We start from the raw sequence: 57,671 nt of genomic DNA on the forward strand, positions 1-57,671 counted from the left end.
ACGCCGGGCTCGCCGTGCGATTCAACTACCGCGCCGACAAGTTCCGCCCGGAGTCGGTCGAGCGGATCGGCGCGGTCTTCGCTCAGGTCCTGGCGTCGATGGCTCACCACCGGGGGCTGAGCGTCGGCGAGTTGGGACGGGTGGACCTGCTCCGTGATCCGCGGATGCGTGAGATCTGCGTCGGCGAGGAGCGCGAGGTGGGCTTGGACCTGCTCTCCGACATCTTCCGAGGCTCGGTGGAGTATCCCGACCAGCTCGCGGTCGTTCAGGGTGATGCCCGCCTGAGCTATCGCGAGCTGCTGGACAAGTCCAGGGGCGTGGCCGACGCCCTGCTCGGGCACGGGCTTGGCGCCGAGGACGTGGTGGCGATCTACATGGCCCGCAGGCCCGAGATGCTTGCGGCCATGCTCGGTACGATGCTGGCGGGCTGTGCCTATCTTCCGCTCGACCCGGACCTGCCCAGCGAACGCCTGACCACCATCGTCGAGGACGCCGTGCCGCGGGTGATCATCACCGATCGTTCGGACGGGGCGGTCTCGGCCTGGGCACAGCACACGGTGCTCGTCAGCGAGGTGCCGGGCACCGACCGCACCCTGGACGACTACCCGGGGATGAGCGTCGACGGCGCACGCCTCGCGTACGTCATTTACACCTCAGGTTCGACCGGCAGACCCAAGGGCGTCATGATCGAGCGCGCCAGCCTGACGAACTTCGTGCGCTGGTGTGCCCGTGGGTACGACAGCGGGCAGGGGAACGGCGCACCTGTCTTCACCTCGATCGCGTTCGATGTCGTGATCCCGAACCTGTTCGGCCCGCTCCTGCTCGGGGAGACGGTCCATATGATGCCGGCGGGCACCGACCCCGGTGACCTTGGTGCCGCGCTGGTGCGCAGCGGACCGTACAACTTCATCAAGCTGACACCGCACCACCTGGATGTGCTGGCGCCCCAGCTGTCCGCGGCGGAGGCCTCGGCCCTGTGCGGCCGCCTCGTAGTCGGGGCGGACCGCTTCCCGCGGTCGACGCTCGAGCGCTGGCGGGCGCTCGACCCGGACACCCCGGTCGTCAACGAGTACGGGCCGACCGAGATCACCGTGGCGAACTCGACGTATGAGGTGGACGGGACCCTCGACGCCCAGGTACTGCCCATCGGGCGGCCCATCCCGGGGACGAGCATGTGGATCCTCGACGAGGAGCTCAGGCCCGTGCCTCCGGGAGGGGTCGGCGAGATCTGCATCGGGGGCGTGGGCGTCGCCCGCGGCTATCTGCGTCGTCCGAGCGTCACGGCGACGGTCTTCGTCCCCGATCCGCTGTCACCGGACAGCGGCGCTCGGATCTATCGGACCGGTGACTACGGGCGGGTCGGCCCGGACGGACAGGTCGAGTTCCGTGGTCGACGCGATCACCAGGTCAAGGTCCGTGGATTTCGCGTCGAGCCAGCTGAGGTCGAGCACGCCCTGACCTCTCAAGACGAGGTGGCCGCCGCACACGTCACAGGCCACACGTCCCGTGAGGGCACCACCGAGCTCATCGCCTACATCGTCACGAATCGCCCGATCGAGGACCGGACCCTCAGGCGTCGCCTGCGTGACAACCTGCCGCACTATCAGGTGCCGAGCCGCTTCCTGCGCGTGCCGAGCATCCCGTTGACGCCGAACGGCAAGGTCGAGACCAGCAGGCTGCCGGATCCCGCTCTGCCGAGTGATGCCGTTGTCCGGACCGAGGAGCGCCGCGACGCCGCGACCACACCGCTCCAACGGATCTGGGCCGACATCCTCGGTGTCGACGACGTCCAGCCGTACGACAACTTCTTCCAGCTGGGTGGCCACTCGCTGCTCGCGCTGAGGCTGATCGCTCGGGTCGATGAAGCGATGGGCAAGATCCTCACCCTGCGCGAGGTGTTCGCGTCGCCGACCGTTGCCGAGATGGCCGACCTGCTGGACCGGGAACAGTCCCCGGCGGGTGAGGAGCCCGAGGTCGGCGTGGCGGGTCCGGACGGCGTCCATCCGCTCACCCCGGATCAGATGCGCATCCTGTACGCTCAGGAGGCCTTGGGGTCCACCACGCAGTTCAACCTAGGCGGTTGCTGGACGGTCTCCGGACCGCTGGACGTTCACGCCCTCGATCGGGCAGTCCGGCTCCTCGTCGACCGGCATGCGGCGCTGCGGACCCGGGTCGAGCTGCGTGATGGCACGTTCGTGCAGGTGGTTGGCCCGGAGAGCGAAGCCGACATCCGCCATGTCGACCTCACCTCGAGGAACGTCGAGGCGGCGCGGGGCCGGCTCCGGCAGCTGGTCGAGGAGCTGGACCGGGTCGGGTTCACCCTGGGACGTCCCCTGGTTCGGATCCGGCTGGTCCGGCTGGCCTCGACCGAGCACGTAGTCGTCGTGGCGGGCCATCACCTGATGCTCGACGGCTGGTCGATGGGGCTGCTTGTTCGAGACCTGGGCGAGCTGTACACCGCCCTGGGCGAAGGGCGCGACGCCGCCCTCCCAGCCCTTCGGGTGAGCTTTCCCGAACTCGCCTCGCGTGGCGCCCCGGATCGTGCTCCTGCGCCGTCGCCGGGATCGACGGTGCCGGAGGCCGACCCCGTGGTCCTGCCGACCGACCATCCGCGCGGCGATGACGAGTCGTCGGCCGGCGAGGTCGTTCAGGGGTTGATTCCGCCCCGTTCATGGGTGGGGATACAGGATGTCGCGAGGGCCCACGGAACGACGCCGTTCGTCGTCCTGCTCGCGTGCGCGCAGGTGATGATCGCCGAGTACGCCTCGGCATCGTTCTTCACCTTCGGCTTCTCGGACGCCGGCCGCGACGACCCGCAGGTTCACGATGTCGTGGGGCCGTTCTTCAAACAGGCGGTCGGTGTGGCCGACCTGCGTGGCGATCCGTCGCTCAGGAAGCTGATCGGCCGGGTCGCCGCCGGGATGTTGGACGCCCGCGCTCGACTCGCGGGCACGGCGGAGCGAAGCGGCCCGGCACCCGCTCAGAGCGTGTGGATCGAGATGGATCCGGAGGAGAGGGCGAGCACCTTTCCCGAGACCCTCACGGTGGCAGAGTTCGCGCTGCCCACCATCGAGGTGAAGAACGACCTGGTTCTCTCGCTGCGTGAGAACCGGTCGGGCGTGGAGGTGAGCCTGGCGTACCGCGCAAGCCTGTTCGAGCAGCGTACGGCTGAAGCGCTCCGGGACGGGTTCATCCGGCTGGCCGACGTCGTCGCGTCGTCCACCGGCCGCCGGATCTCCGAGCTGACGAGCGAGGCTTTGCAGGGCACGTCAGAGCCAGGTCAGAGCGTCAAGGATCACGGCATCCAGGAGTCGAGTGGCAGCCCGGTCGACGTCCTGGTCGAGATCGCGGCCGACCTGCTGAACGTGCAAGCTGTCTCGGCGGCGGACAACTTCTTCGAACTGGGTGGCGACTCGATCAAGGCCGTCGCCCTCGTCGCCAAGACTGGGCAGCAGGGGCTCCACCTGACGATTCGCGACGTGATAGGGCTCTCGACGTTCGCCGAGCTGGCTGCCGCGGCGTCGGCGCGTACCGCTTCGCCAACGCCCCCGGAGCCGGCGCAGCAGAGCCTCGTGGAGCTGCGAGCGCCCGCCGGTGGGCGCCGCCTGATCTGCATTCAACCGAGCGGCGGCACCGTGCCCTGGTACTTCACGCTCGCTGAGGTGCTGCCTGAGGGGTGCGGTCTGTCGGCCTTCTTGGCGCTGGAGGACCGATGGCTCGGTGAGGCTCAAGTGTCGGTCGAACGGATGGCCGAGGCCTTCGCGGACGATTTGTGCCGGGAGCCGGAGGCTGCTCCGTTCACGATCCTGGGCTGGTCGGCGAGTGGGGTCTGGGCCGTGGAGCTGGCGCGCCAGCTCCGGGCGCGGAGCGTCCCCGTCGGGCCGCTCATCCTCATCGAGCCCGCCTTGCCAGATGTGGCCGGACGAGCGGGGATCCGACGAGCGTGGAACGACTTCAGTCAGGCGGCCGACCTGATCGACGAGCTCCACCAGGACGGCATCTCGCCGGACGATCGGGCGCTGCTGCGGGGGCAGCTCAATGACCTCGTCGCGAGCTCAGATGTGTTGGCCGCGTCGGTTCCGGAACTGACCTCATCTGGTCCGTTGCGCATGTCTGCCGCCATGGAGCTGGCGCAGCTGTCGTACGCGCCCCGGCTCTATGAAGGAACGGCGGAGCTGGTGGTCGGTGACGAGGTGACCTGTGCGGGGCCGGCGCACCCGTCCAAGATCGCTGGAATCTCAGAGTCTGCCTATCTGGAGCGATGGCGTGCCGTGTTCCCTGCGGGCGCGCTGAACGTGCACCGGGTCAGTGGTGGACACATGTCGATGATTCAGGAGAAGGGACATGCGGCAGAGATCGCACGCATCGTGGCTCGGCTTTGGGAGAGCGAGCGTGAATAGTGTGATTTTGCACGGCGATTCAGATGGAAGTGCACAATGAGTAATGCCCGGACAGCCCTGGATCGTTGTGCCGAGCTGGCACGCATCACGGCAGATGTGCCACGCATCGAACGTCTCTACCTCTCCGCTGAGCACGCCGCCGCCAACATGCTCGTGGCCGAGTGGATGGAACAGGCCGGGCTGCGGAGCTGGCAGGACGCGGCGGGAAACCTGTGCGGACGTCGGGAGGGACGCACCGACCGGCTGCCCGCACTCATGATCGGTTCCCACCTCGACACGGTCCCCGACGCCGGTGCGTACGACGGGCCGCTGGGCGTGCTGATGGCCATCGCGGTCGCGGAACGGCTTCGCGACCACGACCTGCCGTTCGCACTTGAGGTGATCGCCTTCAACGATGAGGAAGGCACCCGATTCGACACCGCGCTCCTGGGCAGTCAGGCAGTCGCAGGAGGGTGGCAGGACCACTGGTGGGAGCACAGCGGGCGCGACGGACTCACGCTGCTCCGCGCGTTCGCCGACTTCGGCCTGGATCCGGGGCGGGTGAGCGAGGCGGCACGTACGCCGGCCGAACTCGTCGGCTATCTCGAGGCGCACATCGAGCAGGGACCGTACCTCGAGGCCGAGGATCGCTCCCTTGGCTTGGTCACCGCCATCGCCGGAGCGCGGCGATTCCAGTTGAGCATCGTTGGTAAGGCCGGGCACGCTGGAGGGACGCCGTACCCGCGCCGCAGGGACGCTCTGGTGAGCGCCTGTGAAGCGATCACGATGATCGAACGGGTGGCCCGTGAGAGCGGTGAGGACGGGTGCATCGCGACGGTCGGGCGGATCCAGGTCCAACCGGGCGCGGTCAACGTGATCCCGGGGCAGGCCGACTTCACGCTCGACCTACGCGCCGCGACAGACGCGCAACGAGACGCGATGTGGGACTGCATCCGTGCGGAGATCAAGGGGATGTGCGCGAGCCGCGGGACGCGCCTGGAGGTGTTCGAGACCCACTCTGCCTCGGCGTGTGAATGCGCCTCGTGGCTGCGCGACGCCATCGGGACCGGCATCCGCAGGACCGGCGATGACGACCCGCGCGGTCTGTGGAGCAAGGCCGGCCACGACGCGATGGCGATGAGCGCGATCTGTGACGTCGCGATGCTGTTCATCCGGTGCCGGGAGGGTGTGAGCCACCACCCCGCCGAGGACGTCCGCGAGATCGACGTCGCGCGCGGCATCGACGCGTACGAGCAGGCGGTGCTGGAGGTCGCGCGTAACTACGACGCCAGAGGCGAGGCGGACGCACCTGCCGTCCGGGCAGCTGCGCGATCGGGGTGCGGTGCCTGCTTCGATACGTCCTGCTGACCTGCGCCCGGACCGAGTTCGGACGCCAGCGGGCCGGCCAATGACCGGTTGGGAGGTGAGTTGTAGTGGATGAGCTCGGCGGGCGCAGCATTCTGCGGCGGTTTCTCGTGCTGACCGGGCTGCGCTGGTTGCCCTTGGGCTTGCTCATGCCCGTGCTGGTGTTGCTGCCACTGGATCGCGGACTGCGTTTGTCCGATGTGGGGTTCGCCCTCGCCTTCCAAGGCTTTGTGGTGCTCGCTCTTGAGGTGCCGACCGGGGGGCTCGCCGACAGTATCGGCCGTCGCCGCGTACTGCTCGCGTCATCGGTGGCTGCGCTGGTCTCGCTCACCGTCTTCGCATTGGCGCGAAACGTCGTGGTCCTCGCATGCGCTGCCGCACTACTCGGCATATACCGCGCGCTGGACAGTGGTCCGCTCGAAGCCTGGTACGTCGATGAGTCCCAGGCGCGGGACCCGCAGTCGCGGATCGACGTCGGGATCGGCTGGCAGAACACTGTCATGGGACTGTCGATGGGTCTCGGGGGACTAGCCAGCGCGGCGCTGGTCACCTGGCGCCCAGTGCCCGCGATCGACCCGATGCTCCTTCCGGTCGTGCTTGCGCTGGGCATCCAGGTCGTCGGCGCGGCCGCGGTCTGGGTGCTCATGAAGGAGCACCGGTCGCTGAGTTCGGCAGCGACGGGCGCGGGCGGCCTGCGGGCCGGCTTACGCAAGGTGCCACGCACCATTTCGGCCAGCGCCTGGCTGCTTCGGGCCTCACCTGTCCTGCTGGGCCTGTCGAGCGTGGAACTGCTCTGGGGGTTCGGCGCAGCGACGTTTGAGAACCTGTTCTCCGTCCGGCTGGCTGAGGTGACCGTCACTTCCGAGGCGGCGGCGGCGATGACCGGCACGGCGATCGCGGTCGGGTGGCTAGCGTCCTCGGTGGGTGCGGCGGCGACACCGCGCATAGCACGCCGGTGGGGCACCGTCGAGGTCGCGCTCCTGCTGCGGGTTCTGCAGGGCACCACCGTCATCGCCATGGGTCTGCTCGCCGGTGTCGCCGGCGTGGCCGCGGCGTACGTCGCCTGCTATGTGGTGCACGGTGCGTCCAACGCTGCGCATCTGACGCTGCTTCACCGGCACACGGCCAGCGAGGTGCGGGCGACCGTAGTGTCGATTAACTCGATGATGGCTCAAGGCGCCGGAGCGGTCGGATCGATCGTGCTGTTCGCAATGGCCGAGCACTTGTCGGTCTCCGTCACCATGATCGCGGGCGGGCTCGTGCTGGCCGTGGCGGCACCGCTCTACCTGTTCGCGCGGGGAGCCGAGCGGGAGCGGCTCGAGTCGGGATCGGTGGGCTGATCGCGTGGGAGGCAACCGACGGACACAACCGACCTCTGCCACCGACTCGCCTGAGTCGGTCGTAGGGAAGCCCCTCCACCCCCGCCACGACTTCCAGTGCATCTGCGACGTTCGCGAACTCAAACTCATCAAGGCGATGTTCCACCGCCTCCACAGCGCTGCGAAGGAATGAAGAAATTGATCTTCCGTGACTTCGGCGGCAACCGTGCCAGGCGCATCCCACGTCCCACAACCCGTAGCTTAAGACGCGAAGGGGGCACCCATGCCCGTCGACAGAATCGCCGTGTTCTGCGGTGCACGCACAGGCGTCCGACCACAGTATGTCGAATTCGCAAAGGGCTTCGGCGCCGAACTCGCCCGCCGTGGAGCAGGGCTTGTCTATGGTGCCGGCGGATTAGGCGTGATGGGAGCCGTCGCTGATGCCGCTTTCTCGGGTGGTGCTTCCGTCACTGGTGTGATCCCGCACCAGCTCTACGAACGGGAGCTCCCCCAGAAAAGCCGCGGGGAACTCTTCGTCGTACGGTCTATGCATGAGCGCAAGGCCCTCATGTACAAGCTCTCGAAAGGGTTCGCCGTCCTGCCCGGAGGACTGGGCACGCTCGACGAATTCATCGAAGTCGCAACGTGGAATCAACTCGGTTTTCACCAGAAACCCATCGTCCTGGTCAACCACCAGGGCTTCTTCGACCCGCTGGCCGCGCTGCTCGATCACGTGGTCAAGGAGGGATTTCTTTCCCCACAGGAACGATCCCGTATTGACATGGCGATCGGCGTTGACGAAGCGCTTGACCAACTCGGCTGCACATCCGCGTCTGACGGTCTTTAGCGGACTTGGGTGCCACCGGCTGGAAACACCGGCCGGGACTTCCACCTGATCGCCTGCTTTGGCGCAGAAACCGGGAACATCATGCCGAACGGGCAGCGCAAGGACTTCGGCGACAGCGTCGGCCAGTACGGCGAGTCGTCCCAGCTCGCAAAAGTTTCTGCGGTCTCGTCATTCGACAATGCGTCCTGGCTCCCGTCGAGTGCCAGACCGCCACCTTGACCGAGCTGGGCGACAAGGAGCCCCTGCAGACCGCCGAACCCAAACGCATCGGGACCTGGGTCCCCCGTCGCAGGACCCTTGATCAGAAGCTCGGAGGAACGATGACGGAGTCAAGCGAGTCGGAATCTGTGAATGTATCGGCCGGGAACGGCACGGCGATCGCCACCCGAGCGGCGGAGGGTGATGCTCGCGGGGCCACAGAGTCGCCTGACGTCCCCGCAGGGTGGGCTCCACAGCGAGCGATCCGGGCGATGACGATCCACCAGGGGTTCGAGGCTCAGGTCTCCCGTACTCCGCAGAGCGTCGCCTTACGCGCCCGCGGTCTGACGTTGACCTACGAGGAGCTCAACGCTCGGGCGAACGTCCTGGCGCGCCAGCTGCGCGCCCAAGGGGTCAGGGGCGAGTCGCTCGTGGTCGTGTGCCTGCCGCGGTCGGTGGAGGTGCTGGTCAGCTTCCTCGCGGTGATGAAGGCCGGTGGCGCCTACGTGCCGCTGTCTCCGAGTGACCCGACTCAGCGGCGGCGGCACATCCTGGAGGATGCCCAGCCCACCGTCGTCATCACTGACGCCGGTCACCGCGGTGACGAGGAGTTCGCCGGCTCGCTGGCTTTGTGCGTTGATGAGCTGCTGAAGAACGTCGCGACCGCCGGGCCGGCCGAGCGGAAGGACCTGGGCGAGGAGGTCTGGCCGCAGCAACTGGCCTACGTCATCTACACCTCCGGGTCGAGCGGACGGCCCAAGGGGGTGATGTGCCATCACCACGGGGTGGCGAACTATCTCGACTGGGCTGTTGAGACCTACACCGCACTCGGCAACGGCGGTGCACCGCTCTTCTCCTCGGTCGGCTTCGACATGGTCGTGCCCAACATCTACGCACCGCTGTGGTGTGGTCAGGCCGTGCAGCTCATCCCCGATGACCAGGACCTACCGGCGCAGATCTCAGAGGTGCTGTCCTTTTGCCCATACGGCTTCATCAAGCTGACGCCCGGACAGCTGGACCTGATCACGTCGATGATCGATGCTGACACGGCGCGGAGCCTCGCGGGACTGCTCGCTGTCGGGGCCGACCTCTTCCCGGTGCAGTCGCTGCAGCGGTGGCGCAAACTCGACTCTGCGACACCCGTACTCAACGAGTACGGGCCGACCGAGGCCTCGGTGGCCAACGCCTTCTTCATGACCTCGGATTTCTTCTCGGGGGAGTCCATCCCGATCGGCAGACCCATCGAGAACACCTCGATGTACATCCTGGACGACGATTTCCGGCCGGCCCCGGCCGGTGCGGAGGGAGAAATCTTCGTCGGCGGGGTGTGCTGTGCCCGTGGCTACCTGGGCCGACCTGCCCTGAGCAGCGAGAAGTTCGTTCCCGACCCATATGCCGCAGAGCCCGGGGCTCGGATGTACCGCACCGGCGACCGGGCGACCTGGGACGCCCATGGCAACGCGGTCTTCCTGGGCAGGTCGGACCGTCAGCTGAAAATTCGTGGGTATCGCGTGGAACCGGGGGAGGTCGAGTCGGCGCTCCGGCGGCACCCGGGCATCCGTGACGCAGCCGTCGTGGAGCACACCAGCGGACCCGGCGGGCCGCTCGTCCTGAAGGCCTACGTGATCAGCGACCAGGCCGTGCCGGACGGGCTGGTCGAGTGGCTGGCGGATCACATTCCGGAGTACGCCATACCGCGGCAGTACGCCGCGGTGGACTCGATCCCGCTCGACGCGAACGGGAAGGTCGACCGCTCCGCACTGGCACGGCAGGAGGCCGAGCAGAATCCTGAGCCCGAGCCGATCGCCGACGACACGGGTGCGGGAGAGGTGGAGGACGTGCTGCGTGAGGCGTGGAAGTCCGTCCTGGGCGTGAGCACGCTGGACCCCGATGCGAACTTCTTCGAGCTCGGCGGCGACTCGATCTCGACGGTTCGCCTCGCGGCGGCGCTACGAGAGCAGGGCTACGAGCTGAGCCTCACCGAGGTGTTCCGCTGTCCCATCTTCAACGCCCTGGCGCCCTTGGTGGTTCGGTCGGATGCGGCGGCCGAGGCCCCGGTCCACTTTCGCGGGCCGCTGAGGCTGACGCCGGTACAGCAGTGGTTCATCGACCGTGCGCTGGTGGACCAGAACCACTACAACCAGTCCATCGTCCTGGAATGGAAGGACGAGCCTGAGGTCTTCGCGCTGGAGACCGCTCTCGAGGCGCTTGTCAGCGCCCACGATGCTCTCCGGCTGCGCTTCAAACAGACCGCGAACGGATGGCAGCAGGAAGTCGGCGAGACGCCGCCCGGGTTCGAGCTGCTGTCGGAGGTCTACCTCGATCAGGACACCGATCCAGACCATGAGTTCCAGGAAGCGGCCACACGGCTGCAGCGCTCGCTCGACATCGAGAGCGGACGGATGGTTCGTACCGCGCTGATCTCCAGCGCTGAACGCCCGAGCCTTCTGCTGATCGCCGTCCACCATCTGGCGGTCGACACCTTCTCCTGGCCGAGGATCGTGCGCGATCTGGACGTCGCGTACTCCAACCTCGTCGCCGAACGTGAGCCCGGCCTGCCCGAGGACTCCTTCGTCTTCTCGCAGTGGGCGAGCGCGCTCGCCGCCGCGCGTCCTGGCGAGGCGGCCACGTCCGACGGCGGGAAGAACGCGGCGCGCGCGCCGGTCTCCCTTCCCCGGGACATCCCGGACGGTGTCAACACGGTGGCGGGTATCGAGTGCGCTGAGGTGCGTCTGGCGGCGTCCTCCACGCGGACGCTGTTGCGGGTGACACCGAGCGACTACAGCAGCCCGGTCGAGGTCGTGCTCCTGACCGCGCTCGCCGACGCCCTGGGCTCGGCCCATGACCTACCATCGGTGACGTTCGATGTGGAACGGCATGGTCGGGACAGTCGCCTTCCCGGTCCCGATCGCTCTGATGCGGTGGGCTGGTTCGCGGGGGTGCATCGGGTGACGCTCGACTCCTTCACCCTTGACACGGAGAGCGACCCGGCGCTGCGCGACGCGGTCCACCGGATCAAATCAGGGATGGCCGCCGGGCGTCCGGATCGGTTGGAGTGTGACGTCGAGGTCGCCCCGACCAACCCGGGCACGATCCTGTTCAACTACTCGGGCCACCTGCAGACCCAGCTCCAGGCTCAGAGCTTCGGCGCGGCTATGGGAGCCGCCGGCGAGGAGAGGTCGGCTCGCCAGGAGCGCAGCCATGACATCGAACTCGAGGTCGACGTCGCCGACGACCAGCTCACCTTCCGATGGCTCTACGCACCAGCGCTGCACAGGAGGCAGACGATCGAGTCAGTCGCGGAGCGCTGCATGAGCACCCTTGAGCTCCTGATCCGACGCGGGTCAGGGGTACGCGCCGCGCGGGTGCCGTCGGACTTCCCGCTGGCGTCGGTCACGCAGGAACAGTTAGACCGGATCCTCGAGGAGACCGGTGAAGTGGACGACCTGTACAACCTCACGCCCCTCCAGAGTGGAATGCTGCTACACAGCCTGATGGGCGGTGAGTACGGCGGGTGCCACATTATCGAGTGCGCTCCCGGCCTCGAGGAGCCCGTGGTGGTCGAGGTGTGGCGCGAGCTGGTCCGACGACACCCCGTGCTCCGCAGCAGCGTGAAGTGGCACGGCCTTGACCAACCGGTCCAGGTCGTGCATCCAGTGGAGTCGGTGGACATCGAGATCGCCGACTGGTCGGAGGCCCTGGTCGACACGGCGACCGACGAAAGCCGGGCTTGGCGACCCCAGGTGACCGTGGCTCGCGCGGGCGATGACCGGCTGAGGGTGGTGCTCAACTGCCATCACCTGTGGATCGACGGCTGGAGCGTCAGTGTGCTGACCGACGAGGCGTGCCAGCTGTACGAGGCGCGTACGGGTGGCGGAGGGGCGTTGGCGGTGCCGGTTCCCTACCGCCGCTACGCGGAGTGGCTGTCGGACCCGGAACGGCAGCTCGCGGCGCGCGGGTACTGGAGTGAGCTGCTTGCGGGCAGTCGTGCGTGCTACCTCGATGCGTCCGGCCATGCTGCCGGGGGAGGGGAGTGCCTGCTCACCATCGACCTGTTAGCGGCACCCAGGGCGCACCTTCAGCGTCTGGTGAGCCAGCACGGCGTGACGCCTGCCGTCGCCACTCTTGCGGCTTGGGCAGCGACGGTGTCGGCCGCCGTTGGCCGGGACGACGTCATGGTGGGATGCGTGGTCGACGGGCGGACCTGGGATCTTGCGGGAATCGACCGCATCGTGGGGCTGGTGATGAACACGGTGCCGATCATCTGGGATTCAGCCAGGTCAGCGACGGTGGGTACAGCACTGGCAGACCTCAGCGACCAGCTGAGCAACGCCATGGGCTACGGCTACCATTCCCTGGCCGACCTCCAGCGGACGGTGCCGGGTGCCCAGGGCGAGCCCTTCGACAACATCTTCGTCGTCGAGGACGTGTCGGATGCGAGGTCCACCCGAACGTTCCGACGAGGGTCGCAGGGGCACGAGAAGGTGCACTACCCGCTAACGCTCACCCTCTTTGTGGAGAGCGGTCAGCCTGTCTCACTTCAGTTCGCCTTCCGCGACGGGGGACTTGGCCGCGAGAAGGTCCAGACGCTGGCCGACCACGTGGTGAAGACGCTCGAGCTCATGGCGTCGAACTCACCTGGCCCCGATGCACGCGCTCCGGACGCTGCCGTGAGGAGGTCCGGCAGATTGCGCTAGACGGGCCATCGCAGCTATCCGGCCGGGATTAGCTCGGCAAAGTAGATGTCTTCGCCCGTGCACCCCCGGCTGAGTTTCGGTGCCTCATGTCCGATGCCGAGCTCCAGACGGCGCGCCCCGTGGTCAATGGCCACCCGTAACGGGCCCAGCATGCTAGAGAAGTGGTACACCGCTCGGTGATCGAGATCGGGTGCGTCCGAAATCCCGATGGTGTGCGCGTCCATGGCGTCATCAAACGTCCGACACATGATGTGGGCGACCACACTTCCCTGCCACCAGGTCCGGACGAAGAAGTGCTTTCCCGGACGTCGGTGGAAGTTGTTGATCCGCCACGTGACAATATCGGTGGACTCGTTTATGTCGTTCCGCTCGGAAATGTTGGCTATACCTGCGGCGGCTTCCGCGACGATCTCGTCCGAGAGTGGAACGACGTCGTGCTCCAGCCCGAGCGCCTCGGCTTGGCGGATATCCCGATTCCATTGCCGTCGGCGCCGTCCGGGAAGGCGCTGGAGGAAGTCCGCGATATCGGCCACCTCGCCGATCTCCAACGTGCACCAGACGCCCTGTTCGCGGACGGAGGCCGACGGCGCAGCATCGACGTACGCCGGCAGGTCGGCGGCGGTCAGAAAGGGGGACACAACCGCATCGGCCGTCTGCGCCGCACGGTCGACGGCATCTGTGACCAGCGCGGCCAGCAGGTCGTGACGCTGTTCGTCCGCAACCCCCGCGAGTGAGCTGCCCGACCGCATGCGGGCCAGCCCGCCGCCGACGAGAGCCGCCGATCCCGAGTGCGAGGCCAGCCCGATATAGCGGCGGTAGTCGTCGTTGAGGGAGTCGACCTGCTTGACCACCACGACGGGCAGCCGCCCGCGCCCACGTCCCGATCGCGCCTGGACCTCGAAGTAGTCGAACCTGACATCCAGTGCGCACAGTGCTTTGTCATCCATCATGGCGAGGGCGTCGCGGGCCATGTTCATCAATGGATTCCCTTCGATGTTCTGAATCGGGCGTTGAACGCGACGATCCGCAATTCGAAGCCGCCGTGACCTGGCTCGGATTATGCCAGCGCTCTCGAATCTACCAAGAACGGGCGGGTCGTCAGGTCAATGCCACTCATCCTGTCGTTCAGGTGCGCACCCACAAGTCCGTGCCGTGTGGCCGGAACGCGGTGTCGTCGCCGGCCTTCCGTGCCTTCTCCAGATCCACGCCGAGCCGGGCGTGAAGACCACCAAGGACATCATGATGGCGGCCGAGAAGGTCGCCTCGGCGTTCCAGACCTCGACGCAGCTGGCGGTGCTGAAACCGGTACCATCCCGCGACAACTCCCGCGCGCTGTTCACGCTGCTGCAGGGCGACACCCTGTCGAAGGTCCGCAGGTTCGAGGACCTGCAGCCCCGCATCATGGCGGACGGGCGGGCGCACATCGGCTACTTCTACGACCTGGCCCCCGCGCACTGGGCGTTCTTCACGAAGTCGGGCGGCATGCGGCACGGCATCATCGTCGGCGACTCGGAGGCGGGCAAGTCCCGGTCGGTGGAGACGCTGATCAGCCTGGCGCACCTGTCGGACAAGATCGCGACAGTGCTGCTCGACCCGCAGGGCGGGTCCATGCCGGACTGGAACGGCAACACGCACCGCTGCGCGCTCGGCGAGGACAGCTGCATGTCCGAGCTGGAGCTGTGGCAATGGGTGATGCGGCGCCGCGTCCACTACCTCGCGCGGATCCCGTGGGTGGACGAGGACGGGGACGAGCGGCGCGGCAAGACGCACCTGGTCCCTGGTGACCCGGACGCTGGCGGCATGACCGGGGTGTTCGTCGTGCTGGAGGAGGCGCCGGAGCTGCTGCAGCACGACGTGCACGGCAAGAAGGCCGTGGGGATGCTCGCCTCCGGTGCGAAGACGCGGCGCAAGGGGGGCGGCGGCATCGTTCTGGTCGCGCAGGACCGAACATGACCGAGCTGGGCGGGTCGGTGACGCTGAGGGCGCAGCTGCGGAAGAACGCGTGCGCGCTAAGGACGCAGACGCCCGGCGCCGCCTTCCGGATGGGCCTTCCGCGTGACCCGTCGCTGCTCTCGGCAACGTTCGAGGACGGTCCCCTGACGCAGGGCCTGTCGTACCTCAACGGCATCGACCGGCGTGCGGCGCTGATGCGGTGCGCTCTACACCGAGAAGCCGAAGCTGATCGCCCGCCAACCGGCGGCCGGCCGGTTCGCCGACATCACCAGCGGGTGGATCGAGGAGTTCATCGAAGAAGGCCCGGCGGGAGCCCCGCGCCGGCGGCGGACAGTCCGACGCGCCGCGTTCGACGCCGGGTGATGTGAAGGCCGCGATCGTCGATGTCCTGGCCGACAACAACGGTAAGGCGATGGAGCTGGGGGAGTTGCTGCGGGCCGTGCTGCAGCGGCGCGTGGTCGCGGCCCCGAGTGAGATCTACGCCATGTTGAAGCGGCTGCTCAAGGACGGCCGGGTGTGGTCGGCGCAGCAGCACGGCACCGACATGTACTTCCTGCCCGAAGACGTGAAGGGGCTGTGATGACGAAGCTCGTGCAGATCGTTGTGGGCCTGGCGTGGGTGCAGACCTTGGCGGCGGCGTGCGACGTCCACCACGTGGAGGCAAGAGTCACCGTTCCCCTGGCGGTGCTCGTCGTGGTCACGGTGCTTCTGGCGCTCGGCGGCGTGGCGCCAGCGCGGCCGGTGTCGCGGCTACCACCGCGGTGGTGTGGTTGCTAACCGTGTCGACGTGGGGTGAGTGCGGAGGGACTGTGCTGGTGGGATCGGCCGTGGTGTTGCTGTCGAACCTTGCCGTGCGGGGCAGCTGAGGGCTACGCGGCCGTGGTAACTGTGGCGGCCGCGGACGGTATCGCGTTGGTGCTGTATGAGCTGGGCGAGTTCTTCGATGGGGAGGCCGCCGGGGACGTAGGCGGCGCGGGCGGCTTCCATGACGGGAAGTGCGTCGCGTCGAGCTCGCGCACGGGCGAGCATCCGCCCGGCGGCCGTCAGGGCTTGAGCACGAGTTACCACATGGTCAATTATGCGTCAGATGCGTCTGGCGCTCCAAATGCGTCACTCCTGAATATGGGGGGAAGGGCTTGGGCCTGGTCAAGAAGGTCGCATCTTTATTGCATGAGTTTCGATGTTCGGCGTGCCGACGCTGTACACGATCGTCGAGCGCACCAAGGAGCGTTTCTCGCGTCGCGGCGGCCGAGGCGCCCACGGCGCGCCCGAGGTCAAGGTCTACGACGCCGAGGCGCTGGCCGGCCGCTGACGGACGGTCCCGGCCCGGGCGGCCGTCCACTGTGGCCGTCCACTGTGGGCGGTCGTGGTGGCCGGTCGTGGTGGGCGCGTCGAACGAGGTGGACCTCACACTCCTACCGGGGACGCCGCGGCGTGGGGTGATGGGCCTACCGCAGGAGTGAGTCCGTCCACTCGGTCACCTGCCGGGCGATCGCGGGCAGCAGGGTGATGTGGTCGGCGCCGGGCACCGGCAGGAAGGTGACGTCGGTCCCGGCGGCGGACAGCTGCCGCACGGTCAGCTCGGTGAGGGCGAGCGGCACCCCGGTGTCGGCGGTGCCGTGCGCGATGTACACCGGCTTCGGGTAGCGGGCCGCGATGACCTCGTCGTCGGCGAGGGCGCGGGTCATCACCTCCGCCAGCGCCGCGGGGTCCTTGACCACCTCGCCGTTGGTGCGCCCGGTGGCGGCCCCGAGCATCTACTGCACGCACGCCCGCCCGGCCAGGCGCACCAGCTCCAGCCCGGCGGGGGTGAACCAGTCGGAGGGCCGGAAACCGGGTTCGGTGAGCGCGAGGGTGTGCCCGGTGTAGGGCACGGTGAAGGGGAGTTGCGCGGCCGGGTCGCGGAAGGCCGGGCTCGCCAGTTGGACGCCCCACTGGGTGATCGGGGCCATGGCGATGGTGCCGGCGTGCCGCAGCGTGGGCGCGTACCGGTGGGCCAGCGCCGCGGCGAACAGCGCGGCGTGCCCGCCCAGCGAGTACCCGGCCGCGACCCACGACCGGGAGACCGGGGCGATGTTCCGGGCGGCCCGCACGATGTCGATCATGTTGTACGCCTCGGACGCGCCGTCGACTCCGGGGCTTTCCGCCGGGGTGCCCAGGCCCTCGCCGTCGGTGACCGCGACCGCGTACCCGGCGGCGATCAGCGCCTCCTGCACCGCCCGTTCCCACGGGCTCGGCCCGGTGCGGGACGGCGCGCACGCGTCGCCCAGGCCGTCGAACCCGTGCCCGAAGGACACCACCGGCCAGCCGCCGGACGGCGGGCGGCCCGACGGCAGGGACAGGGTGCCGCCGACGACCGCGGGCCCGCCGTTCCAGGAGGTGGACAGGTACCGCAGCGACCACGACGGCCCGGCGCCGGCGAGCCGCGATGGCTCGGGCAGCGGCTCCAGCCGCACCGGGGTGCCCCGCCACTCCCCGCCGCCCTCCCGCGCCGCGGCCGCGTGCGCGTGTGCGGGTGTGGCGCCGGCGAGCAGCACGAGGGCCGAGGCGAGCGCGGTCAGTGTGCGGAGGATCGGCACGGCGCCTCCAGAGGTCGTACGGACCGGCTGGAGGTAGTCTCCCAAGCGGCGCGGGGGCGTCAAGGCGCCCGCCGCGTCTGGGTGTCGCGGCGGGCGAACCCACCGGCCGCTGTCCGGCGGGACGGGCCGAGTGGTGAAACTTCCATGGCCAGGGCCCCTGTGCTCGCCCGGCGCCACCTACGGCGTCGGCCCGGGTCCCGGTGTGGCACAGGCGGATGGAGCATCGGCGCCGCATGCGGGGATCGGCCGGGGATGCCATGGCAGGTCGCGTTGTTGTCGCACGGTTTCGGGGTTCGGCGTGCCGACGCTGTACCCGATCGTCGCCTGCCTCAAGGGGCGTTTCGGGTGTCGCGACGGCCGGGTGGCGCCCCGGGAGGTGAGGGGTCCGCGGCGAGCGGGGCCTCGCCCGCCGATGGCCGTCCCCGGGCCCTCTACACTGGGGCGACGTGACCAAGCCGCGTATTCCCAATGTCCTGGCCGCCCGCTACGCCTCGCCCGACCTGGCCCGTCTGTGGTCGCCCGAGCACAAGGTGGTGGCCGAGCGCCGCCTGTGGCTGGCCGTGCTGCGCGCCCAGGCCGAGCTCGGCGTCCCGGTGCCGGCGGGGGTGGCCGAGGACTACGAGGCGGTGGCCGGGAAGGTCGATCTGGACTCCATCGCCGAACGCGAGCGGCTGACCCGCCACGACGTCAAGGCGCGCATCGAGGAGTTCAACGCCCTGGCCGGGCACGAGCACGTGCACAAGGGCATGACCTCCCGCGACCTGACCGAGAACGTCGAGCAGCTGCAGATCCGCGACAGCCTGCTGCTGGTGCGCGACCGCTGCGTGGCGCTGCTGGCCCGCCTGGCGGAGCTGGCCGCCCAGCACTCCGGCCTGGTGATGGCCGGACGCTCCCACAATGTGGCCGCGCAGGCCACCACGCTGGGCAAGCGGTTCGCCACGGCGGCCGACGAGCTGCTGGTGGCCCTGGCCCGGCTGGAGGAGCTCATCGCTCGCTACCCGCTGCGCGGCATCAAGGGCCCGGTCGGCACCGCGCAGGACATGCTGGACCTGCTGGGCGGGGACGCGGCCAAGCTGGCGGCCCTCGAGGAGCGGGTGGCCGGGCATCTGGGGTTCACCGCCGGGTTCACCAGCGTCGGCCAGGTCTATCCGCGCTCGCTGGACTACGAGGTGCTGACGGCGCTGGTGCAGCTGGCGGCGGCGCCCTCCAGCCTGGCCAAGACGATCCGGCTGATGGCCGGGCACGAGCTGGTCACCGAGGGGTTCAAGAAGGGCCAGGTGGGGTCCAGCGCCATGCCGCACAAGATGAACACGCGCTCGTGCGAGCGGGTCAACGGGCTGACCGTCGTGCTGCGCGGGTACGCCTCGATGGCGGGGGAGCTGGCCGGCGACCAGTGGAACGAGGGCGACGTCTCGTGCTCGGTGGTGCGCCGGGTGGCGCTGCCCGACGCGTTCTTCGCCTTCGACGGGCTGGTGGAGACCATGCTGACCGTGCTGGCGGAGTTCGGCGCGTTCCCGGCGGTGATCGGCGCCGAGCTGGAACGCTACCTGCCGTTCCTGGCGACGACCAAGATGCTGATGGCCGCGGTGCGGGCGGGGGTGGGCCGCGAGAGCGCCCACGAGGTCATCAAGGAGCACGCGGTGGCCGCGGCGCTGGCGATGCGCGAGACCGGCTCGGCCAACCCGCTGCTCGACCGGCTCGCCGCCGACGAGCGGTTTCCGCTGGACCGCGCCGCGCTGGAGGCCCTGCTGGCCGATCCGGCGCCGTTCACCGGCGCCGCGGCGGCCCAGGTCGCGCAGGTGGTGGAGCGGGTCGGAGAGGTCACCGCCCGCCACCCGGAGGCCGCCGCCTACCGCCCCGGCGCCATCCTGTAACAGGCGAACGCGGCTCCGCCCACCCCTAGCCGTACCAGATGACTTACTTTGTAAAGCCGCCTGGTATGGACAAAAACCACCCCACCAGCATCACATCCTTCTCACCGGTCAAAAGGCCCCGCCGCGTGTCGCTCGCCGTGGGCTCCGCGCGGCGGCCGGTAAGGGGGGATAACCGGTACCGGCGGTGGCGGAGCGTCTGCTAGGAACGCAGGCGTGATCACTGGAGAACGCGTGCGGATGCGCGCCCTGGAACCGTCGGACGCCGAGACGCTGTGGCGCTGGCACAACGACCCCGAGGCCATGCGATGGATGAGCGACGGCTACCCGCCCTCGCTGGCTCACCTGACCAAGGAGCTGAGCGAGCGCGTGGCCGACACCTTCGGGGACCTCACGTTGATCATCGAGACCCTGGAGGGGCGGACGATCGGCATCGTGGCGCTGCGGGAGGCCGAGCCGGAGGTCGGTGACGCCAGGCTGGACATTTATCTGGGGGAGAAGGACACCTGGGGTAAGGGGTATGCGACCGAGGCGATGCGGCTGATCTGCCGGTACGGGTTCGGGCAGATGCGGCTGCACCGGATCACGCTGACGGCGGTCGCAGAGAACACCGCCGCGCGCCGGGTCTACGAGAAGGTGGGGTTCGTGGAGGAGGGGCGGATGCGCGAGGCGTTCCGGCGGGACGGGGTGTGGCACGACAAGGTCGTGATGGGTCTGCTGGAGGGCGAGTTGCGCTGAGGGGCGTGCCGGGGGCGGCGGGTGCTGCGATGATCGTGGCCGACCGCGTGCCGCCGGCGCCCGCCGCCGGTGGCGTTCCGACTTCACGACGAGGGTGCTGCCATGACCGAGGAGCAGAGGTTAGGGCCGATCGACACCACGACGCCGCATTCGGCGAGGGTGTGGAACTACTGGCTGGGCGGCAAGGACAACTACCCCATCGACCGGCAGGTGGGTGACCAGGTTCGCCTGGTGTATCCGGGCATCGTGGAGGTGGCCCGGCATTCGCGGGCGTTTCTGGGCCGGGCGGTGCGTCATCTGGCGGGTGAGGCGGGCATCGCGCAGTTCCTGGACATCGGGACGGGGTTGCCGACGGTGGACAACACCCACGAGGTGGCCCAGCGGGTGAACCCGGCCAGCCGCGTCGTCTACGTCGACAACGACCCGCTGGTGCTGGTGCACGCGCGGGCTCTGCTCGCGGGCACGCTGGAGGGCGTGTGCGATTACGTGAACGCCGATGTCCGCGATCCGGATCGTATCTTGGCCGAGGCGGCTCGCACGCTGGACTTCACCCGGCCGATCGGGTTGATGATGCTGGGCATCTTGGGCAACGTGTGGGACGACGCGGAGGCGAGCGCCGTCCGCGATCGGCTGGTGGCGGCGCTGCCGCCGGGCAGTTATCTGGTTTTGGAGGATGGCACCGACGCGGTGGACCCGGAGGCGGCGGCCCAGGCGGAGAAGACCCGCGCCGAGGCGGGGGATCCGTACAAGTTGCGCACGCCGCGGCAGATCGCGGCGTTCTTCGAGGGGTTGCGGCTGCTGGAGCCGGGGGTGGTGTCGGTGTCGCGGTGGCGGCCGGAGCCCAGCGCGTGGGGGTTGCCGGAGGAGGTCACCGCGTTCTGCGGGGTCGCGGTCAAGCCGTAGGGGGCCGCTCGGCGTGCTCCAGCGGCTGTGGGAAGGCGCGGGAGGCAGGTCGCACGCGATCACACGGCTGAGGGGCTGGCCGAGGAATACGGGGACGGGCCGGTGGCCGGGTGGGGCCGCGTCATGGGCGAGCCGGCCGGTCAGCCGTGTCCGGCCGTCCGGCCGGTTTCACGTGCGCGTCACCGGCGGGCTGGGCCGCGGCCGGCCGATGGCCGCGACGCAGGGGGGTGATGCGGGCGAGTTCGGCGGGCGGGGGCCCGGTGTGGACGACGCCCAGGCGGGATGTGGCGCGGGTCAGCGCCACGTACAGGTCGTTGCGGCCCTGCGCCGATCCGGTCGCGATGGCGGCCGGGTCGGCGATGAGCACGGCGTCGAACTCCAGCCCTTTGGCCTGCCGGGCGCTGAGCACGACCGCCGGGCGGGTCAGGTCGGGATGGGGGCCGTAGCAGACGGCGGGTACCGTCTGGGCGATCGCGGCGCCGAGTTCGGCGATGCGCTCCGGGGGGACGATCACCGCCAGCCGTCCGCCCGCGGTCGTCTCGGCGGCGGCGAGTTCGGCCAGCACCTGGGGCAGTTCGGCCGGGGTGGTGCCCATCCGCCAGGGCGGCACGCCGGTGCTGCGCACCGACCGGGGCGGGGGTGTGGCGGGGCTGATGGCGGCCAGCAGGTCCTCGGCGGCTGCCATGATCTCGGCGGGGGTGCGGTAGTTGACCGACAGCCGTGCCAGGCGGAACCGGTGGCCGACGTGCGGGGCGAGGACCTGCTCCCAGCTTGAGGCGCCGGCCGGGTCGCCGGTCTGGGCCAGGTCGCCGACCACGGTCATCGATCGTCCGGGGCAGCGTCGCATCACCGTCCGCCAGGCCATCGGTGACAGTTCCTGCGCCTCGTCCACGATGAGGTGGCCGAAGGCCCAGGTGCGGTCGGCGCGTGCGCGTTCGGCGAGCGTGGAGGTCGTGGCGTGGCGGTGGCGCTCGGCCAGCGCGCCGGCGTCGATCAGGTCGGCGGCGCTCAGCCCGTGGTCCCCGCTGTCATCGCCACCGTCCCCGCCGTTGCCGCCGTTCCTGGCGGGGTGGTCGGCGCCGCCGGCGGTGATGTCGAGCACGCCTTGGGCGTAGGCGACCTGCCGGGCGTGTTCGCGGGCCGCCCGGGCCCGCGTGGCCTGGTCGTCTTCGCCGAGCAGGTCGGCCGCCTCGTCCAGGAGCGGCACATCGGCGGGGCTCCAGCCGCCGCCGGGTGCCCGGGCGAGCAGGGAGCGTTCGGCGGCGGTGAGGCCGGGGGCGGCGCGGCGCAGCCGGTCGGGGTCGGCGTACAGCCGGGCCAGCAGCCGCTGGGGGGTCAGCGCTGGCCACAGGGCCTGCACCGCGGCGTGGACGCCGGGGTCCTCGCGCAGTTCCTGTTCCAGGGCCGGCGCGTCGCGGGGGCCGAGCAGGTCTCCCGGGCCGGCGGGGCCGGTGGTGGGGTCGAAGACGCCGTCCATGGCCGCGAGGTCGGCGTCGATGGCGGCGCCGACGCCGGACTCGGCCAGCACGTCGGCGATGTCGGCTTCCAGGCGGTCGGCCAGGCGGCGGGTGGTCTCGGCCAGTTCGCGGGCCAGGTGGGCGGTGATCTCGCGGGCCAGGACCCGCCGGGCCTGGTTGTGCGGCAGGCCGGTGGCGCGGGCGCGTTCGGCGGCCCGCCCGCAGGTCGCGCCGTCCAGGTGCAGGGGTTCGCCTGCGGCCTCGACGGTGAGGCCTTCGGCGGGCGGGGTCTGGTGCTCGCGCACGGCGGCGGCCACCACGGCGGCCATCTCGGCTCTGCCTTTCAGCGCGGCCACGGCGGGGTCCTCCACGCGGTCGGCGCTCACGCCGGGGAACAGGTCCGCCACGGTGGCCGGCACTGCGCCGGTCTCGCCGAGGCCGGGCAGCACCTGCTCGATGTAGGTGAGGAAGGCGGCGCTGGGGCCGATGACGAGCACGCCGCCTGCGGCCAGGCGGGGCTGGGTGTAGAGCAGGTAGGCGGCGCGGTGCAGGGCGACGGCGGTCTTGCCGGTGCCCGGGCCGCCCTGGACGACCAGCACGCCGCGGTGGGGGGCGCGGATGACGGCGTCCTGTTCGGCTTGCAGGGTGGCCACGATGTCGTGCATGCGGCCGGTCCGTTCGGCGTCGAGGGCGGCCAGCAGCGCGGCTTGGCCCACCACGGGCAGGTCTTGGCCGTCGGCGGGCGGCCGGCCGAGGATCTCGTCGTCCAGGCCGGCCACCTGCCGGCCGCGGGTGGCGATGTGGCGGCGTCGCCGCACTCCGTGGGGGGCGGCGGCGGTGGCGGTGTAGAAGGGGCGTGCGGCCGGGGCGCGCCAGTCGATCAGCGGTGGCCCGGTCTGGCCGGTGTCGTCGCTGTCGTCGTGCTCCTGGCGCAGTCCGATGCGGCCGATGTAGCGGTGCTCGCCGTCGTCGAGGTCCAGCCGGCCGAAGCACAGGCCGTTCTCGGCGGCCTCCAGCCGGGCCAGCCGCCCGGCGTGGCGCTGGACGGCGGCGTCGCGTTCGGCGTGGGCCTGGGGGGTGCCGCCGCCCTCCCGTAACGCCGCGGCCAGGCGCGCCGCCGCCTGGCCGCGCAGCGTGTCGAGTCGTTCGTACAGTGTGCGCAGGTGGCGCTGTTCGCCGTCGATCTGCGCGCGCATGCTGTCGTCGTCGTGGGTCACCGGGTCCGTCCTGTTCGTCCGCTGTCCCTGGGGCGTGCCTGTGAGGGGCCGCCGGGGGTCAGCCCAGGGTGCGGGATGAGAGGCGCCGAAGACCAGTCTTGTTCTTGCGCGCCGCGTCAGCCGCCTCGCGTTTCCGCAGCTCATGGCCTGGTAGTCGAGAGCCCGCCCCAGCCGGACGGCGCTTTGGCCGGGCCGCCGGCATACGACGCGGAAGGCCTCGCCGCGTCGTTGGCGGCGGCTCGGGGGCGGGGGAGAGGCCAGTGGAGTTACGGACGCGCGGACCTGAAGATCCGTCGGGTCAGGTGGGGGAGGGGGCGTCCGTGCTCTGACCGGGCGGCACCGTGGTGGTGTGCGGGGATGTGACCGTGGCGGTCGCGGGAGACGATGCGCCGCGGTGACTCCACAGCAGCGCTCCTGTGGCCGACACGGCGCCTGCGAACAGCCAGGGAACCGGGCCGGGCGGCAGGACACCGATGAGCAGGCCGGTGAGGGCGCCGGCCAGTTGCAAGGCCAGAGACTGGACCGACAGGGCGGTCGCGCGGCCGGCGCGGGTGACACGGCGGTGCAGCAGGTCGTTCTCGCTCGGTCCGGCGCAGCCGCGCCCCAGGTACACCAGGGCGTAGCCGGTGACCGCGAGGATCGTCGCGGGCGCGGCGGTGGATGCCGCGGTGACGCCGAGCAGGAGCAGTCCGCAGGCGCTGGTCGCAAGACCTGCCAGGACGGCGCGTTCGCCGCCGCCGGTGAGGCGCGCGGTGAACGGTGCGAGGTGGCTGCCGAGGCCCGAGCACAGAAAACCGGCGCAGGCGAGCGAGGCGAAGACCACCGCGCCCGACTCCGATGCGCCGGTCAGGGCCGCGACGCGGCCCGGCGAGAGCAGCTCGACGGCGGCCAGGGTGCCGCCGGCGGCTCCCGCGCTGAGCAGGACGCGGCGCACCAGCCCGTCACGTGCGCCCAGGCGCAGTCCGCCCGCGATGGTGGCGGGGATGCCGCGCAGTACGCCGCGCACCGTGGCCGCCGGCCGAGGCTGCTCGCGCAGGGCCGTCAGGACGTACAGCACGAAGACGATCTCGATGGGGGCGGCCAGCAGTAGCGGGATGGACAGAGGAACGACCAGGCCCGAGGTCGCCTCTGTGAGCCATCTGCCCATCTGCGGGCCGGTCGTCAGCAGCCAGGGCACGGCGCCGCCGAGCAGGGTGCCGGTGGCGAGCGCGGCCGAGGTCGCGGTCTTCCCCCGGGCCAGACCGGTGTGCAGGTCGGCGCCGGGGCCGCTATGTGCCTGGGCGATGTCCACGTACCAGGCCTCGGCGGGCCCGCTGGACAGGGCGCGGCCGGCGCCCATGAGCACCATGCCGCAGGTGAGGACCCAAGATGCGGCGCCCAGGCCCACGAGTATGAGAGCGGCCAGATTCAGCAGCCCGGCGGCGGCCAGGACGGTGCGGCGGCCTAGGACGTCGGACAGCCCTCCTGTGGGAAGCTCCAGCCCGGCGGCGGTGAAGGAGTGCGCGGCGAACAAGCCGGCGATGGCCGCCAGGGACAGACCGCGTTGGGTGAACAGAAGGATCAAAGGCGCGATGGTCAGACCGGCCGCGAGCCAGAAGAGCGCACAGGCTGTGACGTAGCGGCGGCGGGCGGCGCGCGTGTCCAGCGGCTCGGTCATGGCGCGTCGTCCTCCGGGCGCGACGGGAGGGGGGTGCCGGGATCCGCGGCGGGATCGTAGGGTGCGAGAGGCAGTCCGGCGATGAGGAAGACGATCTGCGCGGCGCGTGGGTCGTCGGCGTCGCGGCCGGTCAGTTCCGCCACCTTCCGATCGACCACCTGCCGCAGCTCGGTGAGGGACTCGGGGGTCAGCCGGAGCAGCAGGTCTGTCATGTCCGATGGTTCGAGCCACTCTTGGCCGAGTCGCCCGGCGGCGATGTCGGCCTCATGCCGGGCGAGGGACGCTTGCAGGTGTTCGATCTGCCGCCTGCGTGCGAAGCCGACGAAGGCGCGGCTTTGCGGGGCGGTGTCCATCGCGGTGTTGCTCCACGACGTCACCGAGTGCACCGCCCGCCAGCGGCGCTCTCGCCTGTCGCGGTGCTCGGCTTCGGCGACGAACGCGTATCTCGCCAGAACCCGCAGGTGGTAGCTGGTGGAGGAGGAGGTCTGCCCGGTTCTGACGGCGAGTTCGCTCGCTGTGGCGGGCCCGTCTTGCCGCAGCAACCCCAGCAGCCGGATGCGCAAGGGGTGCGTGAGCGCCTTCAGTGCGGCGGCATCCTGCTCAGGGTCCAGAACGCGTTTGTGCTGTTCGCCTGCCATGGCTGAAGAGTAGATCCACGAACCGTCTTTCCCAAAGTATTTATGCAAAAATTGTTTGGGAAAGTGCTGCAGTGGGCGCGGAGACGGGGGCGGGGGAGTGGCGAAAATCGGCACCGGGCTGCGGATGCTCTGGAGCCGGTCACGCCATGGGGGCGACCGGCTCGGCGCGGGACTACCGAGCGGTGCCTGGCGTGATCCCGTTGACAGTGATGAGCGCCACTGGCCTGCTGTCCGTTTTGACTTACTTTGTAAAGAAGGGCGGGTGGAACGAACCCACACTATTCGCCCTCCAGAACCTCTCAACCAAGCGAAGAGGCCAGGGCAGAAGTGTGCGAGGAAAACCAGGTGAAGCGGAGCGGTCCGCGAGGCACAGTTGTTGAGTGATGTCCGATTACGCTGCTGGTTTCGTGCCGGGTCTGCCCCTGTCACGCGCGTTCTATACAGAAGTCGTCCACCCCCTGATCGGCCAGGTGCCGCACGGCGCCGCGCTGATCGGCCCGGGCTCGGAGGTACTGGCCTTCGACACCGAACGCTCGGCCGACCACGACTGGGGGCCGCGGGTGCTGGTGTTCGTCCGGCCCGGGTTCGAGGCCGGTCTGGCGGAGCGGCTCGGCGCCGCGCTGCCCGAGCGGTTCCGCGGCTACCCGACCGTTTTCGGGTCCGACCGCAACCCGCCCCGGCACGGGGTGGTGGTCACCGTGTTCGAGCAATGGGCGCGCTCGCGGCTCGGGTTCGACCCGCGCGGCCCGATCGGCACGGCCGACTGGCTCGGGGTGTCCTGGCAGCGGCTGGCCGAGATGACCAGCGGCGAGGTGTTCCACGACGGGCTGGGTGAGCTGGAGACCGCCCGGGCCAACCTGCGCTGGTACCCCCAGCAGGTGTGGCGGTACGTGCTGGCCTGTCAGTGGCGGCGGGTCGCAGAGCTGGAGAGCTTCCCCGGGCGGTGCGGCGAGGTCGGCGACGACCTGGGGTCACTGCTGGTCACCGCCCGCCTGGTCGAAGAGCTGATGCGGCTGTGCCTGCTGATGCGCCGCCGCTACCCGCCCTACGCCAAGTGGCTGGGCAGCGCGTTCGCCCGTCTGGGCGGGTCGGCGGAGCTGGGGGAGATGTTCGCCGCGGCGCTGGCGGCGCGCGGCTGGCGGGAGCGCGAGGAGCACCTGTGCCGCGCCTACGAACGGGTGGCCGCGCTGCACAACCGTCTCGGGCTGACCGAACCGTTGCAGGCGTCGGTGCGGGAGTTCCACGACCGGCCGTTCCGGGTGATCGGCGCCGGCCGCTTCGCCGACGCGCTGCTGGGCACGGTGGACCCCGCGCTGCGGGCCTCGCGCGCCGACGGGTCGGTGGACCAGTTCTGCGACAGCGTGCAGGTGCTGGGCGACAGCACCCGTTCTGTGGCCGTCGTCCGCGCGCTGCGCGACCCGGCCGGCACCTGAGCCCATGTCTCACACCGGCGGTGTGCGCGGTGCCGCTTTGCGCTCGTGCCGGCGGCGCATCATCGCGCGGGTCTCGTCTCTGAGGAACTGGATGAGCTCCAGCGTCTCCCGTCGCTATCTCTGCTCCGGAGTCAGGACGTGCCGGGTCCGGTCTCCGATCCAGGCCGCTTCGAGGATCGCGGTCAGGCTGGCGGTGTCGGTGGGGCCTGGATGGTTCTGGATCAAGCGGGTGACGCCACCGGCCATCTCCGCGAAGCGCGGGAGGTCGGAGCGTGCCACGCCGATGTCCGCCAAGGTGGCAGGGATGCCGATGTCGGCGAGGAGCCCGTCGAGCCAGGTGAGGAACGTATCTGCGGCCTCGGCATCCGAGGCGCCGGTCACGTCGAGCCCGCACACTCGGGCGAGGGTGGTCAACCGGTCTTCGATGGCATCCCTGGCCGCGTCCAGCGCGTAGGGCAGCAGAAGTCCGACGCCCAGGCCGTGCGGTGTGTGGGTGGCCGCGCCGATGGGGTACTGGAGGGCGTGCGGAGCCCCGTTGCCCGCGTGGGAAAATGCGAGTCCGGCCAGCATGGACCCGTAGGACATGTCCGCGCGCGCGTCCTTGTCGCCTCCGTCCCTGACGACACGGGGCAGGCTGCGGGCGATCCGCTCCGCGGCCAGGAGCGCGTAGTGATCGGTGATCGGGTTGCGGCCGAGGAAGACCTGCTCCACCGGGTCGCGCGGTCCGTGGGCCCGGGGTCGCGCGGTGTAGCTCTCCACCGCGTGGCAGAACGCGTCGATGCCGGAGTGGGCGGTGACGGTCGCAGGGCAGGTGTAGGTGAGCTCGGGGTCGACGATGGCGAAGTCGGGCACGATGTGGACGCTGGAGACCCCCACCTTCAGCTCGCGGTCCGGGTCGGTCAACACCGAGACGGGCGTGAGCTCGGAGCCGGTGCCCGACGTCGTCGGGACCGCGACGAGAGGGATCGTCGGCCCCGGCACCTTCGACTCGCCGTAGAAGTCGCGCGGCGTCCCACCGTGGCGCCGGATGACGCCGACGATTTTGGCCAGGTCGATCACCGTGCCACCCCCGATGGCGAGGATCACGTCGGCGTTCACCTCTGCGGCGACCGAGACGGCCAGGGCGACATCGGTGAGTGGCACGTCCGGAGTCGCGTCGGCGAACACCCCGGCGACGTCGACCTTCTCCCGCACGGCGGCCACGATCTCGGCCACGCCCGGCTGCCCCAGAAGAACCCGGTCGGTCACGATGAGGACGCGCGAGCCACACTCGGCCACCACTCGTGGGATGTTCTGCGCGACCCCTTCTCCCACTATCAGCTGGCGTGGTCCGCGGACGGTCTCAAGCATGTCAGTGCCTCTCTGGAACGTTGGCGGTGAGTTGCCGGCGGACGTCGAGGTCGCCTGCGAGACCGGGACGGCGCAGGCCGGTCACGGTAGGTCGATCGCCGCGTAGGTGACGTCGAGGTACTCGAGGATGCCCTCGTGCGACCCCTCCTTGCCGATCCCGGACTGCTTCACGCCTCCGAACGGAGCCGACGGGTCGGAGATCAGGCCACGGTTGATGCCGAGCATCCCCGTCTCCAGCCCCTCGGTGAACCGCAGCGCCCGCTGGAGGTCACGGGTGAAGACGTATGCGACCAGGCCGTGCTCGGTGTCGTTGGCCTTCGCGATCACCTCCTCGTCGGAGGTGAAGGAGATGATCGGCGCCACCGGGCCGAAGATCTCCGCCTGCAGCATCCGCGCGTCTTCGGGCACGTCGGCGAGGACCGTGGGCGGGTAGAAGTGGCCCGGCCCCTCCGGACGCTCGCCGCCCACCAGGACGCGGGCGCCGCGATCGACCGCGTCGGCGACGAGCTCGTCGATCTTGGTGACCGAGGCCTCGTCGATCAGCGCCCCGACGTCCACGCCGTCGTCGAGGCCGTGGCCCACCGAGAGCGCGCCCATCCGCTCGGCGAAGCGCGCCGTGAACTCCTCGCGCACCGGCTCCTCGACGTAGATGCGGTTGGCCGCGATGCAGGACTCCCCGATGTTGCGCATCTTGGCCACCATGGCACCGTCGAGCGCGACGTCCAGGTCCGCGTCGGCACACACGATCAAGGCCGCGTTGCCGCCCAGTTCCATGGAGGTGCGCAGCACGTTGTCCGCCGCCTGTCGTAGCAGCACGCGCCCGACCTCGGTGGACCCGGTGAAGGAGAGCTTGCGGGTCCGGCGGTCGGCCAGCAGTGCTGAGACCACCTCGCCGGCACGCTCGGTCGTCACGACGTTGACGACGCCCGGGGGAACGCCGACCTCCTCCATGATGCGGGCCAGGAGCAGCATGGTGAGCGGGGTCTGGGATGCCGGCTTGGTGATCGTCGTGCAGCCCGCCGCCAGCGCGGGAGCGATCTTGCGGGCACCCATGGCCAACGGAAAGTTCCAGGGCGTCACGAAGACGCACGGTCCGACCGGCTTCGGGACGGTGAGGATGCGATATCCACCTGCGGGAGCGGTGTTGTAGCGCCCCTCGACGCGCACCGCCTCCTCGGCGAACCAGCGGAAGAACTCGGCGCCGTAGGCCACCTCTGCCCGAGCCTCGGCGAGCGGCTTGCCCATCTCGAGCGTTATCAGCCGGGCGACCTGCTCGGATCGCTCGGTCAGTGCCCGGTAGGTGGCGGTCAACAGCTCTGACCGTTTCCGCGGCGGGGTCGCCGCCCACCCCGCCATCGCCGTGCTCGCCGCGTCCAGAGCGGCGAGCCCGTCAGCGGCGTCGGCGTCCGCCACCTCGGCGATGGTCTTGCCGGTGGCCGGGTCCTCGACGGCGAAGGTGGCTGCGCCGGCGGCGTCGCGCCAGGCGTCGCCGATCCGCAGCCGCCGGTGCTCGGGGGCCAGGACGTTCATCGGGTCACTCATCGCGTCGCCTCCTGTGATGTTCTCGGTGATGTCCAGCGTGACCTCGGCGATCGCGCCACGCGCGGTGACGAACGGGTCACACGACCTCGTCGGGGTCGAGGTCGCCGAGCGGGTCGGACGTGGCCTCGGCCCCGGCCGCGGGGCGACGCAGCGCGCCACCGATCGCCTTCTCGGGCCATGGCCGCTTCGGCGTCGTGAGGCCGTGCTCACCGGTGACCGTCCGCGAAGGCTCGATCGCCGCGTGCGGGCGCGTGCGGGCGCATGGTGACGTCGCCGCCCCGCGCGGTTACCTCCCGGCCTGCGACAGCGCCAGCCCGGTGCCCGCGTCGAACAGGTGCGCACGGTCCAGGTCGACCGTGACGTGCAGCCGCTCGCCCGGCGTACCGGTGAGGGTGGGTCGTGCCTTGACCTTGAGGATCTGTGTCCCCACTCGGACGTCGACCACCGTTCGGTCACCGAGCGGCTCAAGGCCGTAGAGCTCGCCCGGCAACGACGCGTTCCCGCGCCGCTCGACCGACAGGTCCTCCGCGCGCAGGCCCAGCAGCAGCGGACGGCCGTCCTCGGCGGTGGTCCAGCGGGGCCGCGGCAGCGTCCAGCCTTCCGTCCCGATCAGACGATCTCCCTCGGCGTGGCAGGCGAGCAGGCTGATCTGCGGGCTGCCGACGAAGCCCGCGACCCACTGGTTGGCCGGCCGCTCGTACACCTCGGTCGGTGTTCCGACCTGTTGCACCTTCCCCTCCTTCAGGACCGCGACCTGGTCGGCCATGGACAGGGCCTCGACCTGGTCGTTGGTCACGTAGACGAAGGTCGCTCCGAGGCTGCGGTGGATGCGGGTGAGCTCGGTGCGCATCTCGACGCGGAGCTTGAGGTCGAGGTTGGTCAGCGGCTCGTCCATGAGGAACGCGCGCGGGCTACGGACCAGCGCCCGGGCCAGGGCGACACGCTGCATCTCACCGCCCGACAGCTGCGCGGGACGGCGCTGCAGCAGGCGTTCGATGTGCAGCAGGCTCGACATCCGCTCGACGGCGGCGGCGATCTCGCTGGAGGAACAGCGGCGTGCCCGCAATGGCGAAGCGATGTTCTCGTACGCCGTGTGCCGCGGGTAGAGGGCGTAGTTCTGGAAGACCATGGCCAGGTCGCGTGCGGCCGGGGAGTCACCGGTGGCGTCCCTGCCGTCCAGATGCACCGACCCGGCGTCGAGCTTCTCAAGGCCGGCGATCGCTCGCAGGGTCGTCGTCTTGCCCGCCCCGGAGGGTCCGAGCACGACGAAGAACGATCCGTCCGGCACCTCCAGTGTCACCCCGTCCAGGGCCTGGACTTTGCCGAAGGACTTGCACAGCCCGTGCGCTGCCACGGTTCCCATCAGGCCACCAGCTCTTCCGTGCTCACGTCGTAGACCGCCGGGGTCGCGCCGGTGTGCCGCAGCCCGACCGATGCGTCCGCGGCGAAACGGAGGGTCGGTGGCATCCGGACCCGTACGTCGCGCTGGCCGCCGTGGTCGACCACGTAGATGATCTCGTCGCCCAGCCACTCCGCCGAGACCACGCGGGCCGGGACCGAACGTTCCGCTCCTGGTTCTGTGACTTCCAGCGCCTCCGGCCGGACGCCCGCGACCAGGCTACGGTCGCGCGGCAGGCCTGGCGGTGGCGTGAGATCCAGTCCGCCCTTGGCGCGCAGCTTTCCGTCGGCCACCTCCACCTCGATCAGGTTCATCGGCGGGGAGCCGATGAAAGCGGCGCAGAAGAGACTCGCCGGGCGGTCGTAGACCTCCAGCGGCGTGCCGATCTGCTCGACGCGGCCCTTGTTGAGGATGGCGATTCTGTGACCGAGCGACATCGCCTCGACCTGGTCGTGGGTGACGTAGACCATCGTCGTCCCCAGTTCGCCCTGCAGGTGCTTGATCTCCGTGCGCATGTCCGCCCTCAGCTCCGCGTCCAGATTGGTGAGAGGTTCGTCCATGAGGAATGCGCGCGGTCGTCGCACCAGGGCGCGGGCGAGCGCGACGCGCTGCTGCTCCCCGCCGGACAGCCGGCGCGGCCGCCGGTCCAGGAGCGGACCGAGCCGCATCAGCCGGGCGGCCTCGTCGACCCGTTCGCGCACCTCCGCCTTGGGCAGTCCCTCGGCCCGCAGGGGGAACGCCAGGTTGTCGCGGGTTCGCAGATGCGGGTAGAGAGCGTAGAACTGGAACACCATGGCGATGTCGCGCTCGGCGGGCGGCAGGTCGTTGACCAGCGTGTCGCCGATGCGGATGTCGCCCGTCGTCTGCCTCTCCAGGCCGGCTATGGCCCGCAGCGTGGTCGTCTTGCCGCACCCCGAAGGGCCGAGCATCACGAACAGCTCGCCGTCGCCGATGGACAGGTCCACGTGCTCGACCGCGACCGTCCCGTCCGGGTAGCGCTTGTGCAGGGCGGTCACCTCGATGCCCGCCATCAGCGTCGCACCGCCCCGAGGGTCACACCGGCGACCAGGTGCTTGCGCACCAGGTAGGCGAAGACGAGCACCGGCAGGGCGAACACCACGGAGGCGGCGGCCACCAGACCCCAGTCCACGGTGGTGCCACCGATGAGGCCGGCGATGGCGGGTGGGGCCGTGCGCACGTTGTCGCTGGAGGTGAGGAAGATGGCGAACACGAACTCGTTCCACGAGAAGATGAGGGCGAACACCGCCGTCGCGGCGATGCCGGGCAGGAGCAGGGGAAGGGTGAATCGCCGGAACGCCTGCAGGCGGGTGTAGCCGTCGAGCATGGCGGCATCCTCGTACTCTGCGGGCACCTCGTCGACGAACCCCTTCATCATCCAGATCGTGAAGGGGACGTTGAACGCGGCGTAGATGAGGATCAGGCCGAGCTGGGTGTTGATGAGCCCGGCTTGGCGGTACATGAGGAAGATCGGGATCACGACCACCACGGGTGGCATGAAGCGGGTGGACAGGATGAAGAACAGCTGGTCCTTCTTGGCCTTCACGGCGAAGCGTGAGTAGGCCCAGGCCGCCGGGACCCCCAGCACGGTGGCCAGCGCCGTGGAGACCCCGGCGACCACGACGGAGTTGAGGAAGGAGACCGACAAGGGCGAGCGACCGCCGCCGGAGGCGACGAACACGTCCTTGAAATGGTCCAGAGTGACCTTGAAGTCGAAGAACTTGGCCGGGATGGCGTAGACGTCCCGGTTCTCCTTGATGGAGGTCTCGATCATCCACAGCACCGGGAAGAGCATCACGACGGCCAGCACGGCCAGCAGCGCGACCTCCAGCACGGCGCGGCCCCGGCCGCCGAAGCGGCGCGCGGGGGGCGTGTGATCCCGGGCAGGACCTGTGGACACGGCCTCGTCGACGGAGACGGCCATCAGTCCTCCTTGAGCTTGTTCAAGTAGCGCAGGTAGAGCTGCGTGAGGACGATCACGACCAGGACCATGAGGATCCCGTACGCCGAGGCGGTTCCGGTGTTGAAGCCCAGGAACGCGACCTTGTAGACGTGGAACGACAACGTCTCGGTGGAGACCCCCGGGCCTCCGCTGGTGAGGATGTAGACGAGGTCGAACAGCCGGAAGGCCTCGATGGCCCTGAACAACACGGCGATGAGGAGCAGCGGCCACACCAGCGGAAGGGTGATGGTGCGGAACCGGAACCACTCCGACGCCCGGTCGATCGAGGCGGCCTCGTACAGGTACTTGGGAACCGCGGTGAGGCCGGCGAGTGCGATGAGCATGATGAACGGCGTCCATTGCCAGGTGTCGACCACGATCAGGGAGATCAGTGCCGTCCGCTGCCGGGTGAGCCACTCCACCTGCCCCAGGCCGAGCGAGCCGAGCATGCTGTTGACCACGCCGAACTGCGCGTCGAGCATGAACCGCCAGAACAGCCCGACCACGACCGGCGACAGCATCATCGGAACCAGGAACAGAGTGGTCAGCACTCCTCGCCCGTGCGTGCGCCGTGAGATCAGGTAGGCGATGGCGAAACCGAGCACCGTCTGCAGGGCGACCGCGCCGACCACGTAGATCAACGTCGTCAGGGCCCTCAGGTGCACCTGCGCCGAAGCCAGGACGGCGGTGTAGTTCTCGAACCAGATGAAATGGGCCGGCCCCCCGCGGGTGGCCGAGTAGTCGGTGAACGACAGGTACAACGCCCACAGCAACGGGAACACCGACATCGCCAGCAACAGCAGCAGCGCGGGGGAGATGAAGGCCACGGCGAGCCCGCGGTCGCTCAACCGGCGGGACCGGCCCGGTGCAGGCGGCGTCGCGGACGCCACCTGCCCGGGGCGGTCGGTCGTCAGAGGGGCGGGGTCACTCACAGTCCGCCGCCGCCCTTGCCCTTGCCGGAGTCGAGCACGCCCTGCTGCCCCTTGGCGATGTCGTCGAGCGCGTCCTTCGGCTTCTTCGCGCCGTTGAGAGCCGCGTTCACGTTGGTGTTCTCAATGTCGACCAGGCGCGCGTACTCCGGGACATTCCACATGTCCCGCATCCGCGGCACCGAGTCGGCGTACACCTTGTTGAACGGCCCGGCGTTGAGGAACTCGGGCGACGCCAGGGCGTCGGTACGCGACGGCACGCCACCGGCCGCGGCCCACTTCTTCTGGATGTCGGCCTGCTCGAACCACTTCATGAAGTTCAGGGCCTCGGCCTGGTTCGCCTCGGGGGAGTAGGCCGACACGTGCATCCCCATGCCGCCGAGAGGCACCAGGTTGGTCTTCTGGGTCGGCAGGGTGGCGAAACCCAGCTTGTCGAGGATCTGCTCCCGCGTGGTGCCGAGCGTCGACTGCTTGGGGTCGAGCAGGCCGCCGCTCGCGGCGATCCAGTTGAACGCGATGCACGCCTTCCCCTGGGCGACCGCCGCGTTCACCTCGTCGATGAACCAGTTGCCCGAGCCCTTGGCGGTCAGCGGCTTCATCTTGTTGACCAGGACGTCCATCGCCTCCTGACCCGCGGGGTCGTTGAGGACGCCGTCGATCTTGCGCGTCTTGGGGTCCCAGAGGTTGCCGCCGTAGACGCCGTTGACCGTGTTGTAGGTCACGGCCGCGGCGTCGGAGCCGTTGGCCTGGTGGAAGGCCAGCCCGCTGACGCCGGGGTTCTCCGTCTGGCACTTCTGGGCGGCTGAGATCATCTCGTCCCAGGTCTGCGGCGGCTTGTCGCCGATCAGGTCCTTGCGGTAGATCATCGTCCAGGTGTCGCCGAGCAGCGGCAGTCCGTACATGCTGGCGTTCTCGTCGCGCTTGCCGGTCTCCGCCTGGGGGAACTGGCCGTAGGCCGCCAGCAGGTACGGGTTGTAGGCGTTGACGTCGATGTTCTTCTTGACGAAGTCGGTGATGTCGAGGATGTTGCCGTTCGTCACGGCCTCGCCGATGTGCTGCGAGTCCAGGATCGGGATGTCGAAGTCGGTCTTGTGCGCCGCGAACTGGGTGAACATCGCGTCGTGCCAGTTCGCGTTCGGCACGGTGTTGACCTTGACGGTCACATTCGGCCGATCCTTCTTGTACTCGGCGTTCGCGAAGGCTTCCAGCGCGTGGGCGGGGGGCCAGTCGAACCAGATGAAGCTGAGGGTCAGCGGGTCCTTGGTGAGCTCGGGGATGGTCGCCGGCGCCTTGGGGGCGCTCGCCTTCGCGCCGTCGTCCTGGCCGCCGCAGGCCGCCATGGTCGTGGCCAGCAACATGGCCGCCGTCGCCAGCTGCACCTTTCGACCGGGAATGGACAGTCGTCCTATTCGCTGTGGATACCGCACCTTCTTGCCTGCTTTCTGGGGGGTGTCTGGAGGCTTGCTGCGTGCTTCGCCGAGCGGTTGCCGGGATGTTCAGGCGTGTCGCCGGCTGTCGCGGGCCGACCCGCGGACCGGCGTCACGAGTACGCCGCGAGGTGATGGGGCTTCGAGCAGCCGAGAGGTCCTTCGGTCCTCGTGCGGCCCGGTGGCGAACCGAGTAGGACGTCGAGCATGCTCATGGGAGCTCCAACTGATCGAAGCGGAGCGATGGCGGGCGGTTCCCCGATGGGTGAAGGATGGCCGGCATCCGTCACGTTTCCTATACGATCCGAGTGGGGGCAGCATCCCGCAGCGTTGCGACCGATGTCAACAGGTCCCCCGAAGACGCAGGAAAGGACCTCACGTCACGATGGACGACGAAGCGATGATCGCGCGGCGCCGTGGGGCCATGACGGGCGCGAAGCCGCCGGGAAGATCTCGCGGCCGGCTTGCCGACGAGGTGTACGACACGCTGCTCGGACAGCTCATGTCGCTACGGATCGAGCCCGGCTCCCGCGTCACGATCGACGTCCTGGCGCGAGAGCTGGGGGTCTCGCAGACGCCGATCCGAGACGCTCTGAACCGCATGGAGGCCGAGGGCCTGGTCGTGCGTGTGCCCCATGCCGGCTATCGCATTCCCCCCCAGATCACCCGTCACCGATTCGAGGACATGCTCGAGGTCCGCCTGCTGCTGGAGCCGGCGGCTGCGCGCAGATCCGCCGAACGCGCATCCTCGGGGCAGGTGGCCGGTCTGCGGCGAATGCTGGAGGAGATGGCGGAGCTGGAGGGGGGCGACGGGCCCATGGCCTATGGCGCCTTCGGGCTGCGCGACGCCGCTTTCCACGACCTCGTCGCCCTGAGCGCGGAGAACCAGGTCATCCGCGAAGCGCTCGCACGCCTGCACGCGCACGTGCACCTGTTCCGGCTTCTCCACGACACCCAGGTCACTCACCTGGCCATGGCCGAGCACGAAGAGGTCCTGGCCGCGATCGCCGCGCGTGACCCCGACGCCGCCGCCTACGCCATGCGCCGGCACATCCTGCTGTCCGGCGAGCGGTTCCGGCGATTGTTCGACGAGGCCAAGGACGCGGACGCAATGGCGGTGGAGGCTTGACGGGCGGCCTGGGCCGAGGAATGCTAACCCAATCGGATCGGATTGGATCGGATTGGATCCACCTCACCCGCCCCCAGATGTGAGGAGAAGCAGGTGCCCAGAGCGCTGCTCCTGACCGGCGACGCCGCCGAGGAGCTCGACACCATGTATCCCTACTATCGCGTGCAGGAGGGCGGCTGGGACGTCGACGTCTCGTCACGGACGATGCGTGACGTGCAGCTGGTCATCCACGAGTTCGACCCCAACTCCGACGCCTACGTGGAGAAGAACGGCCGGAAGCTGCCGGTCGACGTGCCCTGGGCCGAGGTCGACGTCGAGCGCTATGACGCCCTCATCATCCCCGGGGGACGCGCCCCCGAGTGGATCCGCGTCGACGCCGACGTCAGGCGCATCACCGAGCACTTCTTCGCGCGCAACCTCCCCATCGCGCTGGTGTGCCACGGCGCGCAGGTGCCGGCCGTGTACGGGCTGCTGAAGGGTCGAAAGACGGCGTGCTTTCCCCCCATCACCGGTGACATGGAGAACGCGGGCGCGACGGTCATCGACGCTCCCGACGTCGTGGACGGCAACCTCGTCTCCTGCCGGGGGTGGCCCGACATGCCGCAGTTCGGCAGGGCGATGATGGAGGTCTTCTCCAAGTCCATCAACTCCGCATCGGCATGAGCACACCGGACCTGTCGCGGTGACGGCACTTCGGACCGTCACCGTCGACGGCTCCCCCGTCCACGTCCTTCAGAGCGGCACCGGGCCCGCGGTGCTGATGCTGCACGGCTCCGGACCCGGTACGACCGGATCCGGCGCCTGGGCGGCGACGGCACAGGCGCTGGGCACGTCCTGGCACCTGGTGGCTCCTGACCAGGCGGGATTCGGCCGCACACCGATCCCCGCGGGCTCCAGGGGCGGGCTCCGGCTGTGGACGGAGCAGGCCGCAGGCCTGATGGACGCTCTCGGCGCCGAGCACTACGCCGTGGTGGGCCACTCCATGGGCGGTGCCGTGGCGCTGGCGTTGGCGGCCGCGCGTCCAGAGCAGGTCACCCGTGTCGTGGCGGTCTCGACGATGGGTGCCCCCGGGGCGCCGCTGTCCGCCGAGCTCGACGCGATCTGGGCCGCCCCCGCCGGCCCGCTCGGGGCACGAGACATGTTGAGTCGCCTCGTCCTGGACCAAGCGCTCGTCACCGAGCCGGCCGTCGCCGCCCGTGCGGCCGCCATGCGAGCGGGGGCGGCCGCATTCGCGTCGTTGTTCCCTCCACCCAGGGCACGCTGGGCCGACGAGCTCACCCTCTCGGCGCGAACGCTGGCAGGGATCCGCGCGCCCGTGCTGCTCGTCCACGGCGCCCAGGACCGGGTCACCCCGCTCAGGACGGCAGCCCTGCCCCTGCTCGAACACCTGGCCGATGTCCGTCTGCACGTCCTCGGCCGATGCGGGCACGTGCCGGCGCTCGAGCACCCGCACGACTTCAGGCGACTCCTGACCTGCTTCCTCGGCCGGGAACCAGGTCACTGATCGGCGCGACAGGTCCGCAGCCCGCGCTCAAGCGGATCAGCATACGGACGTGACCGGGTCCGTCCCCGACGGGCCGGACCCCGGGGGATCACCAGCGGTGGTGGACCAGCGGGCGGATCAACTCGTCGTACACCGACGCCACAGCCGCATGGGTCTGCTCCGACAGCGGCGCGAGCCGCGCGGCGGCGGCGTTGGCCGCGGCCTGCCGCTCGTTGCGGGCGCCGGGGATCACCACGCTGACCGCCGGGTGGTCGATGATCCAGCGCAGCGCGAACTGGGCCGTCGTCATCCCCTCCGGGACCAGCGGCTTGAGCCGCTCCACCGCCGCCAGACCCGTGGCGTAGTCCACGCCCGAGAAGGTCTCCCCGACGTCGAAGGACTCCCCGTGCCGGTTGAAGGCCCGGTGGTCGTCAGGGCCGAAACTGGTGTGCTCGTCGTAGCGGCCCGACAGCAGGCCGCTGGCCAGCGGCACCCGCGCGATGATGCCCACCCCGGCCTCGGCCGCCGCCGGAAGCACCTGCTCCAGCGGCTTGAGCCGGAAGGCGTTGAAGATGATCTGCACGCTGGCCACACCCGGCCGCGCGATCGCGGTCAGCGCCTCCTGGCAGGTCTCCACGCTCACCCCGTAGGCGGCGATCCTGCCCTCCTGCACCAGGGTGTCCAGCGCGTCGTACACCGCCTGATCGCTGAAGACCGGGGTCGGCGGGCAGTGCAGCTGCACCAGGTCGATGGTGTCGACGCCGAGGTTCTGCCGCGACCGGTCGTTCCAGGCCCGGAAATTGTCCAGCGTGTACGCCGAGGGCACCTGCGCCACCCGGCGGCCCATCTTGGTGGCCACCGTCAGACCCGGCCGCTCCTTGAGCAACCGGCCGACGATCTGCTCGCTGCGCCCGTCACCGTACACGTCGGCCGTGTCGATGAACGTCACCCCCGCCTCGACGGCGGCGTGCAGCGTCGCCAGCGCGTCGTCCTCGCCCACCTCACCCCAGTCGGCGCCCAGCTGCCACGCCCCCAGGCCCACGACCCCGACCTGCCTGCCCGTTCTTCCCAATTCACGCTTTTGCACAGCCCGATCGTACGGGCCCGCGCCCGCCCCCGAGGACGGCGGGTGACCAACGCGGTCAGCCGCCCGCCGCACGCCCCCGCAGCAGCGGATGCGCCCGCATCGCCACCTCCAGCTCCCCGGGCAGCTCGTCACGGTAGCGGCCCAGCGTCGCCAGGTCGCTGTGCCCCAGCACCCGGCGCACCGCGTCCATGTCCACCGCGTCGGCCAGCAGATGCGTCGCGGTCGTGTGCCGCAGCCCGTGCGGGGTCACCGAACGCCGCTGCGCCGGGTCGACCCGCCGCTGCACCCGGTCGATGACCGCCTGCACATCACCCCGCGCCAGCCGCCGCCCCCGCCACGACAGCAGCAACGCCTTCTCGGCCGTGGCCGGCCGGGCGGCCGCCAGGTAGACCTCCAGCACCTCGGCGACATCGCCCGGCAACGGCACATCACGCGTCTTGCCGCCCTTGCCGAAGATGCGCCAGTAACGCACCCCGTCATTGGTGTAGAAATCCTCGACGTTGGCACGCACCAGCTCAGACACCCGCGGGCCCAGCGTCGACAGCAACAGCACGATCAACGCGTCACGCACCTCGGTGCGCTGGTCACGCCGCCCGCCCCGCGGCTCGGCCACCGCCTGCTCACGCGCCGCGCCCACCAGCCCCTGCGCCTGCTCACGGGTCAGCGCCCGGCGCTCGGCGCGCAGCCCGCCGCGTTCCTTGGCCGTGACGGTGGCCGTGGTCATCGGATCGACCTGCACCCAGCCCGACAGGGTCGCGTGCTTGAAGAACGCCGACACCGACCGGCGGAACCGCGACTGCGAAGAGGGACTCTGCGCCGCGCCGGCGGGGGAGGAGCGCCGCCCGTCGGGCTTGCGCGCGAACGCCAGCAGCACCGCGTCGACATCCTCACCGGTCAGATCGTCCAGCACGCGCCCGGCCCCCGCCAGCTCGGCGAAGGTGGCCACGTCACGGCCGTACACCTCGGCCGTCGCCGGGGACAGCGCCCCGGTGACCGTCTTGGCGCGCACCAGCTCCACATAGCGGTCGACGCACTCCTCCACGGTGAGGCGCTTGAGCTTCACAGGCCGCATCGATCAGTCCTTCCGGAGGGCAACCACGGGCACCGTACCGGCCCCCACCGACAATTGCGCTCGCCTGCGCTCGCCGAACGCGATCACACCATCGACCACCGGCCCGATCTTCCACCCACGCGGGCTTCGCCGCCAGAGACGAACCAGAGCCGGCCGTCGACGACGTCCACGCCCCCCTTGCCGGCGCCCCACAGCACACAGCGAGCGCCGCGCGATAGTACGGACGCACCCGCGCTCGCGCATCCGCTGACACCACGCCCCTGACACGGCACCGCTCGCAGCGCACCGCGCCGCGCCGCACGACCGGCCGGCCGGCCGCAAAACCACATGACAGCCGGCCGGCGCCCCCGCCATGATGACCGCGATCACCACATCCACCCCAGGCAAGGAGCCCCGCCATGGCACGCCGCACCATCACCACCGGCCTGCTCCCGCCGCCCGGATACGCCCACGCCGCCGTCGTCGAAGCGGGGGAGAGGCTCGCCTTCATGGCCGGAGCCGTCCCCCTGGACGCCACCGGCGCCCTGGTCGGCGAGGGCGACCCCGCCGCCCAGACCCGCCAGGTCCTGGCCAACCTCGCCACCGCCCTGCACGACGTCGGCACCGGCCTGCGGCACGTCATCGCCAGCACCGTCTACGTCGCCACCACCCGCCACCAGGACCTGCCGGAGGTATGGGAGGTCGTGCGCGCCAGCGAACTGTCCGACGGCCCGCACACCTCCACACTGCTCGGCGTCTCCTTCCTCGGCTACACCGGCCAGCTCGTCGAGATCACCGCCACCGCCGTCATCCCCTGACGGGCCCCGCCGCTCACGCGCCGACCCGCCCGCCGCCGTCATCGGGGACGGCGGCCACCCGGCCCCCGGGCACGCCTCGTCACCGCGCCCCCGGAACGCGCGGCCCGGACAGCTCGGCCAGCGCGTCGACCCGCGTGGGCCTCCACCCAAGCTCCCGCCGCGCCCTGGCCCCGGTCATCCGCTGGTCCAGCGCGAACGCCTCGGCGATCGGCCCCATCCGCTCCACCGCCCCCGCCAAACTGATCGACTCCGTCCGCCCCCCGAGCCCCGCCCCGCGGCTCAACGCCCGCGTGACCTCCGCCAACGGCACGTTCTGGCCGCTCACCCCCGCGTACACCGCACCCGCCGGCGCACCGAGCGCCAGCACGTACAGCTCGGCGACGTCGTCCACATGCACCAGCGCCCAATGATTGGCCCCGTCCCCGATGCACGGCACCGCACCCGCCGCGAGCCCCGGCTCCACGAAGAACCCATGCGCCAGCCCGCCACCCCGGCCGTACACCAGACCCGGCATCACCACCACCGGACGCCCCCCGCACCGCGCCCTGGCCAGCACCCGCTTCTCGTTCTCCAGCCGCCACGCCGTGATCGCCGGCGGACGCAGCGGCGCCTCCTCACCGACCACCCCATCGGTGTCCCCGTACACCCACACTCCGCCGGTGTGCACATACGGCCGCCCCCCGGCGCCGTCCAGAAGCGCCTCGGCCGCCGCCAGATCCACCCGCGCGGTGTCCCCGGCGTAGTCCGCCCCCAGATGGATCACCCCGTCCGCCTCGGCCGCCGCCTCGCGCAGTACCTCAAGGTCGCCGAGAGCGCCCCGCACCGGCCGCGCCCCCAACTCCGCGACGACCGACGCCGAACGCTCGCCGCGCGCCAGCGCCGCCACCCGCACGCCACGCCGCCGCAGCGCCGCGATCGTGACCCGGCCGATGTAGCCCGACCCACCGGTGATGAACACCTTCATCGTTCCCAGATCCCTTCCAACCGCGGCGGGAACCCCCGCCGCGATCCACCATCGCCCTGGGACCAACTGGACGTCCAACACCTTCTCCAGCACCGGTGATGCCCACCGGGCATCACCCCACCACGGTCACCCGCCCACCCCGGCCAAGTCGCGGACCAGGGGAGAAGGGGACCACAGGACAGGCAGGACCAGAGAGGGAGACCCGGGGGACAGGCAGGACCGCGCGCAGCCCGCACCACCCGGCCCGGCCTACGCTGAGGACACCGGCTCACCGACGACGTGGTGCGCCGCATAGATCGGCGCATCGTCGCCCACAGGGAACGCCTCGGGCTCATCTGACCCGAAGACACTCCCGCGACATCGCCGGCAGACCACGCCGGCCCCCGGCCAGGAGGGTGCGATGGACATCGACCTGCGCAAACTGCGCTACTTCGTCGCCGTGGCCGAAGAACTGCACTTCGGACGCGCCGCCGAACGCCTCTACATCACCCAGCCCGTCCTGTCCCGGCAGATCCGCGCCCTCGAGCAAGACCTCGGCACCACCCTGTTCACCAGGAACCGGCGATCCACCGAACTCACCCCCACCGGCCAGGTGCTCCTGGAAGAAGCCCGCCCCCTGCTGGCCTCGGCCACCGCGCTGACCCGCCGCCTCACCCGCGCCGCCCACGGCGCCCCCGCCTTCACCATCGCCTTCATGCCCGGCACCACCGTGACCGCCACCGTGCGCACCCTCACCGCCCGCCACCCCGGCCTGACCGTCAACCTGATGCGCACCACCTGGGACGACCAGACCGACGTCCTCCACGACGGCCGAGCCGACGCCGGCCTCGTGCGCATGCCCGTCGAACAACGCGGCCTGCGCCTGCTGCCCCTCTACACCGAGCCACGCGTCGCCGTCGTCTCCACCGAACACCGCCTGGCGGGCAAGACCACGATCAAGGTGGCCGACCTCGCCGGCGAACCCATGCTCCAAAACCCCGACGCCGTCCCCGAATGGCGCGACCTGCCCGGCCGCCTCACCGGCCACCCCGCGACGCCACGGCCGGTGTTCCACAGCGTGGAGGAGAAACTCGAACACCTCGCCGCCTGCCACGGCGTCATCGTGCTGCCGCTGTCGGTCGCCGCCTACTACACCCGCCCCGACATCACCCACGTGCCCGTCGATGACATCCCGCCCAACCAGGTGTGCCTGGCCTGGAGCCGCACCCGCCGATCACCCCTGGTGCAGGAGTTCGCCGACATCGCCGCCGACCACTTCACCACCACCCCGCGACCGCACCCCGTCTAACCCCGCCCGGCCCCGGGCCGCGGGCCGGCGTCCTGCGGCCCCGGATCCGGCCGCAGCCGGTCCAGCACCCCGTACGCCGGATTGCCCCGCGCCGCCGCCCGCACCTCCCGCGCCGTCGATGCCACATACGCCTGCCCGGTCACGATCGACGAATGGCCCAGCAACTCCATCAACTCGTGCGCCGAAGCACCCCGCTCGGCCAGCCGGGTAGCGAACTCGTGCCGCAGCGCGTGCACCAGCGTCCCCCGCTGCACCCGATCATGAACACCGGCGTACCGGTAACACTGACGCACCAGGTACTGCAGCCCACCGCGCCGCAACGGCTCGTTCCTGGTGTCGACCAGCAACGCCGCCGACCGGGGGAGCGCCGCCGCCCCGAACCGCCGCGACCGGCTCGCCAGATACTCCTCGATCAGCCGCTCGATCGGCGGCTCGATCGGCAGCGACCGGGTCTTGCCGCCCTTGCCCACCACCTGGATCCGGCGATCACCCGCGGACCCGCCCACCGACCCCAGCGTCAGCCCCAGCAACTCCGCCGAACGCATCCCGGTCACCAGCGCCAGCGCCAGCACCACCAGGTCGCGCTCCACCCACGGATCGCGGGCCTTGCGCGCCCCGGCCGCCACCCGCTCCAGCAGCGTCTGCGACGCCGTCCCATCGCCCAGCAACGGCTTTGGCGCCTTGGCCGGCTGCTTGGGACGGGGGACCGCCGCCATCGGATTGCCCTCCAGCATCCCCTCGGCGACGCAGAACGTCAGAAACTGGTTCCACGCGCTCCACGCGCGGTTGACGCTCGCCGCCGAACGCGGACCGGCGAACTCCGCGAACGCGCCCCGCACCAGGCGGCCGCTCAGGCGGCGCACCTCCAGATCGGCAACCGGCACACCGGCCAGCTCCGCCGCCGCGGCGGCCACCGACCGCAGATCGCGCTCGTACCCGGCGATCGTGTGCGGGGAGAGCTTCTTGGTGCGCAGCGAGGAGAGGAACTCCGCCGCGGCCTCGGGCAGGCGCATCAGCACCAGCGGATCGCGGTCATCCACGGCCTTCACCCTCCGGAAAGCGGCGACCTCCTCGGACGCGGCGCACGTGGCTGCGATTATGCATCAAACCCGCACAAGTGGCCCGCCGACACGCCGGACCGGCCGCTGGGAACCGGCGCCCGCCGGGCCGGCGGGCGTTCATCGGCGCGTGAGGGGCCGGTGACCTGCGACGTCGTCGCGTGCGCCGAGGTGACGCCGGGGACCGCCGATGCCAGGGGGCCGCGGCGGGAGAGCGCGGAAGAGGCGTTCCCGCGAAGTGATGCATAAGTGCGATTATGCATCAAATAGTGATGAGGCGCCGCCGAGAGGGTTCTCCGGCGGCGTGTTCACGGTGTTCCGTGCCGGTGTTCCCGTGACGGCCGCCGCACGCGCCGCCTGGCCAGGGCTCACGCATGGTCCGGCCGCCGCGTGCCGCAGGTATCGCGCGCCGCATGTACGGCGGGTGGCCGCCCGGCGGCGCTGGCGCATCGCCGCGCGTGGCGGGTGTTCACGCGACGCGACGATCGGGCGCACCGGCGAGACGATCATCAGTGAAACGATCTTGAGGGGTGATGGGCCACGAGGCCGCCCGCCGCGGCATGTCCCGCGCGGGCTGCGGTACGCCGTTTGGGCGCGCGGGCGACCCGGGCGGCGGTCCAGCGGCGGCCGGCGCCACCCGGCCCTCCATCCTCCCTTCCACCCCAACAAGTCACATACCGTACAGAAGGTGAATTCTGTACGGTATGTGACTTGTCCGGCCTCGGGGTACATGGGGTGCCGTTAAGAAACGCGTCACCAGCCACAAACGGCAATATCTTCGCTGGTCAGGCGAGGTGTCTTCCGTGAAGAACCTGATCAACTCCTCCCTACAGACGTCCGGGTACGACCGAGTCGCTCCATCTGCAACCTTTGGCAACCTTGCTGCAACTACTTTAAAAATGCTGCTCCTTGAGGTGAACAGCAGTGATGCAGCTCAGGCATGACACAGTGAATACGCCATCATAACGACGATTACCAAATCCATCGTCACACCCTTCCCGAATTCAAGGGGAGTGTCAATGGAACCGCCCAATACCGTAAAGAGCTGCCCTGAACCGTCGCCGATTAAAGGTGCTCATGGAGGGGATGGATGGATCTGTCACACATCAGGGATCAGCTCAACCCCCACGGAGAAAGGGAGTCAGTCGGCGATGACGGCCAATCTGTGGTACGAACTACGCGAGTATCTGACAATCACTTACAGAGTTGAAGCAAGGGAGGGTGAAGTCGTCAATGTGGACGAAAAATTCGATCTCATGGTAACCGTTCGTAACACCGCACCTGCAGGATACGGGCCATGGCCTAAAATCTACTTCGATAACCCACAAATCTACATCGGGGAGAGGGTCGTCGGAGGGAGGGTTTACGCGAGTCCTGTCAATGGACCGGGCCCGTATGATCTGCCCGACACGGTACTGGCCCCTAGCGAATCCAGCACGCGAAGAATCCCAATGAAGGCACTGCGTGCTTTCCCCGAACTCCCTTCCGGCTGGCCTGCCATCACCGAGGAGATCGCTGGGATCCAGGTTGTAGCGCGCCTGAGTCAGGACAGGTTCTTCCTTATAAATAACTCAAGGAATGCCTATCACGATATCCTTCCAGCGCAGTAATTCAACTCTTCGCAACCCCCGTTGGTCTGCAAAAGATGTGGTCTTACAACCCAGCCTTCGGATGACCAACCCGGCCAGTTGATCACCTACGTGCGGACGCCCCAGGAGCTCGCCGAGTTGGCCTGTCGTTAACGAAGCTGTCACTAGGTACAAGATCGCCGTCCCAGGAGGAGACCCAGGGATACCGGGTCAGGCTCTCGGCGAACGAGGCGGCGGGCGCGTCGTGCTCCAGCTGGCGGCGAGCGGCGTTGTACGCCTCGCCCATCGCGGCCTGGCGGGCGCGGACGGCCTTCTTACGGGCGCTGTTCTTGGTCATGGGGATGTCCTTCCGGCCAGGGTGCCCACGCCACCCCGCCAGGAGTCGTCACGACCAAAGAGCGCAGGGGGGTCGATCTCGCGCGATCCGGGGGACCTTGTCCTCTTCGCCTCCCGCCGCGTGGGGGCCGGGAGACTCGGAAGCGGGCCAGCGCGTGCGGCCAACTTGAGAAATATCTGTACTACTTCAAGGGCGGCCTACGGCCGCCTGGAACGCACTGATCAGCGATCCAGGCCGGCTTTGGGTACGCCTACGACATGGCCAGACACACGCCTTGGGACAAGGAAGCCGCCGCCCGGGTTCAGTCCGCGGTGGCGAGGGACCCCGACAGCGCGAGCGCCCGTGATGCCCTTGACAGGGAGGCCCAGTCACAAGCAGATCGACGCGAGCAAGAGGACGACGAAGAGGACTGAGCGGGCGCCGACTGGAAACCCAAGTTTCGATCGAACGGCGGATTGCCGAAACGTGCTTGTAGGTCATCAAGGGACGGCGGCTGGCCGCCGTCGCGGCCGCCGCGCGCCCTTGCGGCCAGCCGACCGGGCATGCGGCTCTTCGGCCGGTCCCGGCCGGCGCCGCCGGGCGCGCTCCCGCCGACCCTAGCGAGGCCGCCGCTCACGCCCTTGGAGCACATTGCCGAAAGACTCAGCCCCTCTAGCACCCGGCCGACCTCTAGCGGCCGGCCCTGCTAGACCTAGCACCCCCGCTAGCACCCGATCGCGCGTCCGGCCAGGCAACTAGCGCCTAGCACCCCCGTCTCGGCGAGCCCCAGAATCGGCCTGAAACGCTCTTCGGCGCTCGCCCCCCTTAGACCGCTAGAGCCGAGCCCACAGCGCCTCTACGCCCTCTAGGTCTAGATCCTCCGCCTCTAGACCTAGACCCCCTCCCGATCCCCAGGGGATCACATCGCGCATTGCCAAATGACGATGGCGAGCCAGGTAACCGTCACCTCCCCGAACGCCGACGCCAGCCGCACGGCTCATGTGCGGCGTCCTGCGCCTGGTAGTTGCCGGGCGGGTAAGAGCGACCTCACCTTCACGGGCAGTTACTTAAAGTTGTCCTATAGCTACGGTGCGTGATGGCGGTTGGAAGTGAGCGATCAACCACGACCGTCGTCCCCTTACCCAAGGAGCAGGTATGCGCGCCGAACTCGCCACCATCGCCCTGACCTCCGCCCTGACCATCGGCGCTGTCACCGTCGGCGCCACCGCCTACGCGGCGATCGGCGGCGCTCAGGCCCCCTACGCCCGCGCCGCCGCCGTCGTCAACGCCGACGGCGGCGTGGTGCGCTCCAAGGACGTCACCGCCGTCCGCAAGATCGGTACCGGCCAGTACTGCATCCAGCTCCATTCCGACATCGACGCGACCAAGGCCGTCCCGGTCGCGACCAAACGGAGCCGCCTCCGACGAACCCTTCCACGTGATCGTTCCCTGACCCTTCACGCGTGCCGAGGTGGGTGCGGCCGGGAACCTGCCGTGAGCAATCACAACAGGGCGGTCCGGTCGGACCCACCCCGGCACCCGAGTACGACCCTCCACTCGGGTGCGGTGAGTCCTCAAAGTAGCGAGTCGGCGCTGGTCAAAGGCTTATCAAACTCGGGCCCCCGCGCCACCCGAGCAAGCACATGGACTTCTGCAGTCGCACTGACGCAATCGGTAGCGGTCTCATCGGTGATCGATACTGTGCCAAACAGAGTCGCCTGGCAGGAAGGCAAGTTTCCCATGCCCGCTCTCCCCTCCCCCCGCTCCTCCCTAGTCCCCCGCCACCCGCGCCGGGCCGCCCTGGCCGGTCTCGTCCTAGTCCCGTTGCTGGCCGGCGCGGTCCCCGCCGCCGACGCCCAGGCCCCGGTCCGGATCCAGCCGCCGCAGGTCGTTCTCGGCCCGGTCAGCGCAGACGGTGGCTACTCCATGGCCACCTGCCCGGGCGACACCAAGGTCATGGGCGGCGGCTACGTCGCCCACTCCTGGCACCGCGCCAACGGCGGCGACATGTACGACGCCGTGATCTCCAGCGCACCCACCAACGACGGCAACGGCTGGGTCGCCCGCCTACTCAAGGGCAAAGTCCAGGCCCGCGCGCTGTGCGTGCCCTCCTCCGAGGCCCCGCAAGTGGTCCGCGGACCCGTCAGCGAAGACGGCAATGCCTCCGAGGCCATCTGCCCCGAAGGCACCCAGGTGGTCAACGGCGGCTACCTCGCCAACAGCTTCCACTACGCCAGGGGCGGCACCCTGTACGACATGGTGATCGCCAGCGCCCCCATGGCCGACGGCAAGGGCTGGACCGCCCAGCAGTTCAAGGGCAAGACCGAGGCCCGCGCCCTGTGCGCCGAGACCGACCAGAACTGACCAGTGAACCCCGACCCACGACCGCGATCGATCGGGGGTTGAGGAGCGGCGGTACAGCCATTGGCCGGGGAGACCGGCTGGTAACGGGACAGAATCTCCGCTCTGTCCGCACCCTCGCCGGGAGTGGGACATCGTGGTCTTATGCCGCCTCTGCTGCCCCGTCCCCCGAGGCCGACCCGCGTCTTTCGTCAGTTGAGGGCGGCCCGCGTTTCTTCTACGGCGCGCTGGCGACAGCAGCGCGCCGCTCGACCGGTACGGCTGATGCCGGTCAGCCTCGCCCTAGCCCTCACGCTTGTCTCGGCCGCCGCCGGGGCGGTGCTGCTGATCACCGTGGCACTGTCGGCGCTGGGTCCGCTGGATTTGAGCGCCGCCCGGCCGACGGTGGATCAGGTACTGGAGGTGGTCAAACTCTCCCTTGCCGTGGTGGCCGGAATCGGTGGCGTGGTCGCGCTGGTGGTGGCCTACCGCAAGCAGCGTGTCACCGAGGCGGGGGAAAGCCGCGAGCAGGCCAAGCTGTTCCACGAGCGTTTCACCACCGCCGCCGGCCAGCTCGGCCATGAGGTGCCCGCGGTACGGCTGGCCGGCGTGCACGCCATGGCCGCCCTGGCTGACGATTGGGCCGACGGCCGGCAGATGTGCATCGACGTGCTGTGCGCCTACCTGCGCATGCCCTAACCCCCCCAGCCCGCCCCAGACCAGCTCGACGCCCATACCCTCTGGCAGGCCATGGAGGAGGTCCGCGCCACCATCTGGCGCCTGATCACCACTCACCTGAAGGCCGACGCGCCCATCCCCTGGCACGGCGCCGACCTGGACTTCACCGGCGTCACCATCACCACCGGCCTGAGCTTCGGCCGCACGCGTTTTCCCGGAGGCGTCGTGCGGTTCGACGAAGTGGTGTTCTCGGACGGGGAGACCGTGTTCCGTGAAGCAGAGTTCTCCGGCGGCCACATCTCCTTCGCCGGGGCGAAATTCACCGGTGGCACTGTCGGGTTTGACGGGGCGAAATTCACCGGCGGCTGGGTCTTGTTCCGCTCAGCGGAGTTCTCCGGCAGCCGTATCGGTTTCCGCAGGGCGCGGTTCTCTGGCAGTCGCGTCGGGTTCGAACGGGCGAAGTTCACGGACGGCGAGGTCGAGTTCGACGGGACGATGTTCGTCGGCGGCGAGATCTGGTTTGCCGACGCGAAGTTCGCCGGCGGCCGGCTGTTGTTCGGTGCGGTGGGTGACTGGTCTCATCCACCGACCGGACTGCCTGCGGACGCTCCCGGGGTGGTCTTGCCAGCTTCTGCCGCCGGCTCGCGCGAGCCTGGCCCGCCCTGATCTACCCGGATGGTAACGGGACAGATTGTACGTTCTGTCCTCTAGGGGTCGCCGTAGTACTCGCCGGAAATCGGGCGGATATGGGTGAATGGCTTCTTTGCTGGTGGTCTTGGGACCTGGCTGGAGGTCGTTCGTGGCGACGCGGGTGTTTGCGGATGAGGAGTTGGAGCGTCTACGGGGGTTCCCGGAAATCGGCCGGGAGGAGTTGTTTCGGTTCTTCACCTTGACCTCGGCTGATGTCGCGTTCGTTGATCCTGGCCGGGGGCGGGGGCGGGCGGACCGGCTGGGGTTGGCGGTTGCGTTGTGCACGTTGCCGTGGCTGGGGTTCGTCCCGGACAAGGTGTCGTTGGCTCCGCCGGTTGCGGTGGCCAGGCTGGTTAACCGGCTGGGTGTCGATCCGGGCGAGTTACGGTCCTACGGCCGGCGGGCGAAGACCCGAACCGAGCATCTGCGACTGGTGGCGAGGTATCTGGGGTGGCGGCTGCCGACGACGGTGGAGCTGAAGGAACTGGATGAGTTCCTGCTCGCGCGGGCGTTGGAGCACGATTCGCCGACGCTGTTGTTCCGGCTGGCGTGTGAGTATCTGATCTCGGCGCGGATGATCCGGCCTGGTCCGGTGACCGTGGTGGAGCGGGTCGCGCACGCCCGTGCTGAGGCGCAGCGGGAGACCTTCGACCGGCTGGTGCACGAGTTCACCCCGCAGCGGTGCGACCAGCTCGACGGGCTGCTGGTGACCGACCCTGAGGTCGGGACGACCCGGTTGCGGTGGTTGTCCACCGGCCCGGTTGAGGCCTCCCCGGCCGCGGTGAAGGCCGAGGTCGCCAAGCTGGAGTTCCTGCGCGCTGTGGGCGCCGATGCCGGCGCCGGTTCCTGGCCACGGTCGGCCGCCGGTTGACCGCACAGGCGCTGCAACGGCGCGATCCGCAGCGCCGCTACCCGATCTTGCTGACCGTGCTGGCGCAGTCGGCTACCGACGTGCTGGATGAGGTCGTGCAGTTGTTCGACCAGGCCGTCTCCGCGCGGGAGAGCAAGGCCGAGCGCACCATGCGCGACGCGCTGGCCGAGCGTGGCAGAGCGGGCGAGGACCGGCAGTCCCTGCTGGACGACCTGCTGGCGATCATCACCGATCCCGCCATCCCCGACGACCAGGTCGGCGGGCTGATCCGTGGCGAGCGGGTCGGGTGGCCGCGTCTGCGGTCGGCGCTGGCGCAGGCCACCCCCAGGCTGCCGCGCGATCACGGGCACCTGGCCGCCTTGAAGGGCTCGTATGGGTATCTGCGGCAGTTCACCCCGCACGTGCTGGCCACGGTGCGGTTCGCCGGCGGCACCACCGCGGCGGAGCTGCTGAAAGCGGTGGACATCTTGGGTGAACTCAACGCCTCCGGTGCCCGCCGGGTCCCCACCGGCGCGCCGCAAGGCTTCGTGCCCGCGCGGTGGCGCGGCTACCTGGAGACGGCGGCCACCGGCGGCAATGCCAGCGACTTTCGGCACTACTGGGAGTTGTGCACCTTGTTGGCCTTGCGGGACGGCCTGCGCAGCGGGGATGTATTCGTGCCGGGCTCGCGCCGGTACGGCGACCCGGCGGCCTACCTGCTGACGCCGCGGCAGTGGGCCTTGCAGCGGGCGGAGTTCTGCCGGCTGGTCGGCAAACCCGTCCAGGCGGCCAGCGCCATGGCCGAGGCCGAGCGGGAGCTGGGTGAGGCGCTGGGGGAACTGGAGGAGGTCTTGGCCGCCGGGGATGGCCCGGTGCGCCTGGATGCGGAGGGCGAGCTGGTGATCTCGCCGTTGACCGCGGAGGATGTGCCAGCGGAGGCGATCGCGCTGAAGGCCGAGCTGACCGAGATGCTGCCGTTCGCGCCGATCGTGTCGCTGCTGATCGAGCTGGACAAACGCACCGGATACCTGGATTGCTTCACCCACGCCGGCGGCAAACAGGCCCGCAGCCCGGAGTTGAGGCGCAACCTGATCGCGGTGCTGATCAGCCATTCCACCAACCTGGGGCTGACCCGGATGGCGGATGCGTGCGGGATCTCCTATGACGTGCTGGCCTGGACCAGCGAGTGGTACGTGCGGGAGGAGACCCTGCGCGCGGCCAACCTGACGCTCATCGGCTACCACCAGCGGCTGCCGCTCACCGCGGTGTTCGGCGCCGGCACCTTGTCCTCCAGCGATGGGCAACGCTTCCCCACCCGCGGCAAGTCGGTCACCGCCAGGGCGTTGAGCAGGTATTTCGCCCACGAGGGCCTGTCGACCTACACCCATGTGACCGATCAGCACACCACCTACGGCACGAAGATCATCGTCGCGACGAACCGCGAGGCCCACTACGTGCTGGACGAGATCTTGGGCAACGCGACCGACATCCCGATCACCGAGCACGCGACCGACACCCACGGGGTGACGCTGGTCAACTTCGCCCTGTTCGACCTGCTGGGATTACAGCTGTCACCCCGCATCCGCGACCTGGGAAAGATCACCCTGTACCGGGCGTGGCCACGGGCACAGGCCGAGGCAGACTACCCCCGCGCCGGCCCGCTGCTGACCCGGCGGCTGAACACCGACCTGATCGCCGAGCACTACGACGACCTGCTCAGGCTGGCCGGGTCGCTGAAGTTCGGCCACGCCACGGCGTCCCTGCTGGTCGGCAAACTGTCGGCATCCAGCCGGCAGAACGCGCTGGCGGCGGCGCTGAAGGAGTACGGCGCGCTGCGCCGCACCATCTACGCCGCCCGCTACCTGGCCGACCCCGCCTACCGGCGCAAGATCTCCCGCCAGCTCAACAAGGGCGAGTCGCTGCACGCGCTCAAACGCGACCTGCTGTACGCCCACGAGGGCACCGTCCGCGGCCGCCATCTGGAACAGCAAAGCGAACAGGCGTGGTGCCTGACCCTGGTCACCAACGCGGTGGTCGCCTGGACGACCGAGTACTACGGCCTGGCGGTGGAGTCGATGCGGGCGGCCGGGCGGCGCATCGATGAGGAGGTCCTGGCGCACATCTCCCCGGCGCACAGCGCTAACATCAACTTCTTTGGTTCCATCGAGGTCGACATCGAAGGCGAACTGGCCCAGCTCGGACCCACCGGGTACCGGCCGCTGCGCGTGCGCGACACCTTGTTTTGACCCGCAGGAGGCCCATCCGGGCGGACGGGCGGTGCGGGTCTCATCGAGGCCCAAGCACCGGCCTTCTGTCACTGGGCTACCAGCGAAAAGATCTTGCGGTGGTGGCGGCTTGGACCGGGGCCGGGAGTGGATGCGATCACGATTCGGTTGTTCGCTCGCGTTGATCTATCTGCAGCGGAATGATGACGGTATGTCGCCATGTGCTGCGAGGTGGGCCGGTGGGGTCGTGGCTGTTGTGGCCGTGGCCGGCCTGGGGGGTATTTCATGTTGGTCGGGCTGGAGGAGGCTGACAAGCTCGCAGTGTGATCGGGGTGTTCCCTCGGTCTGGCCGGGTTGTGCTTGTCGGTCTACGGTGTGGTCACCGGCCGTCCGAACCAGCCACTGCCACCTGCCGGCCCCCGGGGGGCAGCCGCTCCCGTGGCCCCCTCCCGGTCCCCTGAGCCGCTTTCCCCTGTCTCGCCGAGCTCCGATGTCGGCCTGGCCGGGGTGCGCAACGACATCAGCGGCGGGGACTTCCGCGGCCCGGTGATCCAGTCCGGCTCGGTCGGCCCGGTCACCTTCGGCCCCTCAGTACCGGGCCGCCGCAGGCCGGGGACACTGCGCCAGACCCCGCCTCCGGGCCTGAGGGTTCGGCCGGGCCGTCAGCAGTACGCCGGGTGCGCACAATGAGATCACCAGGAGGTTGTTCCTGGTGACGGTGATCCAGGCCCAGCACGTGGTCCTTCATCTGCCCGCGCAGATCACTCCGGCGATGGCCGGGTTGCCTGCCGCCTCGGCGTCGTTCACCGGTCGCACCGAAGAGGTGACCGCTCTGCTGGGGGCACGGCCAGTTCGCGAGCGAGGCGGTTCGATGCGTTCACTGCGGTGGTCTGCCGGCCCGTACCGATGGGAGCGGAGACAAGGTGCTCGGTGGTGGTCGCTTGCCGACGGTCGGAGTCGGCATCTCGCCGCTACCCCTGGCCGCAGGGCCGGGCGGCCAGGGGTAGCGGGTCAACTCCGCGGCGGCAGGTGCCAACCGGGTCGTCCGGTCAGCTCTGGTTCAGTTGCCACTGCTGGTTGTTCCCGCCGTTGGCGGCCCACTGCACGACCTGCGCCCCGTCGCTCGTCGACGCACCGGAGACGTCCGCCACCAGTCCGCTGTTGCGGCTGACGATGGTGTAGTAGCCGTTGCCGGTGGACCGCAGATACCACATCTGGTTGGTGCCGCCGTTGGCCGTCCACTGCTGCAGTTGCAGCCCGGCCGTGCTGCTGCCGGCGTTGACGTCGAGCATCTTTCCACTCGGGACGTACTTGAGGGTGTAGGAGCCGTCGGAGGTCGTGGCGATGGTCCAGGTGGCGGTGCCGCTCTGCTGGACCACCTTGGCACCGTCGGCGGTGGAGTTGCCCGCGACAGCGAGCGGCTTGCCGCTGTTGCGGTTGACGATGCGGTAGGTGCCCGGCGCGGGTCCGCTCCCGCTGCCTCCGCCGAGGTTGAAGTACTCCACCGCGTCGGTGAAGACGGGGCTACCGGACTTCGTGGTCGACAGCTGCAGGTACACGCGGTTGCCGGTGGCCGGGGTGGTGAAGGACACCGGCTGGGTGACCCGCGAGCCGAGCGGGACGGTCAGGGTCGTGCTTCCGGACGCGACGACCGCGCCGTCCGGCGCGTCGAGCCGCGCCGTCCAGGTGAAGCCCACCGAAGTGTCGGCGAAGTCGTCGTTGAAGACGGTGATGTTGCGGGTGACCGTGGCGTTCCGGGCGTAGGTGGGCACGGCCTGCGGCAGAGGGAAGGTGCCGTTGGAGTCCGAGGCGCCGGAGGCCGACCAGAACGGCAGGTCGACCGCCGCCACCGGGTTGAACGCCGCCTGCACGCGCTGGATCTGCGGGTTGCTCCAGGGGTCCGGGAGGTTGTCCACGCCGTAGAGCGGATGACCGCCCTCCTCCGGGGTGAAGTCCGTGGAACGCACGCCGGGCACGAAACCGGCCCACGCGGACAGCAGCGTGTACGGTCGCAGATCGGCGGCGCCCTTGCCGCGCTTGGCCAGGGTCGCCGTGGCGAACCACTCGAAGCCCTGCTTGGTGTTGCATGCCGGCCAGATGTACTCGCCCTCGCCGTCGGGCCGCCCATTCACGGTGATCAGGCCCTCCCCGTACCTGCCGAAGCCGTCGACGTAGTGCGAGATCACCGCGAAGTTGGCGTACGTCATCCCGGGATACATGTTGAGATTCGCGCCGACCCCCAGCTCGGCAATGATCGGCCGGGTGCCGTCGGCGCCGTTCATCGCCGCGTACAGGTCCTTCTCGAACTGTTCGGAATCCTGGCCGCTCTGGTTCGGCTCGTTGTTCTGACTCCAGCGGATGACCGCGGGGTGGTTGCGGTCGCGCAGGACCAGCGCACGGGCGTGGTTGACCATGTTGTCGTGCCCGGTGATCCAATCCTGCCCGGACTGGGAGCCGCGGATCGCGACCTCGTCGATGAGCATCAGGCCCATCTCGTCGGCGACATCCAACATGTACGGGCTGGCCGGCTCCTGGTGGACGCGCACCACGTTGTAGTTGAGCCGCTGGTAGTTGTCCACGGCCTGCGGCCAGCCGCCGTTGCCCGACGAAGGCGGAAGGAATCCGGGCAGCGTGTCGAAGGCGTCGCCCTTGCCGCCGTTGTTGATCCGGTCGTAGTCGGCACCCTGGAGGTTGTCGCCGCGGAAGTTCACGCGCACGCCGTTGAGGTAGTAGTACTCACCGTTCTGGGTGGCCTCCCGGAACCCGAACCGGTACGTCGCGTCACTCGTCCGGCCATCGTCGGTCGCGGCGTGAACCTTCAGACGGTGAAGCTGGGCCCGGTACCCCGACCGGTACGGCACGTTCGGCCACCAGTACGAGGCGCTGCCGAGGTTCCACGCGACCGAATCGACCGTCACCTTGGCCGTCGACCGCGCCCCCACGGTCACGGTGCGCGACGGCAGCGCCGGGTAGGAGAACGTCCCGCCGCCATCCGAGGACAGCTCGCCGGTCACCGTCACCGATCGAGCGCTGGCCGAGGTGTTGGTCACCCACATGTCGTAGCCGAGGGTCTGATTCGCCACCGACGTGCGGACGAACGTGTCACTGACGTACACGGCCGGATACACCCGCAGGAACGCCGAACGGTAGATGCCCTGCGGGACCGCCTCGGACCACTCGGCGGCGTCGGGCACCAGGTACCGGCCATTGGATGCCTTCAACGCGCCGCGGCCCTTCACGTCGACGCTGATCGTATGAGTGGTGCCCGGCGCGGCGTAGGCGCTGATGTCGAACTTCGACGGAGTGAAGGCCGTGGTCTGCGTCGCGACCACCCGGCCGTCCACCGACAACGTCGCCTGGTGGTTCACGGCGCCGAACTCGATCCACGCCGACTGCGGCTGCCCCGAGTCCGGCACCGTCACCGTACGCGAGTACACCGCCTGCGACACATCGGTGAACCCCTGCTTGTACCAGCCACCCCCGGGCACCTTGATCGACGTCGCCGACCGGCCCGCCGGCGTGAAACTCCACGTCCCGGCGAGATCGACCGAAGCGACCGCGGCATTGCCCGCGGTGAATCCATCGATGTCCCCAGCGGCCGCGGCAACCGTCGCGGTGGACTCCGACGCGGTGGACTCCGACGGCGCGGACCGCTGTGCCGCGACAGCCGGCTGAGTTCCGATCGTCGCGACCAGCAGGGCCGCCACCACAGCCGGCCACCTGCTCGCCGTACGTCGAGGACGGGAGGAGGGGTCGCTCCGCTTCATCGGTAATCCTTTCGGGTGAATCCCGTGTGTGAGGCACTTCCCGGGTCCGGCCGCCCCTCCGCGGGCGCCACCGCCCGGCCGTTCAGGCCGTCGCCGTTCGCCGGCGAAAGCCGACGGCTTGAGGGGGCATCCTGTCTCCTCGTAATGGGATCGTCGTATCGGTTCGACGGCATGGCCGACATCACACATAAGGCCCACGCTCCCACCCGTCAATGCTCAGGGTTCTGCAGAGCTCGGATCACCTCGGCCGACTGGCTCCCATCACGCCTGATGAGATCACGCGGTCCTAGACGTCATGTGATTTTCAGGCTGCGTTGGACGCCTCGAACACGGTTCCAAGATCGAATCGGCATGCTCAGGACCATCCAGAGCTGTGTCGAACTTGCACAGTTAAACGGATCGATTCGATGCCGTCGGGCGCCTGTAGAGAAATGGGCCCCCTACGGCCCTACGCCGGCGATGACGAACGCACCGATGCCC

The 57,671-nt window shown here is 69.7% G+C and carries 45 protein-coding genes (1 of these 45 only partly in view); 26 read left to right on the forward strand and 19 right to left on the reverse strand.

Translation table 11 applies throughout. From position 1 onward, the window contains the following. From ACWEN6_RS23880 to ACWEN6_RS23900, 5 genes are all read left to right on the forward strand, one after another. On the forward strand, positions 1-4,400 hold the 3' portion of the coding sequence (locus ACWEN6_RS23880; protein ID WP_452572878.1) for an amino acid adenylation domain-containing protein. Its footprint begins 1,174 nt before the window's first position; the window shows 4,400 of its 5,574 coding nt (coding positions 1,175-5,574); the start codon falls outside the window, past its left edge; it ends in the stop codon at positions 4,398-4,400. 36 nt (positions 4,401-4,436) lie between these two features. After that, entirely contained in the window at positions 4,437-5,747 is a 1,311-nt protein-coding gene (locus ACWEN6_RS23885; protein WP_452572880.1) for an allantoate amidohydrolase, read from the forward strand. Positions 5,748-5,812: 65 nt separating this feature from the next. After that, a complete protein-coding gene (locus tag ACWEN6_RS23890) occupies positions 5,813-7,084 on the forward strand; it encodes an MFS transporter (RefSeq protein ID WP_452572882.1) in 1,272 nt (423 codons plus the stop codon). 262 nt (positions 7,085-7,346) lie between these two features. Continuing rightward, positions 7,347-7,910, forward strand: coding sequence for an LOG family protein (locus ACWEN6_RS23895; protein WP_452572884.1), 564 nt, complete (start codon positions 7,347-7,349; stop codon positions 7,908-7,910). A 470-nt stretch (positions 7,911-8,380) separates the two neighbouring features. Then, positions 8,381-12,805: an amino acid adenylation domain-containing protein gene (locus ACWEN6_RS23900; RefSeq protein WP_452572886.1), complete on the forward strand. Its 4,425-nt coding sequence runs from the start codon at positions 8,381-8,383 to the stop codon at positions 12,803-12,805. Between the two features lie 14 nt (positions 12,806-12,819). Here the strand turns inward: ACWEN6_RS23900 and ACWEN6_RS23905 are convergent, their stop codons facing one another. Next, positions 12,820-13,782 (reverse strand): hypothetical protein, encoded by a 963-nt coding sequence (locus ACWEN6_RS23905; RefSeq protein ID WP_452572888.1) that lies wholly within the window; start codon positions 13,780-13,782, stop codon positions 12,820-12,822. Between the two features lie 241 nt (positions 13,783-14,023). On the opposite strand from ACWEN6_RS23905, the gene ACWEN6_RS23910 reads away from it, so the two are divergent. The 4 genes from ACWEN6_RS23910 (at position 14,024) to ACWEN6_RS23925 (ending at position 16,070) form a co-directional block, all read left to right on the forward strand. Continuing rightward, positions 14,024-14,758, forward strand: coding sequence for a hypothetical protein (locus tag ACWEN6_RS23910; RefSeq protein WP_452572890.1), 735 nt, complete (start codon positions 14,024-14,026; stop codon positions 14,756-14,758). Positions 14,759-15,122: 364 nt separating this feature from the next. Continuing rightward, positions 15,123-15,338: a hypothetical protein gene (locus tag ACWEN6_RS23915; protein ID WP_452572892.1), complete on the forward strand. Its 216-nt coding sequence runs from the start codon at positions 15,123-15,125 to the stop codon at positions 15,336-15,338. Beyond that, positions 15,338-15,535 carry a hypothetical protein gene (locus tag ACWEN6_RS23920; RefSeq protein ID WP_452572894.1) on the forward strand — a complete coding sequence of 66 codons (198 nt, stop codon included), beginning with the start codon at positions 15,338-15,340 and terminating at the stop codon, positions 15,533-15,535. Before ACWEN6_RS23915 ends, ACWEN6_RS23920 begins: the two co-directional genes overlap by 1 nt. Positions 15,536-15,938: 403 nt before the next feature. Further along, a complete protein-coding gene (locus ACWEN6_RS23925) occupies positions 15,939-16,070 on the forward strand; it encodes a hypothetical protein (RefSeq protein WP_452572896.1) in 132 nt (43 codons plus the stop codon). Positions 16,071-16,206: 136 nt separating this feature from the next. Here ACWEN6_RS23925 and ACWEN6_RS23930 read toward each other — a convergent pair whose 3' ends face one another. Then, positions 16,207-16,515, reverse strand: coding sequence for a hypothetical protein (locus ACWEN6_RS23930; RefSeq protein ID WP_452572898.1), 309 nt, complete (start codon positions 16,513-16,515; stop codon positions 16,207-16,209). Next, positions 16,516-17,337, reverse strand: coding sequence for a lipase family protein (locus tag ACWEN6_RS23935; protein ID WP_452572900.1), 822 nt, complete (start codon positions 17,335-17,337; stop codon positions 16,516-16,518). Between the two features lie 446 nt (positions 17,338-17,783). Here ACWEN6_RS23935 and purB point away from each other — a divergent pair, with 446 nt between their 5' ends. From purB to ACWEN6_RS23950, 3 genes are all read left to right on the forward strand, one after another. Continuing rightward, a complete protein-coding gene (gene purB, locus ACWEN6_RS23940; protein ID WP_452572902.1) occupies positions 17,784-19,211 on the forward strand; it encodes an adenylosuccinate lyase in 1,428 nt (475 codons plus the stop codon). Positions 19,212-19,424: 213 nt separating this feature from the next. Further along, complete coding sequence (locus tag ACWEN6_RS23945; protein ID WP_452572904.1) at positions 19,425-19,946, forward strand: GNAT family N-acetyltransferase; 522 nt, start codon at positions 19,425-19,427, stop codon at positions 19,944-19,946. 102 nt (positions 19,947-20,048) lie between these two features. Then, complete coding sequence (locus tag ACWEN6_RS23950; RefSeq protein ID WP_452572906.1) at positions 20,049-20,849, forward strand: SAM-dependent methyltransferase; 801 nt, start codon at positions 20,049-20,051, stop codon at positions 20,847-20,849. Between the two features lie 121 nt (positions 20,850-20,970). Here the strand turns inward: ACWEN6_RS23950 and ACWEN6_RS23955 are convergent, their stop codons facing one another. The 3 genes from ACWEN6_RS23955 to ACWEN6_RS23965 form a co-directional block, all read right to left on the reverse strand. Beyond that, positions 20,971-23,523: a HelD family protein gene (locus ACWEN6_RS23955; RefSeq protein ID WP_452572908.1), complete on the reverse strand. Its 2,553-nt coding sequence runs from the start codon at positions 23,521-23,523 to the stop codon at positions 20,971-20,973. 298 nt (positions 23,524-23,821) lie between these two features. Then, a complete protein-coding gene (locus ACWEN6_RS23960) occupies positions 23,822-25,180 on the reverse strand; it encodes a hypothetical protein (RefSeq protein WP_452572910.1) in 1,359 nt (452 codons plus the stop codon). Continuing rightward, positions 25,177-25,818, reverse strand: a complete 642-nt coding sequence (locus tag ACWEN6_RS23965) for a helix-turn-helix domain-containing protein (protein WP_354926292.1) — start codon at positions 25,816-25,818, stop codon at positions 25,177-25,179. Before ACWEN6_RS23965 ends, ACWEN6_RS23960 begins: the two co-directional genes overlap by 4 nt. Before the next feature lie 383 nt (positions 25,819-26,201). On the opposite strand from ACWEN6_RS23965, the gene ACWEN6_RS23970 reads away from it, so the two are divergent. Further along, positions 26,202-27,251, forward strand: coding sequence for a DUF4037 domain-containing protein (locus ACWEN6_RS23970; RefSeq protein WP_452573118.1), 1,050 nt, complete (start codon positions 26,202-26,204; stop codon positions 27,249-27,251). Between the two features lie 114 nt (positions 27,252-27,365). On the opposite strand, the gene ACWEN6_RS23975 is transcribed toward ACWEN6_RS23970, so the two are convergent. Continuing rightward, positions 27,366-28,601 (reverse strand): iron-containing alcohol dehydrogenase, encoded by a 1,236-nt coding sequence (locus tag ACWEN6_RS23975; RefSeq protein WP_452572912.1) that lies wholly within the window; start codon positions 28,599-28,601, stop codon positions 27,366-27,368. An 81-nt stretch (positions 28,602-28,682) separates the two neighbouring features. Continuing rightward, positions 28,683-30,143, reverse strand: a complete 1,461-nt coding sequence (locus tag ACWEN6_RS23980) for an NAD-dependent succinate-semialdehyde dehydrogenase (protein ID WP_452572914.1) — start codon at positions 30,141-30,143, stop codon at positions 28,683-28,685. Between the two features lie 16 nt (positions 30,144-30,159). Here ACWEN6_RS23980 and ACWEN6_RS23985 point away from each other — a divergent pair, with 16 nt between their 5' ends. Next, positions 30,160-30,411 (forward strand): hypothetical protein, encoded by a 252-nt coding sequence (locus ACWEN6_RS23985; RefSeq protein ID WP_452572916.1) that lies wholly within the window; start codon positions 30,160-30,162, stop codon positions 30,409-30,411. 18 nt (positions 30,412-30,429) lie between these two features. Here the strand turns inward: ACWEN6_RS23985 and ACWEN6_RS23990 are convergent, their stop codons facing one another. From ACWEN6_RS23990 to ACWEN6_RS24010, 5 genes are all read right to left on the reverse strand, one after another. Continuing rightward, positions 30,430-31,506, reverse strand: coding sequence for an ABC transporter ATP-binding protein (locus ACWEN6_RS23990; RefSeq protein ID WP_354926298.1), 1,077 nt, complete (start codon positions 31,504-31,506; stop codon positions 30,430-30,432). After that, positions 31,506-32,573, reverse strand: a complete 1,068-nt coding sequence (locus tag ACWEN6_RS23995) for an ABC transporter ATP-binding protein (protein WP_354926300.1) — start codon at positions 32,571-32,573, stop codon at positions 31,506-31,508. The genes ACWEN6_RS23990 and ACWEN6_RS23995 overlap by 1 nt, the downstream gene beginning before the upstream one ends. After that, on the reverse strand, positions 32,573-33,484 hold the full coding sequence (locus tag ACWEN6_RS24000) for a carbohydrate ABC transporter permease (protein ID WP_354926302.1): 912 nt from the start codon (positions 33,482-33,484) through the stop codon (positions 32,573-32,575). The genes ACWEN6_RS23995 and ACWEN6_RS24000 overlap by 1 nt, the downstream gene beginning before the upstream one ends. Beyond that, on the reverse strand, positions 33,484-34,350 hold the full coding sequence (locus ACWEN6_RS24005; RefSeq protein WP_354926304.1) for a carbohydrate ABC transporter permease: 867 nt from the start codon (positions 34,348-34,350) through the stop codon (positions 33,484-33,486). Before ACWEN6_RS24005 ends, ACWEN6_RS24000 begins: the two co-directional genes overlap by 1 nt. Before the next feature lie 80 nt (positions 34,351-34,430). Then, entirely contained in the window at positions 34,431-35,810 is a 1,380-nt protein-coding gene (locus ACWEN6_RS24010) for an extracellular solute-binding protein (protein ID WP_452572917.1), read from the reverse strand. 433 nt (positions 35,811-36,243) lie between these two features. Between ACWEN6_RS24010 and ACWEN6_RS24015 the strand changes: the two genes are divergently transcribed. From ACWEN6_RS24015 to ACWEN6_RS24025, 3 genes are all read left to right on the forward strand, one after another. Further along, complete coding sequence (locus ACWEN6_RS24015) at positions 36,244-36,987, forward strand: GntR family transcriptional regulator (protein WP_452572919.1); 744 nt, start codon at positions 36,244-36,246, stop codon at positions 36,985-36,987. Between the two features lie 93 nt (positions 36,988-37,080). After that, complete coding sequence (locus ACWEN6_RS24020; RefSeq protein WP_138666282.1) at positions 37,081-37,650, forward strand: DJ-1/PfpI family protein; 570 nt, start codon at positions 37,081-37,083, stop codon at positions 37,648-37,650. Positions 37,651-37,669: 19 nt separating this feature from the next. Further along, a complete protein-coding gene (locus ACWEN6_RS24025) occupies positions 37,670-38,491 on the forward strand; it encodes an alpha/beta fold hydrolase (RefSeq protein WP_452572921.1) in 822 nt (273 codons plus the stop codon). A gap of 88 nt (positions 38,492-38,579) precedes the next feature. Here ACWEN6_RS24025 and ACWEN6_RS24030 read toward each other — a convergent pair whose 3' ends face one another. Continuing rightward, positions 38,580-39,557 carry an aldo/keto reductase gene (locus ACWEN6_RS24030; RefSeq protein WP_452572923.1) on the reverse strand — a complete coding sequence of 326 codons (978 nt, stop codon included), beginning with the start codon at positions 39,555-39,557 and terminating at the stop codon, positions 38,580-38,582. Between the two features lie 55 nt (positions 39,558-39,612). Next, positions 39,613-40,629 carry a tyrosine-type recombinase/integrase gene (locus ACWEN6_RS24035; RefSeq protein WP_452572924.1) on the reverse strand — a complete coding sequence of 339 codons (1,017 nt, stop codon included), beginning with the start codon at positions 40,627-40,629 and terminating at the stop codon, positions 39,613-39,615. 398 nt (positions 40,630-41,027) lie between these two features. Here ACWEN6_RS24035 and ACWEN6_RS24040 point away from each other — a divergent pair, with 398 nt between their 5' ends. Further along, the gene (locus ACWEN6_RS24040) at positions 41,028-41,426 is read left to right on the forward strand and encodes a RidA family protein (RefSeq protein ID WP_354849378.1); all 399 of its coding nucleotides are present in this window, start codon (positions 41,028-41,030) and stop codon (positions 41,424-41,426) included. Positions 41,427-41,505: 79 nt separating this feature from the next. Here ACWEN6_RS24040 and ACWEN6_RS24045 read toward each other — a convergent pair whose 3' ends face one another. Further along, a complete protein-coding gene (locus tag ACWEN6_RS24045) occupies positions 41,506-42,390 on the reverse strand; it encodes an NAD-dependent epimerase/dehydratase family protein (RefSeq protein WP_452572925.1) in 885 nt (294 codons plus the stop codon). A gap of 400 nt (positions 42,391-42,790) precedes the next feature. On the opposite strand from ACWEN6_RS24045, the gene ACWEN6_RS24050 reads away from it, so the two are divergent. Next, a complete protein-coding gene (locus ACWEN6_RS24050) occupies positions 42,791-43,678 on the forward strand; it encodes a LysR family transcriptional regulator (RefSeq protein WP_452572927.1) in 888 nt (295 codons plus the stop codon). On the opposite strand, the gene ACWEN6_RS24055 is transcribed toward ACWEN6_RS24050, so the two are convergent. Beyond that, entirely contained in the window at positions 43,675-44,691 is a 1,017-nt protein-coding gene (locus ACWEN6_RS24055; protein ID WP_452573120.1) for a tyrosine-type recombinase/integrase, read from the reverse strand. The genes ACWEN6_RS24050 and ACWEN6_RS24055 overlap by 4 nt on opposite strands. Positions 44,692-45,539: 848 nt before the next feature. Here ACWEN6_RS24055 and ACWEN6_RS24060 point away from each other — a divergent pair. Together ACWEN6_RS24060 and ACWEN6_RS24065 are read left to right on the forward strand one after the other, a co-directional pair. Further along, entirely contained in the window at positions 45,540-45,680 is a 141-nt protein-coding gene (locus tag ACWEN6_RS24060) for a hypothetical protein (RefSeq protein WP_452572929.1), read from the forward strand. 207 nt (positions 45,681-45,887) lie between these two features. Continuing rightward, on the forward strand, positions 45,888-46,346 hold the full coding sequence (locus ACWEN6_RS24065; RefSeq protein WP_452572931.1) for a hypothetical protein: 459 nt from the start codon (positions 45,888-45,890) through the stop codon (positions 46,344-46,346). Positions 46,347-46,428: 82 nt separating this feature from the next. On the opposite strand, the gene ACWEN6_RS24070 is transcribed toward ACWEN6_RS24065, so the two are convergent. Continuing rightward, positions 46,429-46,662 carry a hypothetical protein gene (locus ACWEN6_RS24070; protein WP_452572933.1) on the reverse strand — a complete coding sequence of 78 codons (234 nt, stop codon included), beginning with the start codon at positions 46,660-46,662 and terminating at the stop codon, positions 46,429-46,431. Positions 46,663-48,381: 1,719 nt separating this feature from the next. Between ACWEN6_RS24070 and ACWEN6_RS24075 the strand changes: the two genes are divergently transcribed. The 5 genes from ACWEN6_RS24075 (at position 48,382) to ACWEN6_RS24095 (ending at position 53,445) form a co-directional block, all read left to right on the forward strand. Further along, the gene (locus ACWEN6_RS24075) at positions 48,382-49,005 is read left to right on the forward strand and encodes a hypothetical protein (RefSeq protein ID WP_452572935.1); all 624 of its coding nucleotides are present in this window, start codon (positions 48,382-48,384) and stop codon (positions 49,003-49,005) included. A 261-nt stretch (positions 49,006-49,266) separates the two neighbouring features. Then, on the forward strand, positions 49,267-49,680 hold the full coding sequence (locus ACWEN6_RS24080) for a hypothetical protein (protein ID WP_452572937.1): 414 nt from the start codon (positions 49,267-49,269) through the stop codon (positions 49,678-49,680). 51 nt (positions 49,681-49,731) lie between these two features. Continuing rightward, positions 49,732-50,325 carry a hypothetical protein gene (locus ACWEN6_RS24085; protein WP_452572939.1) on the forward strand — a complete coding sequence of 198 codons (594 nt, stop codon included), beginning with the start codon at positions 49,732-49,734 and terminating at the stop codon, positions 50,323-50,325. A gap of 133 nt (positions 50,326-50,458) precedes the next feature. Then, complete coding sequence (locus tag ACWEN6_RS24090) at positions 50,459-51,220, forward strand: DUF4158 domain-containing protein (RefSeq protein ID WP_452572941.1); 762 nt, start codon at positions 50,459-50,461, stop codon at positions 51,218-51,220. After that, positions 51,217-53,445 carry a Tn3 family transposase gene (locus tag ACWEN6_RS24095; RefSeq protein WP_452572943.1) on the forward strand — a complete coding sequence of 743 codons (2,229 nt, stop codon included), beginning with the start codon at positions 51,217-51,219 and terminating at the stop codon, positions 53,443-53,445. The genes ACWEN6_RS24090 and ACWEN6_RS24095 overlap by 4 nt, the downstream gene beginning before the upstream one ends. 1,028 nt (positions 53,446-54,473) lie before the next feature. Here ACWEN6_RS24095 and ACWEN6_RS24100 read toward each other — a convergent pair. Then, on the reverse strand, positions 54,474-57,191 hold the full coding sequence (locus ACWEN6_RS24100) for an RICIN domain-containing protein (protein WP_452572945.1): 2,718 nt from the start codon (positions 57,189-57,191) through the stop codon (positions 54,474-54,476). Between the last annotated feature and the right edge of the window lie 480 nt (positions 57,192-57,671).

The organism is Sphaerisporangium sp. NPDC004334, assembly GCF_053602655.1.

Excerpts from the sequence above, each read along its gene's own strand:
- ACWEN6_RS23885 (WP_452572880.1), top strand. The coding sequence starts at position 4,437 with ATGAGTAATGCCCGGACAGCCCTGGATCGTTGTGCCGAGCTGGCACGC.
- ACWEN6_RS23895 (WP_452572884.1), top strand. The coding sequence starts at position 7,347 with ATGCCCGTCGACAGAATCGCCGTGTTCTGCGGTGCACGCACAGGCGTC.
- ACWEN6_RS23900 (WP_452572886.1), top strand. The coding sequence starts at position 8,381 with ATGACGATCCACCAGGGGTTCGAGGCTCAGGTCTCCCGTACTCCGCAG.
- ACWEN6_RS23905 (WP_452572888.1), bottom strand. The coding sequence starts at position 13,782 with ATGAACATGGCCCGCGACGCCCTCGCCATGATGGATGACAAAGCACTG.
- ACWEN6_RS23920 (WP_452572894.1), top strand. The coding sequence starts at position 15,338 with ATGACGAAGCTCGTGCAGATCGTTGTGGGCCTGGCGTGGGTGCAGACC.
- ACWEN6_RS23925 (WP_452572896.1), top strand. The coding sequence starts at position 15,939 with ATGTTCGGCGTGCCGACGCTGTACACGATCGTCGAGCGCACCAAGGAG.
- ACWEN6_RS23930 (WP_452572898.1), bottom strand. The coding sequence starts at position 16,515 with ATGCTCGGGGCCGCCACCGGGCGCACCAACGGCGAGGTGGTCAAGGAC.
- ACWEN6_RS23950 (WP_452572906.1), top strand. The coding sequence starts at position 20,049 with ATGACCGAGGAGCAGAGGTTAGGGCCGATCGACACCACGACGCCGCAT.
- ACWEN6_RS23960 (WP_452572910.1), bottom strand. The coding sequence starts at position 25,180 with ATGACCGAGCCGCTGGACACGCGCGCCGCCCGCCGCCGCTACGTCACA.
- ACWEN6_RS23965 (WP_354926292.1), bottom strand. The coding sequence starts at position 25,818 with ATGGCAGGCGAACAGCACAAACGCGTTCTGGACCCTGAGCAGGATGCC.
- ACWEN6_RS23970 (WP_452573118.1), top strand. The coding sequence starts at position 26,202 with ATGTCCGATTACGCTGCTGGTTTCGTGCCGGGTCTGCCCCTGTCACGC.
- ACWEN6_RS23975 (WP_452572912.1), bottom strand. The coding sequence starts at position 28,601 with ATGCTTGAGACCGTCCGCGGACCACGCCAGCTGATAGTGGGAGAAGGG.
- ACWEN6_RS23980 (WP_452572914.1), bottom strand. The coding sequence starts at position 30,143 with ATGAGTGACCCGATGAACGTCCTGGCCCCCGAGCACCGGCGGCTGCGG.
- ACWEN6_RS23985 (WP_452572916.1), top strand. The coding sequence starts at position 30,160 with ATGTTCTCGGTGATGTCCAGCGTGACCTCGGCGATCGCGCCACGCGCG.
- ACWEN6_RS23990 (WP_354926298.1), bottom strand. The coding sequence starts at position 31,506 with ATGGGAACCGTGGCAGCGCACGGGCTGTGCAAGTCCTTCGGCAAAGTC.
- ACWEN6_RS23995 (WP_354926300.1), bottom strand. The coding sequence starts at position 32,573 with ATGGCGGGCATCGAGGTGACCGCCCTGCACAAGCGCTACCCGGACGGG.
- ACWEN6_RS24000 (WP_354926302.1), bottom strand. The coding sequence starts at position 33,484 with ATGGCCGTCTCCGTCGACGAGGCCGTGTCCACAGGTCCTGCCCGGGAT.
- ACWEN6_RS24015 (WP_452572919.1), top strand. The coding sequence starts at position 36,244 with ATGGACGACGAAGCGATGATCGCGCGGCGCCGTGGGGCCATGACGGGC.
- ACWEN6_RS24035 (WP_452572924.1), bottom strand. The coding sequence starts at position 40,629 with ATGCGGCCTGTGAAGCTCAAGCGCCTCACCGTGGAGGAGTGCGTCGAC.
- ACWEN6_RS24040 (WP_354849378.1), top strand. The coding sequence starts at position 41,028 with ATGGCACGCCGCACCATCACCACCGGCCTGCTCCCGCCGCCCGGATAC.
- ACWEN6_RS24045 (WP_452572925.1), bottom strand. The coding sequence starts at position 42,390 with ATGAAGGTGTTCATCACCGGTGGGTCGGGCTACATCGGCCGGGTCACG.
- ACWEN6_RS24050 (WP_452572927.1), top strand. The coding sequence starts at position 42,791 with ATGGACATCGACCTGCGCAAACTGCGCTACTTCGTCGCCGTGGCCGAA.
- ACWEN6_RS24055 (WP_452573120.1), bottom strand. The coding sequence starts at position 44,691 with ATGCGCCTGCCCGAGGCCGCGGCGGAGTTCCTCTCCTCGCTGCGCACC.
- ACWEN6_RS24065 (WP_452572931.1), top strand. The coding sequence starts at position 45,888 with ATGACGGCCAATCTGTGGTACGAACTACGCGAGTATCTGACAATCACT.
- ACWEN6_RS24070 (WP_452572933.1), bottom strand. The coding sequence starts at position 46,662 with ATGACCAAGAACAGCGCCCGTAAGAAGGCCGTCCGCGCCCGCCAGGCC.
- ACWEN6_RS24075 (WP_452572935.1), top strand. The coding sequence starts at position 48,382 with ATGCCCGCTCTCCCCTCCCCCCGCTCCTCCCTAGTCCCCCGCCACCCG.
- ACWEN6_RS24080 (WP_452572937.1), top strand. The coding sequence starts at position 49,267 with ATGCCGGTCAGCCTCGCCCTAGCCCTCACGCTTGTCTCGGCCGCCGCC.
- ACWEN6_RS24085 (WP_452572939.1), top strand. The coding sequence starts at position 49,732 with ATGGAGGAGGTCCGCGCCACCATCTGGCGCCTGATCACCACTCACCTG.
- ACWEN6_RS24100 (WP_452572945.1), bottom strand. The coding sequence starts at position 57,191 with ATGAAGCGGAGCGACCCCTCCTCCCGTCCTCGACGTACGGCGAGCAGG.